The organism is Amycolatopsis sp. cmx-4-83, assembly GCF_046548815.1.
Classification (GTDB): Bacteria; Actinomycetota; Actinomycetes; order Mycobacteriales; family Pseudonocardiaceae; genus Amycolatopsis; species Amycolatopsis pretoriensis_A.
This window is the reverse complement of the sequence record NZ_JAEBEF010000025.1, coordinates 1-56,714: the sequence shown is the minus strand read 5'-3', so window position 1 is coordinate 56,714 and position 56,714 is coordinate 1. Positions and strand designations below refer to the sequence as shown.

50 protein-coding genes and 1 rRNA gene (1 of these 51 running past the window's edge) are annotated in these 56,714 nt (G+C 71.7%); 18 read left to right on the top strand and 33 right to left on the bottom strand.

The features are described 5' to 3' along the window. On the bottom strand, positions 1-198 hold the 5' end (the start) of the coding sequence (locus tag ACLJQM_RS47690; RefSeq protein ID WP_410636609.1) for a TetR/AcrR family transcriptional regulator. 420 nt of this gene lie to the left of the window's left edge; 198 of the gene's 618 nt are visible here — the first part of the coding sequence; its start codon is at positions 196-198; its stop codon lies off the left edge, out of view. 67 nt (positions 199-265) lie between these two features. Between ACLJQM_RS47690 and ACLJQM_RS47685 the strand changes: the two genes are divergently transcribed. The 6 genes from ACLJQM_RS47685 (at position 266) to ACLJQM_RS47660 (ending at position 7,288) form a co-directional block, all read left to right on the top strand. Continuing rightward, a complete protein-coding gene (locus ACLJQM_RS47685; protein WP_410636608.1) occupies positions 266-886 on the top strand; it encodes an MSMEG_1061 family FMN-dependent PPOX-type flavoprotein in 621 nt (206 codons plus the stop codon). A 2-nt stretch (positions 887-888) separates the two neighbouring features. Then, a complete protein-coding gene (locus ACLJQM_RS47680) occupies positions 889-1,770 on the top strand; it encodes a PDR/VanB family oxidoreductase (RefSeq protein WP_410636607.1) in 882 nt (293 codons plus the stop codon). Continuing rightward, positions 1,770-2,567: a siderophore-interacting protein gene (locus ACLJQM_RS47675; protein ID WP_410636606.1), complete on the top strand. Its 798-nt coding sequence runs from the start codon at positions 1,770-1,772 to the stop codon at positions 2,565-2,567. The genes ACLJQM_RS47680 and ACLJQM_RS47675 overlap by 1 nt, the downstream gene beginning before the upstream one ends. Positions 2,568-3,080: 513 nt before the next feature. Next, a complete protein-coding gene (locus ACLJQM_RS47670) occupies positions 3,081-3,722 on the top strand; it encodes a helix-turn-helix domain-containing protein (RefSeq protein WP_410636605.1) in 642 nt (213 codons plus the stop codon). A 75-nt stretch (positions 3,723-3,797) separates the two neighbouring features. Then, positions 3,798-5,549, top strand: a complete 1,752-nt coding sequence (locus ACLJQM_RS47665) for a maleylacetate reductase and hydroxyquinol 1,2-dioxygenase domain-containing protein (protein ID WP_410636604.1) — start codon at positions 3,798-3,800, stop codon at positions 5,547-5,549. Next, positions 5,546-7,288 (top strand): FAD-dependent monooxygenase, encoded by a 1,743-nt coding sequence (locus ACLJQM_RS47660; protein WP_410636603.1) that lies wholly within the window; start codon positions 5,546-5,548, stop codon positions 7,286-7,288. The genes ACLJQM_RS47665 and ACLJQM_RS47660 overlap by 4 nt, the downstream gene beginning before the upstream one ends. Here the strand turns inward: ACLJQM_RS47660 and ACLJQM_RS47655 are convergent, their stop codons facing one another. The 3 genes from ACLJQM_RS47655 to ACLJQM_RS47645 all read right to left on the bottom strand — a co-directional run bounded on the left by ACLJQM_RS47655 (position 7,289) and on the right by ACLJQM_RS47645 (position 12,846). Further along, complete coding sequence (locus ACLJQM_RS47655) at positions 7,289-8,188, bottom strand: peptidylprolyl isomerase (RefSeq protein ID WP_360771929.1); 900 nt, start codon at positions 8,186-8,188, stop codon at positions 7,289-7,291. A gap of 66 nt (positions 8,189-8,254) precedes the next feature. Beyond that, positions 8,255-10,528, bottom strand: a complete 2,274-nt coding sequence (locus tag ACLJQM_RS47650; RefSeq protein ID WP_410636602.1) for a glycosyl hydrolase family 95 catalytic domain-containing protein — start codon at positions 10,526-10,528, stop codon at positions 8,255-8,257. A gap of 26 nt (positions 10,529-10,554) precedes the next feature. Then, positions 10,555-12,846, bottom strand: coding sequence for a glycosyl hydrolase family 95 catalytic domain-containing protein (locus ACLJQM_RS47645; protein ID WP_410636601.1), 2,292 nt, complete (start codon positions 12,844-12,846; stop codon positions 10,555-10,557). 170 nt (positions 12,847-13,016) lie between these two features. Between ACLJQM_RS47645 and ACLJQM_RS47640 the strand changes: the two genes are divergently transcribed. Beyond that, positions 13,017-13,895, top strand: coding sequence for a hypothetical protein (locus tag ACLJQM_RS47640; protein WP_410636600.1), 879 nt, complete (start codon positions 13,017-13,019; stop codon positions 13,893-13,895). Here ACLJQM_RS47640 and ACLJQM_RS47635 read toward each other — a convergent pair. From ACLJQM_RS47635 to ACLJQM_RS47610, 6 genes are all read right to left on the bottom strand, one after another. Continuing rightward, complete coding sequence (locus ACLJQM_RS47635) at positions 13,892-15,304, bottom strand: M1 family metallopeptidase (RefSeq protein WP_410636599.1); 1,413 nt, start codon at positions 15,302-15,304, stop codon at positions 13,892-13,894. The two genes, ACLJQM_RS47640 and ACLJQM_RS47635, sit on opposite strands and share 4 nt — an antisense overlap. Positions 15,305-15,395: 91 nt before the next feature. Next, positions 15,396-19,292 (bottom strand): Pls/PosA family non-ribosomal peptide synthetase, encoded by a 3,897-nt coding sequence (locus ACLJQM_RS47630; RefSeq protein WP_410636598.1) that lies wholly within the window; start codon positions 19,290-19,292, stop codon positions 15,396-15,398. Between the two features lie 208 nt (positions 19,293-19,500). Continuing rightward, complete coding sequence (gene der, locus ACLJQM_RS47625) at positions 19,501-20,961, bottom strand: ribosome biogenesis GTPase Der (protein ID WP_410636597.1); 1,461 nt, start codon at positions 20,959-20,961, stop codon at positions 19,501-19,503. A gap of 17 nt (positions 20,962-20,978) precedes the next feature. Beyond that, on the bottom strand, positions 20,979-21,638 hold the full coding sequence (locus ACLJQM_RS47620; RefSeq protein WP_247021596.1) for a lysophospholipid acyltransferase family protein: 660 nt from the start codon (positions 21,636-21,638) through the stop codon (positions 20,979-20,981). Then, positions 21,635-22,339: a (d)CMP kinase gene (cmk, locus tag ACLJQM_RS47615; protein WP_247025068.1), complete on the bottom strand. Its 705-nt coding sequence runs from the start codon at positions 22,337-22,339 to the stop codon at positions 21,635-21,637. The genes ACLJQM_RS47620 and cmk overlap by 4 nt, the downstream gene beginning before the upstream one ends. Positions 22,340-22,430: 91 nt before the next feature. Then, positions 22,431-22,997, bottom strand: coding sequence for a TetR/AcrR family transcriptional regulator (locus tag ACLJQM_RS47610; RefSeq protein ID WP_247021594.1), 567 nt, complete (start codon positions 22,995-22,997; stop codon positions 22,431-22,433). 91 nt (positions 22,998-23,088) lie between these two features. On the opposite strand from ACLJQM_RS47610, the gene ACLJQM_RS47605 reads away from it, so the two are divergent. The 3 genes from ACLJQM_RS47605 to ACLJQM_RS47595 are packed head-to-tail and all read left to right on the top strand — an operon-like array spanning position 23,089 to position 25,177. Next, entirely contained in the window at positions 23,089-23,457 is a 369-nt protein-coding gene (locus ACLJQM_RS47605; protein ID WP_247021592.1) for a DUF4267 domain-containing protein, read from the top strand. 36 nt (positions 23,458-23,493) lie between these two features. Next, positions 23,494-23,976: a cation:proton antiporter regulatory subunit gene (locus ACLJQM_RS47600; RefSeq protein WP_247021590.1), complete on the top strand. Its 483-nt coding sequence runs from the start codon at positions 23,494-23,496 to the stop codon at positions 23,974-23,976. Positions 23,977-23,983: 7 nt separating this feature from the next. Then, entirely contained in the window at positions 23,984-25,177 is a 1,194-nt protein-coding gene (locus ACLJQM_RS47595) for a cation:proton antiporter (RefSeq protein ID WP_360771953.1), read from the top strand. A gap of 36 nt (positions 25,178-25,213) precedes the next feature. Here ACLJQM_RS47595 and ACLJQM_RS47590 read toward each other — a convergent pair whose 3' ends face one another. Both ACLJQM_RS47590 and ACLJQM_RS47585 read right to left on the bottom strand, forming a co-directional pair. Further along, a complete protein-coding gene (locus ACLJQM_RS47590; protein WP_410636596.1) occupies positions 25,214-26,164 on the bottom strand; it encodes a GNAT family N-acetyltransferase in 951 nt (316 codons plus the stop codon). Positions 26,165-26,213: 49 nt separating this feature from the next. After that, complete coding sequence (locus ACLJQM_RS47585) at positions 26,214-28,055, bottom strand: Xaa-Pro dipeptidyl-peptidase (protein WP_410636595.1); 1,842 nt, start codon at positions 28,053-28,055, stop codon at positions 26,214-26,216. A gap of 67 nt (positions 28,056-28,122) precedes the next feature. Between ACLJQM_RS47585 and ACLJQM_RS47580 the strand changes: the two genes are divergently transcribed. Next, positions 28,123-28,962: an SAM-dependent methyltransferase gene (locus ACLJQM_RS47580; RefSeq protein WP_410636594.1), complete on the top strand. Its 840-nt coding sequence runs from the start codon at positions 28,123-28,125 to the stop codon at positions 28,960-28,962. Here ACLJQM_RS47580 and ACLJQM_RS47575 read toward each other — a convergent pair. The 6 genes from ACLJQM_RS47575 to xerD form a co-directional block, all read right to left on the bottom strand. Continuing rightward, positions 28,941-29,693 carry a pseudouridine synthase gene (locus ACLJQM_RS47575; RefSeq protein ID WP_247021580.1) on the bottom strand — a complete coding sequence of 251 codons (753 nt, stop codon included), beginning with the start codon at positions 29,691-29,693 and terminating at the stop codon, positions 28,941-28,943. The two genes, ACLJQM_RS47580 and ACLJQM_RS47575, sit on opposite strands and share 22 nt — an antisense overlap. Next, on the bottom strand, positions 29,680-30,522 hold the full coding sequence (gene scpB / locus ACLJQM_RS47570; RefSeq protein ID WP_410636593.1) for an SMC-Scp complex subunit ScpB: 843 nt from the start codon (positions 30,520-30,522) through the stop codon (positions 29,680-29,682). The genes ACLJQM_RS47575 and scpB overlap by 14 nt, the downstream gene beginning before the upstream one ends. Further along, positions 30,519-31,421, bottom strand: coding sequence for a segregation and condensation protein A (locus tag ACLJQM_RS47565; protein WP_410636592.1), 903 nt, complete (start codon positions 31,419-31,421; stop codon positions 30,519-30,521). The genes scpB and ACLJQM_RS47565 overlap by 4 nt, the downstream gene beginning before the upstream one ends. Beyond that, the gene (locus ACLJQM_RS47560) at positions 31,421-31,834 is read right to left on the bottom strand and encodes a cobyrinic acid a,c-diamide synthase (protein ID WP_247021574.1); all 414 of its coding nucleotides are present in this window, start codon (positions 31,832-31,834) and stop codon (positions 31,421-31,423) included. Before ACLJQM_RS47560 ends, ACLJQM_RS47565 begins: the two co-directional genes overlap by 1 nt. After that, entirely contained in the window at positions 31,831-32,808 is a 978-nt protein-coding gene (locus ACLJQM_RS47555) for a ParA family protein (protein WP_247021572.1), read from the bottom strand. Before ACLJQM_RS47555 ends, ACLJQM_RS47560 begins: the two co-directional genes overlap by 4 nt. Positions 32,809-32,955: 147 nt before the next feature. Continuing rightward, the gene (gene xerD, locus ACLJQM_RS47550) at positions 32,956-33,858 is read right to left on the bottom strand and encodes a site-specific tyrosine recombinase XerD (RefSeq protein WP_410636621.1); all 903 of its coding nucleotides are present in this window, start codon (positions 33,856-33,858) and stop codon (positions 32,956-32,958) included. 92 nt (positions 33,859-33,950) lie between these two features. Here xerD and ACLJQM_RS47545 point away from each other — a divergent pair, with 92 nt between their 5' ends. Next, positions 33,951-34,445, top strand: coding sequence for a DUF1707 domain-containing protein (locus ACLJQM_RS47545; protein WP_410636591.1), 495 nt, complete (start codon positions 33,951-33,953; stop codon positions 34,443-34,445). A 21-nt stretch (positions 34,446-34,466) separates the two neighbouring features. On the opposite strand, the gene ACLJQM_RS47540 is transcribed toward ACLJQM_RS47545, so the two are convergent. The 4 genes from ACLJQM_RS47540 to ACLJQM_RS47525 all read right to left on the bottom strand — a co-directional run bounded on the left by ACLJQM_RS47540 (position 34,467) and on the right by ACLJQM_RS47525 (position 38,902). Further along, positions 34,467-35,096 carry an NUDIX domain-containing protein gene (locus ACLJQM_RS47540; protein WP_410636590.1) on the bottom strand — a complete coding sequence of 210 codons (630 nt, stop codon included), beginning with the start codon at positions 35,094-35,096 and terminating at the stop codon, positions 34,467-34,469. Further along, on the bottom strand, positions 35,093-36,793 hold the full coding sequence (locus ACLJQM_RS47535) for a CTP synthase (protein WP_360771978.1): 1,701 nt from the start codon (positions 36,791-36,793) through the stop codon (positions 35,093-35,095). The genes ACLJQM_RS47540 and ACLJQM_RS47535 overlap by 4 nt, the downstream gene beginning before the upstream one ends. Positions 36,794-36,882: 89 nt before the next feature. Continuing rightward, positions 36,883-38,034 carry an acyltransferase gene (locus tag ACLJQM_RS47530; protein WP_410636589.1) on the bottom strand — a complete coding sequence of 384 codons (1,152 nt, stop codon included), beginning with the start codon at positions 38,032-38,034 and terminating at the stop codon, positions 36,883-36,885. Between the two features lie 205 nt (positions 38,035-38,239). After that, the gene (locus ACLJQM_RS47525; protein WP_247021564.1) at positions 38,240-38,902 is read right to left on the bottom strand and encodes a GntR family transcriptional regulator; all 663 of its coding nucleotides are present in this window, start codon (positions 38,900-38,902) and stop codon (positions 38,240-38,242) included. Positions 38,903-39,040: 138 nt separating this feature from the next. On the opposite strand from ACLJQM_RS47525, the gene ACLJQM_RS47520 reads away from it, so the two are divergent. From ACLJQM_RS47520 to ACLJQM_RS47505, 4 genes are all read left to right on the top strand, one after another. Further along, positions 39,041-40,462, top strand: coding sequence for an NCS1 family nucleobase:cation symporter-1 (locus tag ACLJQM_RS47520; protein WP_410636588.1), 1,422 nt, complete (start codon positions 39,041-39,043; stop codon positions 40,460-40,462). Further along, positions 40,459-41,166, top strand: coding sequence for an aspartate/glutamate racemase family protein (locus ACLJQM_RS47515; RefSeq protein WP_329045286.1), 708 nt, complete (start codon positions 40,459-40,461; stop codon positions 41,164-41,166). Before ACLJQM_RS47520 ends, ACLJQM_RS47515 begins: the two co-directional genes overlap by 4 nt. A gap of 92 nt (positions 41,167-41,258) precedes the next feature. Then, the gene (locus tag ACLJQM_RS47510) at positions 41,259-42,524 is read left to right on the top strand and encodes an alginate lyase family protein (RefSeq protein WP_410636587.1); all 1,266 of its coding nucleotides are present in this window, start codon (positions 41,259-41,261) and stop codon (positions 42,522-42,524) included. Positions 42,525-42,646: 122 nt separating this feature from the next. Further along, positions 42,647-44,398, top strand: a complete 1,752-nt coding sequence (locus ACLJQM_RS47505; RefSeq protein WP_410636586.1) for a glycosyl hydrolase family 18 protein — start codon at positions 42,647-42,649, stop codon at positions 44,396-44,398. Positions 44,399-44,424: 26 nt separating this feature from the next. On the opposite strand, the gene ACLJQM_RS47500 is transcribed toward ACLJQM_RS47505, so the two are convergent. The 4 genes from ACLJQM_RS47500 to ACLJQM_RS47485 all read right to left on the bottom strand — a co-directional run bounded on the left by ACLJQM_RS47500 (position 44,425) and on the right by ACLJQM_RS47485 (position 48,813). Further along, on the bottom strand, positions 44,425-45,375 hold the full coding sequence (locus ACLJQM_RS47500; RefSeq protein WP_360771996.1) for a copper transporter: 951 nt from the start codon (positions 45,373-45,375) through the stop codon (positions 44,425-44,427). Further along, entirely contained in the window at positions 45,372-46,556 is a 1,185-nt protein-coding gene (gene steA / locus ACLJQM_RS47495; protein ID WP_360771998.1) for a putative cytokinetic ring protein SteA, read from the bottom strand. The genes ACLJQM_RS47500 and steA overlap by 4 nt, the downstream gene beginning before the upstream one ends. Before the next feature lie 98 nt (positions 46,557-46,654). Next, complete coding sequence (locus tag ACLJQM_RS47490) at positions 46,655-47,830, bottom strand: DUF1266 domain-containing protein (RefSeq protein WP_410636585.1); 1,176 nt, start codon at positions 47,828-47,830, stop codon at positions 46,655-46,657. Continuing rightward, positions 47,827-48,813, bottom strand: a complete 987-nt coding sequence (locus ACLJQM_RS47485) for a zinc-binding alcohol dehydrogenase family protein (RefSeq protein WP_247021550.1) — start codon at positions 48,811-48,813, stop codon at positions 47,827-47,829. The genes ACLJQM_RS47490 and ACLJQM_RS47485 overlap by 4 nt, the downstream gene beginning before the upstream one ends. Before the next feature lie 66 nt (positions 48,814-48,879). Here ACLJQM_RS47485 and ACLJQM_RS47480 point away from each other — a divergent pair, with 66 nt between their 5' ends. Beyond that, positions 48,880-49,320, top strand: coding sequence for a MarR family winged helix-turn-helix transcriptional regulator (locus ACLJQM_RS47480; RefSeq protein WP_410636584.1), 441 nt, complete (start codon positions 48,880-48,882; stop codon positions 49,318-49,320). Between the two features lie 6 nt (positions 49,321-49,326). Here the strand turns inward: ACLJQM_RS47480 and recN are convergent, their stop codons facing one another. The 6 genes from recN to ACLJQM_RS47450 all read right to left on the bottom strand — a co-directional run bounded on the left by recN (position 49,327) and on the right by ACLJQM_RS47450 (position 54,782). Beyond that, complete coding sequence (recN, locus tag ACLJQM_RS47475; RefSeq protein ID WP_247025065.1) at positions 49,327-51,108, bottom strand: DNA repair protein RecN; 1,782 nt, start codon at positions 51,106-51,108, stop codon at positions 49,327-49,329. 89 nt (positions 51,109-51,197) lie between these two features. Beyond that, positions 51,198-52,124: an NAD kinase gene (locus ACLJQM_RS47470; protein WP_247021546.1), complete on the bottom strand. Its 927-nt coding sequence runs from the start codon at positions 52,122-52,124 to the stop codon at positions 51,198-51,200. Next, positions 52,121-52,948, bottom strand: a complete 828-nt coding sequence (locus ACLJQM_RS47465; RefSeq protein WP_410636583.1) for a TlyA family RNA methyltransferase — start codon at positions 52,946-52,948, stop codon at positions 52,121-52,123. The genes ACLJQM_RS47470 and ACLJQM_RS47465 overlap by 4 nt, the downstream gene beginning before the upstream one ends. A 4-nt stretch (positions 52,949-52,952) precedes the next feature. Beyond that, positions 52,953-53,150, bottom strand: a complete 198-nt coding sequence (locus tag ACLJQM_RS47460) for a hypothetical protein (RefSeq protein WP_247021542.1) — start codon at positions 53,148-53,150, stop codon at positions 52,953-52,955. Positions 53,151-53,167: 17 nt separating this feature from the next. Continuing rightward, positions 53,168-54,133 (bottom strand): HAD-IIA family hydrolase, encoded by a 966-nt coding sequence (locus ACLJQM_RS47455; protein WP_410636582.1) that lies wholly within the window; start codon positions 54,131-54,133, stop codon positions 53,168-53,170. Beyond that, positions 54,126-54,782 carry a hypothetical protein gene (locus ACLJQM_RS47450; protein WP_410636581.1) on the bottom strand — a complete coding sequence of 219 codons (657 nt, stop codon included), beginning with the start codon at positions 54,780-54,782 and terminating at the stop codon, positions 54,126-54,128. Before ACLJQM_RS47450 ends, ACLJQM_RS47455 begins: the two co-directional genes overlap by 8 nt. Here ACLJQM_RS47450 and ACLJQM_RS47445 point away from each other — a divergent pair. Then, on the top strand, positions 54,747-56,471 hold the full coding sequence (locus ACLJQM_RS47445; protein ID WP_410636580.1) for a hypothetical protein: 1,725 nt from the start codon (positions 54,747-54,749) through the stop codon (positions 56,469-56,471). The genes ACLJQM_RS47450 and ACLJQM_RS47445 overlap by 36 nt on opposite strands. Positions 56,472-56,591: 120 nt before the next feature. Here the strand turns inward: ACLJQM_RS47445 and rrf are convergent. Further along, positions 56,592-56,708, bottom strand: a 5S ribosomal RNA gene (gene rrf, locus ACLJQM_RS47440). Positions 56,709-56,714: the final 6 nt, after the last annotated feature.

The following is a 56,714-nucleotide window of genomic DNA, read 5'->3' as shown; positions in this document are numbered from 1 at the left end:
GTCCTTGTTCGGGAAGTACTGGTACAGCGAGCCGATGGAGATCCCGGCCCGCTCGGCGATGCGGTTGGTGGTGCCCGCGGCGTAGCCGTGCTCGGCGAAAACGCGAGCAGCCGCGGTGAGGATCCGCTCCCTGGTCAGCTCGGCACGCACCTGGCGGGGCTGTTTACGTGGCTGGATGCGGCGCTCGCCCGGGCTCACGGCTCCTCCTTCCGCGCGGCTCGAAAGCGAGTAGCGCGAGATCTGAGTATTTGCTCATAATTGTGTCATGACCAGCACAAATACGCTGAGCCACGTCTCGATGGCCGAGGTGCGGTCCCGGCTGGGCGAGCCCGACGCGATGATCGAAGCCAAGATCGCCGACCGCGTCGACCGGCACGCCCGCCGCTTCATCGCCCACTCGCCGTTCCTGACGCTGGCCACCGCCGACGCCGCCGGCCGAGCCGACTGCTCGCCCCGCGGCGACTACCCCGGGTTCGTCAAGGTCCTCGACGAACGCACCCTCGCGCTGCCCGACCGCACCGGCAACAAAATCGCCGACTCCTTCCGCAACATCGCCGAGAACGACGGCGTCGGCCTGCTGTTCTTCGTCCCCGGCATGCGGGAAACGTTGCGCGTCAACGGAAGCGCGTACGTCACCGACGACCCCGACGTCCTCGCCCGGATGCGCACCGAGGCGAAGGAACCGATGCTGGCCATCGTCGTCCGGGTCGAGCAGGTGTACTTCCACTGCGGCCGCGCGCTGATCCGGTCCCGGCTCTGGGACCCGGCCAGCCAGGCGCTCGCCGCGGAACTGCCGTCGGTGGGCGAGATCGCCGCCGAGCAGATGAACGCCGACCCCGAACTCTTCGAGCAGATGCTCGAAGAGGGCTACCGGAAGCTGTACTGACGATGCAGAAGACGATCCTCGACCGCGTCGAGCACGTCGCCGACGACGTCGTTTCCCTGGTCCTGCGGGGCGATGAGGGGCCGCTGGCGCCGTGGGAGCCGGGTGCGCACATCGACCTCGCGCTGCCCAACTGGCTGACCCGGCAGTACTCGCTGTGCGGCGACCCGGGTGATCTTTCCGCCTACCGGATCGCGGTGCGGCACGATCCGCTCAGCCGGGGCGGGTCCGAATACGTGCACCTCTACCTGCGCCCGGGCCGGACGCTCGAAGTTTCCCTGCCTCGCAATCACTTCCCGCTCGCGCCCGCGTCCGATTACCTGTTCCTGGCGGGCGGGATCGGGATCACGCCGATCGCACCGATGGTGCGGGCGGCCGGTGCCTGCGCGACGCTCGTGTACGTCGGTCGTTCCGCTTCGACCATGCCGTTCGCGGCGGAACTCCGTGCCGAGTTCGGCGATCGCGTGCGGTTGTTCTCCCACGGCCGACCGGACCTCGCGGCGCTGGCGGCGGAATTCTCTTCTGCCGAGGTCTACTGCTGCGGGCCGGCGTCCATGGTGGACGCGGCCGAAGCGCTGTTCCCTCGCGTGCACACCGAACGCTTTCAGCCGACTCGGCGGGTGTTCGGGCCGGACACGCCGTTCGACGTCGTGTGCGCTCGCTCCGGTGACACCATTCGGGTTCCGGCCGATGAATCCCTGCTCGACGCGTTGAGCTACGCCGGGCGGGCGGTGCCTTCGGGGTGTCGCGAAGGCGTTTGCGGTAGTTGTGAGCTTTCGGTGCTGGAGGGCGAACCGGAGCATCGGGACGACATCGGGGCGCCCGCCGGCCGGATGTACGCCTGCGTGTCGCGTTCGCTGTCCCCTCGGCTCGTGCTGGACGTCTGATGATTCCCAAGGTGCGTCGCCCGAAGGTGCGGCGGCTGCTCTCACTCGAAGTCTTGGCGAACACCGCGCCGAGTCCGTCGTTCCGGACCATCACCCTCGGTGGGGCGGACCTCGCGGACCTCGAGCCGGCGGGTGATGATCAGGCTGTGCGGCTGTTCTTCCCCCGCGCCGGCCAGGAGCGGCTGCGGATGCCGACGCTGGACAACGAGGGCTGGATGGCTGAGGTGCTGCTCATGCCGAAGAGCCGCCGGCCGTGGGTGCGCAACTACACGATCCGGCGATCGCGGGCCGGTGAGATCGACATCGAGTTCACTCTGCACGATGGTGACGCTCCGGCGGCTTCTTGGGCTCGGCGGGCGCGGGCGGGGGATCGGGCCGGGGTGTTCGACCTCGGGGTCGGTTATCTGCCGCCGATGGGGGTGGCTTGGCAGTTGCTGGTCGGGGACGAGAGCGCGTTGCCTGCGGTTCTGGCGATCCTCGAGAACGCTCCTTCCGATCTGGCGGCGGAGGTGTTCTTGGAGGTGCCTTCGGCGGGCGATGTCCGGGTCGTTGAGGCTCCGGCGGGGGTGCGGGTGCACTGGCTGCCTCGTGCTCGGGCGGATGCGCGGCCGGGTGAGCTGGCTTTGGCTTCGCTCGTTGCGGCGAATCTGCCGGATGGCCCGGCTTACGCGTGGGTTGCCGGGGAGGCGGCGCTGGCTACCGGGGCGCGGCGGCACCTGGTGCGGGATCGTGGGTGGGGGAAGGCGGATATCGCGTTCTTGGGGTACTGGCGTTATGGGCGGGCGGCTCCGGGATGAGTTCCTGGGGTTGAAAGATCGTCCTCGCCGGACGGGCAGGCTCTGGAATGACCTTCGGGTCGCTGGGTGGTCATCCCGTCGCCTGATTGAGGCCTATCACTTTGAGCCAGGCCCGCAAGGTTGCGTTGTTTTCTTTCTTTGGTTTTCGGGTTGCGGGCCTGGCTCAAAGTGATTTTTGCGGCCTCAGGCGACGGGATGACCACCCAGCTCAGGTTTCGCGGGGGTCGGGCCAGGGGTTTTGGCGGGTAGCATCGCTGGGGGCCTCGATGGTGAGGAGATGGCGTGGGTGAACTCGGGCTGGGTGACACCAATGGCATCCTCGCGCTGCCCTGGGTTCGGCCCGATCGGACCAGTGCGGGGCTCGGGTGGGATCGCGTCTACGTCTCCCGGCAGCGCGAGCGCCCCTATCGGGCCGAGTTCGGGGCTGCGCGCAGTCATCAGCTGATCTTGCACCTCGACGGGCCGGTGACCGTTCGCCGTGGGGTCGGCACGCCGCGTGAGCAGAGTCGGCGGATGCCCGTCGGTGGGCTCTTCCTGCAGCCGTCGCACGCGGAACTGTCCGTCGAACTGGGCGGTGAGCTCGACACCGTGCACGTCTACCTGGCCGATGACGCCGTTCAGGAAGCTGCCGGGGGTTCCGCTCCGGTCCGGCTCGCCGAGGAGCTCGGGAGCACCGATCCCCTGCTCGAACAGCTGGTGCTGAGCCTCGATGGCGTCGTCCGGGACTGGGAGCCGTCCGCTCGGACGTACGCCGACCAGCTGGGTGCGCTCGTCGCGGCGCAGCTGGTTCGCCGGCACGGTGCCGGGCGCGCGCCCGAGCCGGTCGGTACCGGTCTCTCGGACCGCCAGTTCGCCACGGTTCGCGACTTCATGGCGGACCGGCTGGCTTCGCCGGTCCCGTTGAGCGAGCTGGCGGCGCTCGCGGGGCTGAGCGTCAGCCAGTTCTCGCGGCGCTTCAAGGCTCGCACGGGCCTGCCCCCGCACCGCTTCCTGCTGCGGCTGCGGGTGGAGCAGGCGGGGTTGCTGCTGCGCACGGGCGACGCGCCGATCGCGGAGATCGCCGTCCGCTGCGGGTTCTCGCACCAGGAGCACCTGACCCGGGTGCTGCGTGCCCAGCTGGGCACGACGCCGGCGGCCCTGCGCCGGGCGGGCTGACACACGCGCGTTTCGTGCCGGACGGCAGCATGAACGTGCAGGACCGCCGCCCTCCGGACGCCGGATACTCGCCGCATGACCTCGTTCAGCTACGCCGCGAACCCCGTTCGGGTGGTCTTCGGCTCGCTCGACAGCCTCGGTGCCGAAGCCGACCGGCTCGGGCTCACCCGCGTCCTGCTGATCGGCCGGCCCCGGCACGGGGACCGGGCCGCCGAGGCGCTCGGCTCCCGGCTGGCCGCGCGGTTCGGAGAGCCCGCCATGCACACCCCGGTCGACGTCACCGAACGGGCGCTCGAGGTCGTCGCCGAGCACGACGTCGACGGCGTCGTCGCGATCGGGGGAGGCTCGGCCACCGGGCTGGCCAAGGCCATCGCCCTCCACACCGATCTGCCGCAGCTCATCGTGCCCACGACCTACGCCGGCTCCGAACTCACCTCCGTGCTCGGGCAGACCGCCGACGGGCGCAAGACCACGCAAAAGACCCCCGCGGTCCGGCCCGAGGCCGTCCTCTACGACGTGCGGCTCACCCTCGGACTCCCGGTGAGCGTCTCCGCGGCCAGTGGTCTCAACGCGCTCGCCCACGCCGTCGAGGCCCGCTACGCCCCCGACGCCAACCCCATGACCGACCTGCTCGCCGCGGAGGCCGTCAGGCTGCTCACCAGCGCCTTGCCGCGGATCGCCGAAGATCCGTCCGATGTGGACGCCCGTGCCGACGCCCTCCGCGGTGCCTGGCTCGCCGGTACCTGCCTCGACTCGGTGAAAATGGGACTGCACCACCGGCTCTGCCACCACCTCGGGGGCAAGTTCGGCCTGCCGCACGCCGAGACCCACGCCGTCCTGCTCCCCCACGTCATGGCACACCTGGGGCTCGAGGACGCGGACGACGTCTTCGAACTCGCCGCGAGCCTCCCCGTCCCGCACTCCCTGGCCGAACTGGGGCTCACCGAAGCCGACATCGAGGACGAGCCCGAAGCGGACCTCCTCCGCCAGGCCGTGCACGGCACCCGCCCGGCCGCGCGCCCGAGTCTCAAGGCGCTCACCAAGCAGGTCGTCGACAGCTTCGCCGGCGCCCCGGACCGCGTGCGCGTCCTCCTCACCGACCTCGTCGAAACCCTGCACGGCTACGCCATCCGCACCGATCTCACGCAGGACGAGTGGGAGTACGCGATCGGCTTCCTGACCCGCGCCGGGCACATCACCACCGACACGCGGCAGGAGTTCATCCTGCTGTCGGACACCCTCGGCGTCTCCAGCGTCGTCGACGTCCTGACCAACTCGCGCACGCCGGACACGACGCCGTCCGCCGTGCTCGGGCCGTTCTACGTCGAAGGGCCGCCCGAAACCCCGCAGGGTGCCGACATCGCGGCCGGGTTGCCGGGGACTCCCCTGTGGACCGACGTCCGGGTCACCGACACCGAAGACGATCCGGTGGCGGACGCGGTCGTGGACGTCTGGCAGTCCAATGAGGACGGTTTCTACGACGTCCAGCTGCCCGATGTGGACGGTCCGGTGCTGCGGGCCCGCTTCCGCACCGACTCCGGCGGGCGGCTGCGCTTCCGGACCATCGTGCCCAGTGCGTACCCGATTCCCGCCGACGGCCCGGTCGGCGAGATGCTCGACGCCGTCGGGCGGCACCCCTACCGTGCGCCGCACGTGCACTTCATGATCGCCAAGCCGGGGTACCGGACGCTGATCACCCAGCTGTTCGTCGCCGGCGGCGAATACCTCGACTCCGACACCGTGTTCGGCGTCAAGGAGGGCCTGATCGTCGACTTCGCCGACCAGCGGCTCGAATTCACCTTCCGGATCTCGGGGAGCACCGAATGAGCTACGACACCGACGTCATCGTGGTCGGCAGCGGCCCGGCCGGCGGCTCCGCGGCCCTGCTGCTCGCCACCTACGGCGTGCCCACCGTGCTCGCCACCAAGTACGGCTGGACGGCGAACACGCCCCGCGCGCACATCACCAACCAGCGCACCATGGAGGTGCTGCGCGACCTCGGGGTCGAGGACAAGGCCCTCGCCGTCGGCACGCCGCCGGAGCTGATGGGCGACACCGTGCTCTGCACGTCGCTGACCGGGCCGGAGATCGGCCGGATCGCCAGCTGGGGCACCGGCGACCGGTCGGCGGCCGAGTACACCGCGGCCAGCCCGTGCCACATGATCGACCTGCCGCAGACCTACCTCGAGCCGATCCTGGCGAGCGAAGCCGCCGCGCGCGGCGCGAAACTGCGGCTGGACACCGAATTCCTCGACTTCACGCAGGACGACGACGGCGTCACGGCCCGGTTCCACGACCGCGTGCGCGGCGACGATTTCACCTTGCGCGCCAAGTACCTCATCGGCGCGGACGGCGCCCGCAGCCGCGTCGCCGAGCAGGCCGGCCTGCCGATCGCCGGCCAGACCGGCAAAGCGGGCAGCATGAACATCACGTTCACCGCCGACCTCGCGCCGTACGTGGCCCACCGCCCCAGCGTCCTGTACTGGGTGATGCGGCCGGGTGCGCACCTCGGCGGGATCGGGATGGGCCTGGTCCGGATGGTCCGGCCCTGGAACGAGTGGCTGCTCACGTGGGGCTACGACATCGAGCAGGCCCCGCCGGAGGTCGACGTCGAAGAGGCGACGCGGCTGGTGCGCGACCTGGTCGGCGACCCCGGACTGGCCGTCGGGATCACCTCGACGTCACTGTGGACGGTCAACCACAACTACGCGACCGAGTACCGCAACGGCCGGGTGTTCTGCGCCGGGGACGCCGTGCACCGGCACCCGCCGTCCAACGGGCTGGGCTCCAACACCTCCGTTCAGGACTCCTACAACCTGGCCTGGAAGCTCGCGATGGTCCTGCGCGGCGAGGCGGGCGAAGGACTGCTCGACAGCTACAGCGCCGAACGCGCGCCGGTGGGCAAGCAGATCGTCGACCGGGCGAACCTCAGCCGCGACCAGTTCGGGCCGATCTTCGCCGCGCTCGGCATCGACGGCGACACCGACGCCGACGGCATCACCGCCGGGCTCGAGACCTGCCTCGCGCCGACCGCCGACGGCGCGCGCAAACGTCGTGAGCTGGAGCGGGCCATCGAGCTGAAGCACTACGAGTTCAACGCCCACGGCGTCGAGCTGGACCAGCGGTACCGCTCCGGTGCGGTGCTGCCCGACGGCACCACCGCCGAGCCGGACCGCGATCCCGAGCTGTTCCACCGGCCGAGCACCGAGCCCGGCGCGAAGCTCCCGCACGCGTGGCTGGTCGGGCCGCACGGCCGCCGCGTGTCCACTTTGGACCTCGTGGCCGGCGGCCGGTGGACGGTCCTGACCGGGCTGACCGGCACGCCGTGGCGCGACGCGGCCGCCAAGGTGGGTGCCGAGCTGGGCCTCGACCTGCGCGCCGTCCGGATCGGCGACCCCGGGGCCCGCGACGCCTACGGCGACTGGTCCCGGCTGAGCGGCATCGACGAGGACGGCTGCCTGCTGGTCCGCCCGGACGGCTACGTCGCCTGGCGCCACGCCACCGCGGCCCCCGAAGCCGCGAAGGCCCTGCTCAGCGCGGTGCGGACGGTCCTCGACCGGCCGTGATCACGGTGTGGTGGTGACCCCGGTGAACGTCACCGGGGTCTTCGGGGGCCCGCTGCCGTCGCCGATGCCCGGCTTCGACGCGTCGATGCCGCCGCGGGCGACCTGGTCCAGGACGGCGAGGCCAGCGTCGTCGATGCTGCCGAACACCGTGTACTCCGGCGGGATCTGCGTCTCGCCGAAGACCAGGAAGAACTGCGAACCGCCGGTGTCGGGCTGGCTCGTCTTCGCCATGGCCAGGATCCCGCGGCCGTAGGTCAGCTCGGGGAACACCTCGTCGCGGATCGTGTAGCCCGGGCCGCCGGTCCCGTCCCCGACCGGGTCGCCGCACTGCAGCATCTGCAGCCCGTCCGTCACCGAGAGCCGGTGGCACGACGTGCCGTCGTAGAAGCCCTGCTTGGCCAGGCTCAGGAAGTTGACCACGGTGCACGGCGCCAGCGCGCGGTCCAGCGTCAGCCCGATGGTCCCCGCGCTCGTCGCGAGCCGCACCCCGGCCGTCCCGGACGACGGCGCCGGGCCGTCCGGCGGCAGCGCGACCTTCTTCGGTGCCGGCGCGCCGGGGTCCGGGGTGAACGCGCAGGTCACCGGGTCGGCCAGCGGTTTCGTCCGCTTCGGCAGCGCGGCCCGGCCGCCCGGGATCGAGACCGGCGAGCTGACCGCGGCCGGCGGCGCGGAAGACGACGATGACGTCGACGCCGCCGCGGTGAAGAAGCCGCCGTCGGCCTGACCGTCCGGTTTGCGCAGGAAGCCCGGATAGCCCCAGGCCAGGAAGGCCAGCACCATCACGACGACGACCACGGCCGACCCGGTGACCAGCGCGATCGCCGTCGTCGAAGTCCGCTTCGGCGGCACTGGCGGCTGCCACTGCCCGTACGGCTGGGGCCGCTCCCCCGGCTCGCTCATGAAGGCTCCCCTCGTCGAGAGCCCCATTCTGCCGCTACCGCCCGCTCCCCGGGTGAGAACGCGGGATCACGGCAGGCCCCACGGCGAACTCGGGCCGCTCGGCGTGACCGGCCGGACACCGAAGTCCGGCTGGTCACCCTTCCGGTGCACGAAGGCGTCCTCGCCGCGCCCGAGTTCGACTTGGACGTCCCCGGTGGCCAGCCGCCGCCACCGGCGGGCCCGGCCACGCGCGTCCGTGACCGCGAGTTCGCCCTCGATGCCCGGCCGCAGCACGCACGGCGCCCCGGCCTCGCTGTGCACCTTCAGCCAGCGCGTCTTGCCGCCCGCCCGGGACGCGCTGAGCAGGAACGCGCCCTCGGTGCGGAAGTCCCGCAGCGCGATGTCGCCCCACGCCGACGGGACCGCGGGGAACAACCGGAGCACGCCGCCCCAGCTCTGCACCAGCATGTCCTGGAGGGACTTCGCCGCCGAGAGCGGCGTCTCGATGACCGGCCCGGACTCCTTGTACATCGTGTTCGGCTGGATGTAGCGCCGCTGCAGCTCGCCGAGGTAGAACGCGGCCTGGTCGCCGCGCAGCATCTGCGCCGAGATCGACGCGGCCCCGGTGAACGTGTAGCCCTGCAGCGCGCCTTCGAAGCCGACCCAGTGGTTCAGCGACGTCTCGATGATCTGCCGGTGCTCCGGCTGCTCCCAGGTGACGTCGTGGAGCGGGTAGATCTGCAGCAGGTGCGAGTAGTGGCGGTGCGACTTCGCGAACGGCACCCCGGCGCCGATCATGTAGCCGTTCGCGTCGGCCGGGTAGCCGACGAGGTTCGCGAGGACGTCCCGCCACTTCGGCGCGAGCGGATCGCCGGGTGCGACCTGCAGGAGCGTCTTGCAGCCCCAGCGGATGAGCGAGAGGTCGTAGGTGCAGTCCGGCGCGTTGACCCCGTACTCGGGCGAGAACGTCGGCGGCAGGTGCAGCTTCCCGTCCGGCCCCGGGGCGAGGAAGTGCAGGTAGTAGCCGATCGCCCTGCGCAGCAACGGGATCAGCGTGCCGGTCAGCAGCTTCCGGTCCATCGTGTGCCGGTAGGACAGCCAGACGTTGTGCAGGGCCCAGGTCAGGTTGCCGACCTCGGGCGTCGGCGTGTCCTGCCCCGGGACGCCGACCGGGAACCCGCTGGTGGCATTGGAAACGCCGTTGAGCAGGGTCATGTCGGTCGTCCGCGGGATGCCGGCGGAGTCGGCCTGGTACGGCGACGCGACCTGGCTGGTGAGGTTCGCGCGGTACTTGTCGAGCGCGTAGCTGACGGCGTCGAGTTCCAGGTGGTTGGAACCGTGGATCAGCCAGTATTCGAGCTGGACGTTGAGGTTCCACCAGGTCGCCGGCCACGGCGTGTTCTCCAGCCACGGCCCGGACGTCGCCATCACCGGCGCCTCCCGCCGGGCCGCCGAAGCGATCTTGTACAGCTGGATCCAGTAGAAGCTCTGCAGCCGGGTGTCCGGAACGGACACGAAACTGCCGCGGTAGTAGTCGTGCCACCAGCGCCGGTGGTCCCGGGTCAGCTCGGGGAACGCGGGCGCGCGGCGGACCGTGCCGAGCGCTCGCGCCACCGACGTCTTTTCCGGGTGCGACCACGCGACCGACGTGTACAGCGTGCGCGTGCCGCCGCGCGGCACCTCCCGCCAGGCCGTCACGTGCTCGCCGCCGGCCAGCAGCGGCTGGACGGCCAGCCGGGCGTCGCCGCTGGCCGTCAGGTTCACCGGCGGGTTCGCGGTGTAGCCGTCCGGCGGCGGCTTGTTCCACACCGGATCGGCGCGCGGGCTGACCGCCACCGCCGGGTGGAACACCCACTCGAAGCCGCGTTCGCCTTCGCTGGGCCGGACTTCGATCGCGAGCAGTGACCGTCCGGTGTGGACGATCGCGCGCAGGCTGAGGCTCCCGGCCGACGTCGTGATCGTGCCGGTCAGTTCGGCGTTCCACAGGTCCAGCCGCCAGTCGAGCGCGGTGATCGCGCCGACCGGCTCCAGGGTGAAGTACCCGACCGGCAGCCGGGCCAGGCCGAACAGCGAGCCGAACTCCGGCCGGTGGTCCTGCACCTGGCTGTGCTGGACGGTGAACCGGAGCGCGTTCTGCCCCGGCTCGGCGTAGACACCCGAGCCGAGGAACCCGTTGCCCAGGAACGGGCCCTCGTACCAGGTCTTCGGCAGGCGCCGCCAGCGCAGGTCCGCGGTGGCCAGGAACTCCGCCCAGCCGAAGTCGTCGCTGCCCGGTGCCGTCGCCGCGGCCGCGGGCGTCAAGCCGGCGGCGGCCAGCCCGGCGAGCGCGCCGCCGAGCACGGTTCTGCGGGTGATGTCCATTCCGGCCTCCTCGTCGAAGCGGGGTGTCAGTCCGGCAGGCCCCACGCGGGTGCCGCACCGAGCGCGGGAACGTCTCGCGGCGCGAAGTCCGGCCGCGTGCCCCGGGGTGCGACGACGGCGGTGCCGCCGCGCCGCAGCCCGATCGAGATCCGGCCCGGGCCGGTGGCGCGCCACGGCAGGTGCCGGCCGTGCTCGTCGCGGACGTCGACGTCCCCGGCGATGCCGTGCTGGAGGACCAGGGGTTCCCCGGCTTCGCTGCGCACGCGGACGAACTCCGTGGTGCCCGCGCGGCGGGAGGCGTCCACGAGGAACGCGCCTTCCGCGCGCAGCCCCGAAATCGAGGCGTCCCGCCAGGTCGCCGACACCGACGGGAAGACCTTGAGCACGCCACCGGATCCCTGCAGCACCATGTCCACCAGGGACTGCGCGGCCGTGATCGGGCTTTCGACGGCGAAGTTCGAACCTTCGCGGTACATCGTGTTCGCGGTCAGCTCGGTGTCCGCGACGATGTTCCGGTCGAGGAAGAACTTCAAGTACCGCAACGCTTCTTCGGGTGCGTCCATCACGGATTTCATCGAAGACGCGGACGCGTAGCTGTAGCCGTGCCAGGCGGACTGGTCGGCGACCCAGTGGTCGAAGGTGCGGGTCATGAGGTCGCGGTCGGCGGGGTTGTCCCAGACCCTCTCCCGCAACGGGTACAGCCACAGCAGGTGCGAGAAGTGCCGGTGCGACGCGGCCAGCGGGACGCCGTCGCCGATCAGCACGCCGTTCGCGGGGTCTTCGTGGTACGGCACGAGCTTCGCGCCGATCTCCTGCCAGGCCGGCACGCGCGGCTCGTTCAGGCGCAGGATCCGGGCCGTGTCGACGAGGGTGCGGGCGGCCCACCGGATCAGCGACAGGTCGTAGGTGCAGTCGGGGGCGTCGGCGTACTCCGGCGACCGGGTCAGCGGCAGGTGCAGGAAGCCGTCCGGGCCGGTGACCAGGAAGTGGCGGTAGAAGTTCAGCGCCTTCGCCAGCGTCGGGTACAGGACGTCGCGCAGCACGCTCCGGTCCATGTGGTGGCGGTAGGCCAGCCAGACGTTGTGCAGGCCCCACAACAGGTTCCCGGTCTGGTCGGTCTTGGACGTCGTCCCGGGGACGCCGACCGAGCGCGTGCCGCCGGGGCGCAGCCGCCAGTCCCCCGGGTGCGAAAGCGCGTAGGTGTCGCCGTCGCGGTACGCGGGGGGCACGGACGCCTCGAGGTTGGCGTGGTCACGCCGGAAGGTTTCGGTGACGGCGTCGAGTTCGGGGTGGTTGCTGCTGTTGACGATCGGGTACGTGACCTGGACGTTGAGGTTCCACCAGACCGCGGTCCAGCTGTTGCCGACCTCGGGGAACCACGGGCCCCACTCCGAGACGACGGGGCCGTCCGCGCGGGTGGCGGCCGCGATCTTGTACAGCTGGATCCAGTAGAACCGCTGCACCTGCTTGTCCGGCACCGAAACGAAGCTGCGCCGGTGGTAGTCGTTCCACCAGCGGCGGTGGCGCGCGAGCAGGAAGTCCGGGTTCAGGGCAAGCGCTTTCCGGACGCTGTCGAGCGCGGTCGCGGTGTGGTCGGTGCCGGGGAAGCTGTAGGCGACGGTCGCGGCGAGGAGCCGGCGGGCCCCGATCGCGCGTTCCCGCCACGCCGTCGTGTACCCGCCCCCGGCGAGCATCGGCTGCGCGCAGTACCCGTTCGCGACCTCGGGCGCGGGGTTCGCGACGTACTCGGGCGGCTTGCGGACGGTTCGCGTCGTCGCGGACTCCAGCGGCTGGAACGCCCACGCCGCACCGGCTTCGCCCGCGCTCGGTGTCATCGAGACGAGCAGCACGCCGAGGTCGTTGTGCACGACGGCGGAGAAGGCGATCGAGCCCTGCGTCGTGGTGATGGTGCCGCCCAGCTCGGCGTTGTAGAGGTCGAGCGTCCAGTCGACGGCGGTGATCGCGCCGGCGAAGGTGAGCGTGAGGTAGCCGATCGGCAGCCGGGACAGGCCGATGCCTGCCTCCCACTGGATGCGCTGGTCCTGCACCTGGGTGTGGCTCAGCATCACCTTGAGCACCTGCGGTGCCTGGCCGGCGTAGACCTGCGCGCCGAGGTAGCCGTTGGCCAGGAACGGGCCTTCCTGCCAGTTCTTCGGCAGCCGCTTCCAGACCATGCGCGCATCGGCGGCGACCTCGCGGTGCGGGTTCGCGGCGGCCACCGCGGGCGGCGCGGCCCGGGCCCACAGACCACCGAAGGCCGCGGCGCCGGCCGCGACCGAGGCAGCACGGAGCACCGTCCGCCGGGACACTGAGTCCATGAAGCATCCTCCGAATTCATACTACGTTTCGGCGAGTTCAAGCGGCGGCGTCCGGTCATACTTGCAGAGGGACACCCAAAACGCCAGAGGAGTTCACTCGGAAAGCGGCAAAGACATCCGATGAATTATCGCGCCGGGAACTCTGGCCCCAGCTCGGACGTCTGGCCGGTATGGCCTTCCTCCAGTGGCCCGGGCCGGTGCCGCCGGCGGGAACGTTCGACCGGCTGGGCGTCGTGGCGGACTCGATCGCCGAGCTCTACGCGAAGCTGTCCGGGCCGGCGGTCAAGGCGTTCGGCACGCTGCCGCCCCTGCCCGCGGAACGCGACCCGCTCACCGGCGCCCAGCGGCTCGCGGCGGCGATGGCCCGCCACCTCGGCATCGGCGACGCCCGGGTGATCGTGGGCTTCAGCGCGCTCGGCGGGCACGTCGGCGAGGTCGAACTGGGGCCGGGCCCGGAGTACTTCGTGACCCTCAGCGCGCGCTACCAGGACGACCCGCGCGACATCCCGGCGGTGCTGGCGCACGAGGTGACGCACGTCTTCCTGCACCGCCACGGGCTCCGCCACGCCGACCTCGCCCGCCACGAAATCCTGACCGACACGGCAACGCTCTACCTGGGCCTCGGCCGGCCGATGCTGGCGGCGTACCGCGTCGACGTCACGCAGGGCCGCTACACCCGCCGCCGGACGACGTCCCGGGTCGGGTACCTGTCGCCGCCGGAAATGGGGTACGTGCTGGCGAAGCGGGCGCTGGCGTTCGGCGAGGAGGTCCGGCCGTTCCCGGGCCCCGCGGCGGAGGCGTACCGGCTGGGCCGCAGCCGGGCGCTGGCGGACTACGCGCGTCCCCCGCTGTCCGGCGCGAGCCGCGCGGCCCGGGCGCGCTACCGGCAGGACCGCGACCACCACCGGCCGGCCGCGGACTACCGCTTCGACGGCGCCAAGGTCGCGTTCGCCTGCCCCGCCTGCGGCCACGGCACCCGGCTGCCGGTCGGCCGCTCGGTGCGGGCCCGCTGCCCGGTCTGCCGGTCGGTCTTCGGCTGCGAGACCTAAAGCGGCGGCAGCGCCGTCGATTCCAGCCAGCGGGTGAAGAACGCCGTCAACGGGCGGCCCGCGTACGCCTCCGCCGTAGTCACGAACTGGCCCGTCGTCACCAATCCGTGCCGGTGCTCGACCGCCCACGCCTTCAGCATCGCGAAGAACGCCGGGTCGCCGATCTCCGCTCGCAGGGCGTGCAGGGTCAGGGCGCCGCGCTTGTAGACGCGCTCGTCGAACATGCGCGACACGCCCGGGTCGGCGATGCGGACGTCGGCCGGCTTGAGCTTCACGCGTGCGTGCCAGTCGCGGGCCAGTGCCTGCGCGGACGGGCCGCCGGACTCCTCCGACCACAGCCACTCGGCGTAGGTCGCGAAACCCTCGTTCAGCCAGATGTGCCGCCAGTCGGCCACGGTCAGGCTGTTGCCGAACCACTGGTGCGACAGCTCGTGCAGCACGAGCCGCTCGAAGGTGCGGCGGCCGTCGACGTGGTTGGCGCCGAAGATCGCCATGCCCTGCGCCTCGATCGGGTCGTCGAGGTCGTCGTCGGTGACGACGATGACGTACTCGTGGAAGGGGTACGGCCCGAACAGCCGCTGCAGGAACTCCATCATCCGGCCCTGCCGCCCGAAGTCGCGGTCGAACGCCCGGCGCAGCCGCGGTGGCACGGCGGCCCGCTGCGGCACGGTCTCGAAGACCGTCTCGACCTGCCCGCTCGCGCGCCCGAAGCCGAGGCTCAGCCGGCGCAGGCCCACGCCCGTGTGCGGGAACCAGCCGCGGCCGGTCAGCTCGAGGTCGTCGTAGCGGCCGATCTGCACGCTCATCAGGTACGTCGCCGTCGGCTCCGGCCGGTCGAACACCCACCTCGTCGTGCTGGCCGACGTGGTCCGCTCGACGAGGGTGCCGGTGACCGCGACCAGGTACGGCGACGCCGTCGTCACGCTCACCCGGTACGACGCCTTGTCCGACGGGTGGTCGTTGCACGGGAACCACGACGGCGCGCCGACCGGCTGGCTCGCCACCAGCGCGCCGTCGGTCAGCTCGTCCCAGCCGACGTCACCCCAGCGGCTGCCCACCGGACGCGGGTTGCCGACGTAGTGGACCTCCACGGTGAACGCGGCACCCACCGCGATCGGCTTCGCCGGCTTGACGTGCAGCTTCACCCCGCGCTTCACGTACTTCGCGGGCCGCCCGTCGACCAGCACCCGGTTGATCCGGAACTCGCCGAAGTCGAAGCTGGCGCGGGAAAGCGCCTGCGTCGCCTCGGCGGTGATCACGGCCGAAGCCGACAGCCGGTTCGGCGCGACCTTGTAGTCGAGCGTGAGGTCGTAGTGCCGGACCCGGTATCCACCGTTGCCGTGGGCGGGGAGGTAGGGGTCCCCCGAGGTGTCCGCCCCGGGTGCGGGAGCCGGAGCCTTCGAAATCACCCGTGCCGAACCTTTCCTCGTACCGACGTACCAAACCAGGCTCGCACGCCACGGGTGAGTCCGGCGAGCCAGGTGGGTACTTCGTGACCTTCTACTTACCCGTCCACGCGGAGATCGGGTTGCCCAGCCAGCGCGTGTCGGCGGGCACCTCGTCGCCGCGGGTCACCAGCGAGCCCGGGCCGACCGTGGTGCGCGCGCCGATGCCGGCGCCCGGCAGCACGATGCCGTGCGGGCCGAGCGTCGCGCCCTCGCCGAGCGCCACGCGCGACATGCTCATGATCCGGTCGTGGAACAGGTGCGTCTGCACGACGCAGCCGCGGTTGATCGTCGCGCCGTCACCCAGCGCCACGAGGTCGGCCTCGGGCAGCCAGTACGTCTCGAGCCAGACGCCGCGGCCGATCTTGACGCCCATCGTGCGCAGCCACGCCGACAGCAGCGGGGTGCCGCCGATCGAGCCGATCAGCCACGGCACCGCGAGGGCCTCGACGAAGGTGTCGGCGAGCTCGTTGCGCCAGACGAAGGAGCTCCACAGCGGGTGGTCGATCTCGCGGAACTTGCCGACCAGCAGCCACTTCATCGCCGTCGCGGTCAGCGCCGCGACGACGCCGGCGGCCAGCAGGGCGGGCCCGGCCAGCAGCAGCGCGACGCCGAAGCCGAACGCCGTTGCCGCCCACAGCAGCCCGAAGGCGACCGAGACGGTCAGCGCGACCCCGCACATGACCGGGATGATCCGGCACAGCTCGACCAGCGCCCGCGCCGCCTTCAGGTGCAGCGCCGGGGTGTAGGTGCGGCTCGTGTCGGCGGCACCGATCGCGCGGCGCACCGGCAGCGGCGGCATCCCGAGGTACGACGAGCCCTTCTTCGCCTTCAGCGGCGTCGAGGACAGCACACCCACGAGTCCGCGCTTCGGCACCGAACGGCCGGGCGCGGTCATCCCCGAGTTGCCGAGGAACGCCTGCTTGCCGATCCGCGCCGGGGCGACGTGCAGCCAGCCGTGGCCGAGCTCGTAGGTGGCGACCATGGTGTCGTCGGCCAGGAACGCGCCGCTGTCGACCTGGGTCATCTTCGGCAGCGCCAGGACGGTCGACGCCTCGACGTTGCGGCCCACCTTCGCGCCCAGCAGCCGCAGCCAGACCGGCGTGAACAGGCTGGCGTACAGCGGGAACAGGCCTTCGCGGGCCATGCTCATCAGGCGTTCGGTGGCCCAGACCTGCCACGCGACGCGGCCGTGCACCGGGTGGTAGCCCTCGACCATGCCGATGCTCAGCGACCGGACACCGACGAGCACCAGCAGCATGTACGCGCCGAAGTACGCCAGCGTCGCGACCGGCACGAAGACCAGCGCGCGGGTGAACGCGTCCAGCAGCGTCGGGGCACCGGCGATCGCGGAGCCGAGCACGGCGACCCCGGCCAGCGCGGCGATGCCGGGCAGGAACCCGAGCAGCAACGAAGTCGCGCCGTAGACGGTGGCCCAGAAGTGCGACCGCGGGGGACGGCTCGACGGCCACTTCAGCGCGTCGCGCTCGTCCTTGGCCACGCGCGCGGCGGGCGAGCCGGCCCAGCGCTGCCCGGCCGGGACGGCGCCGCGGACGGTCGAGCCGGCCGCGATCTCCGCGCCCTTGCCGATGCGGACGCCCGGGAACAGCGTGCTGCGCGCGCCGATGCGGGCTTCCGCGCCGACGCGGACCTTGCCGATGTGCACGCGGTCGCCGTCGACCCAGTGGCCGGTCAGGTCGACCTCGGGTTCGATCGCCGCGCCGCGGCCCAGCTTGAGGAAGCCGGTGACGGGCGGCGGCGAGTGCAGGTCGACGTCCTTGCCGATCCGCGCGCCGAGCGCCTTCGCGTACGTCGTCATCCACGACGCGCCCGCGACGCTGTCCGCGCCGGAGAACTCGGCGAGCTTCTCGGCCGTCCACAGTCGCAAGTGGACACTGCCACCGCGCGGGTACGTCCCGGGGCGCACGCCCGACAGGAGGACACGCGCACCGCCGGCGGCGATCGCGATCCGGCCGGCCGGGCTGAACAGCACCACCCAGGCCAGGCCGAGCCACGCCCAGTTCAGCGTCGGCGCCCAGGCGAACCCGAGCAGCGCGAGGACGTTCGACAGCGCGGCCGCGAGCGTCGCCCAGCGCAGCCCGACGAGACCCATCAGCGGGACCGTCAGCAGCGTCTGGATCACCCCGGCGCGACGCGGGGTCGGCGCGATGTCCCGGCGTTCGGTGGCCTGGCCGCTCAGCGCGTCCAGCATCGCGGCCAGCGCGCCCAGCTTGGGGTGGGCGTAGACGTCGGCGACCGACACCTGCGGGTGCCGGGTGCGGATGCGCGCGACCACCTGCGCGGCGGTCAGGCTGCCGCCGCCGTGGGTGAAGAAGTCGGCCTTCGGGTCGTCGACGGACACGCCGAGGATCTCGGCCCAGCCTTCGGCGAGCCAGGTCTCGGTCGGCGACAGCCCGGTCGCGTCCACAGTGGACAACGGCCACGGGAGCGCGGCGCGGTCGACCTTGCCGGAGGTGCGGGTCGGCAGGTCGTCGACGACGGCGAGCAGCGGCACCAGCGCGGCTGGCAGGTGCTCGCGCAGCCGGGTCGCGGACACGTCCAGGTCGAACGGGACCCCCGCCGCGGGCACGACGTACCCGACGAGGACCTGGTTGCCGGCCTTGGTGCGGCGGATCGCGGCGGCCGCGCCCTGCACGCCCGGCAGGGCCTGCAGCGCGGCGTCGACCTCGCCCAGCTCGATGCGGCGGCCGCCGAGCTTGACCTGCTCGTCGAGCCGGCCGAGGAACAGCAGGCCTTCTTCTTCCGCGCGGACCATGTCGCCGGAGCGGTAGGCGCGCTGCCAGCCCAGCGACGGCAGCGGCGCGAACTTCTCCGCGTCCTTCTCGGCGTCGAGGTAGCGGGCCAGGCCGACCCCGCCGATGACCAGCTCACCGGTCTCGCCCATGGCGACCGGCTGCCCCTCGTCGTTGACGACGGCGAGCTGCCAGCCCGAGAGCGGCAGGCCGATCCGGACCGGGCCCTCGCCGGTCAGCTGCGCGGCGCAGGCGACGACGGTGGCCTCGGTCGGACCGTAGGTGTTCCAGACTTCGCGGCCTTCGACGGCGACGCGCTCGGCCAGCTCCGGCGGGCAGGCTTCGCCGCCGAAGATGAGCAGGCGGACGTCTTCGAGCGCGTCGGCGGGCCACAGCGCGGCCAGCGTCGGCACGGTCGAGACGACGGTGATCCGCTGCGCGACCAGCCACGGGCCGAGGTCGACGCCGGTACGGACCAGCGCGCGCGGCGCCGGGACCAGGCAGGCGCCGTGGCGCCAGGCCAGCCACATCTCTTCGCAGGAGGCGTCGAAGGCGACGCTCAGCCCGGCGAGGACGCGGTCGCCGGGGCCGACCGGCTCGTCGGTGAGGAACAGCTCGGCCTCGGCGTCGACGAACGCGGCCGCGGCGGCGTGCGTGACCGCGACGCCCTTGGGCTTGCCGGTGGAACCGGAGGTGAAGATGATCCAGGCGTCGTCGGCCGGGCCGGGGACGCCGTCGCGGCCGCCCGGCGTGGAGTGGACGGTGATCTTCCCGTCGGTCGCGACCGCGGCCACCTGGGCCTCTTCGAAGACCAGCTCGGCGCGCTCGTCCGGGTCGTCCGCGTCGACCGGCACGTAGGCGGCGCCGACGGACAGGGTGGCGAGGATCGCGACGTACAGCTCGGCGGTGCCGGAGGAGATGCGGATGCCGACGCGGTCGCCGAGGCCGACGCCGTAGCCGCGCAGCCGGCGGCCGTAGGCGTCGATCTCCTCGAGCAGGCGCCGGTAGGTCAGGGTGGTGCGGCCGTCGTCGATCGCGGCGGCGTTGGGGTGCCGCTCGGCGGTCTCGGCGACGATGTCGAGCAGGGTGCGCTCACTGGCGCCGAGGCCGGACCAGAACAGCGCCCGCCCGGCGACGGAGGCCGGAGACGGCGCGGTGATTTCGGCGGCGGATTCGGCGGGCTCGATCGTGACGGTCATCGACCGTTCACCCCGGCCGTGAAGAAGACGTGCAGGGACAAACCATGGGCGCGCAAGCCCACCACTCACCTTTCGGGAGCCTCAACCGGGCTCGCTCTCCGGTTGAGGCGCCCGCAACGACCTTTCACCATACCCGCGGATTGCGAAAAGGTGTCCGCAGGGTCACGAGGGAGTGTCGGACCTCACGCGGGCCCGACACGGGGAGAAATCACCGCGTCCGGGCGGCCTTCCCACCGATTTTCGCCTTCGCCTTCTTCTCCCGGACCCGCACGTTCACCCGAACGGGACTGCCGGTGAACCCGAACTGCTCGCGGAACCGGCGCTCGATGAACCGGCGGTAGCCCGCCTCGAGGAAGCCGGTGGTGAACAGCACCAGCGTCGGCGGCCGGATGCCGGCCTGGGTCGCGAACAGCACCTTCGGCTGCTTGCCCGAGCGGACCGGCGGCGGGGTGGCCGCGACCAGGTCGGACAGCCACGCGTTGAGCTGGCCGGTCGGCACCCGCTGGTCCCACGACTTCAGCGCGGTCCGCAGCGCCGGCGCCAGCTTGCGCACCGAACGGCCGGTCAGCGCGGAGATGTTGACCTTCTCCGCCCACGGCACGCGGACCAGGCCGCGGTCCAGCTCGCGGACCATCGCGTGCCGGCGGTCCTCGTCGACCAGGTCCCACTTGTTGAACGCGAGCACGCAGGCGCGCCCGGCCTCGACGACCATGGTCAGCACCCGCAGGTCCTGCTCCGACAGCGGCTCGGCCGCGTCCAGCAGCACGATCGCGACCTCGGCCGCGTCGATCGCGGTCTTGGTGCGCAGCGAGGCGTAGTACTCGGCGCCGGCGGCGAAGTTGACGCGCTTGCGCAGGCCCGCCGTGTCGACGAACCGCCAGGTCTCGCCGTCCAGCTCGACCAGCGAGTCGACCGGGTCGACGGTGGTGCCGGCGACCGAGTCGACGACCGAGCGCTCCTCGCCGGAGAGCTTGTTGAGCAGGCTCGACTTGCCGACGTTCGGCTTGCCGACCAGCGCGACGCGCCGCGGGCCCGCCGTCGCGGCGCCGCCTTCGCGCGGCGACTCGGGCAGGGCCTTGAGGATGGCGTCGAGCAGGTCGCCTGAGCTGCGGCCGTGCAGCGCGCTGACCGGGTGCGGCTCGCCGAGGCCGAGCGACCACAGCGACGCGGTGTCCGCGAGCAGGCGGTCGTCGTCGACCTTGTTCGCGGCCAGCAGCACCGGCTTCTTCGAGCGGCGCAGCACCCTGGAGACGGCTTCGTCGGTGGCGGTGGCGCCGACCGTGGCGTCGATCACCAGCAGCACGGCGTCCGCGGTCTGCATGGCCAGCTCGGCCTGGGCGGCGACGGAGGCCTGCAGGCCGGTCGCGTCCGGTTCCCAGCCGCCGGTGTCGACCAGGGTGAACCGGCGGCCGCCCCAGAAGGCGTCGTAGGCGACGCGGTCGCGGGTCACGCCCGGCACGTCCTGCACGACGGCTTCGCGGCGGCCGAGGATCCGGTTGACCAGCGTCGACTTGCCCACGTTCGGGCGGCCGACGACGGCGAGCACCGGCTGCGCGAGCGCGGCCTCCTCGGCCAGCTCGGCCGCCTCGATCTGCGCGTCGAGCGCGGCGAACTCGGTCTCGTCCGACCAGGTGCCGTCGATCTCGCCGACGCTGTCCAACTCTTCCATCACTGACCCAATTTCCCTTATGGCGAGCCGAATCCGTTTTCGGAACGCCAATCGTCCAAAGTCTTCACGAGCGCCGCGAGCTCGCCGCGGAGCTCTTCGGTGCCCTGGTCGAGCCCGGTCTTCCCGGGTCCGACCTTCGGCGTGAACGGCTCCCCCACGAGGATGTCCACGCGTGGGCGCCAGCGCCGCTTGCCGTCCGCCGGCTTGCGCGTGCCCCGCGTCGCGACCGGGAGCACGGTCGCGCCGGAGGCCCGGACCAGCCAGGCCGCGCCGCGTTCGGCCGCGCCGACGTCGCCCGCGCCGCGGGTGCCTTCGGGGAAGATCCCGACGACACCGCCGCCCTTGAGCACGCCGACCGCCGTCATCAGCGGCCTGCGGTCGATCTCGCCGCGCTTGAGCGGGATCTGCCCGATGGCCACCAGGAACTTCCCGGCGAGCCCCTTGAACAGCTCGGCCTTGACCAGGAACGCCGAACGCCGCGGCAGCATTCCGAAGATCAGCTGCGGCTCGATCATCGAACTGTGGTTGGCGATCACCACCACCGGCCCGGTGGCGGGCATCCGCTCGCGGCCGTGCACGCGGATGCGGAAGGCCGAGCGCAAATGGTACCGGGCGAAAATCCGCCCGGCGTCGTGGAGTGCGCCGACGGATCCCTCGGGGAGTCCGTCAGCTCTCATCGAGCTACCTCGGCGTTGCACCCCGCCAGCAGCCCGCGGTGGCTGGCGAGCTCGCTGAGGGCGACGATCACCTGGTCGATCGACAGTTCCGAGGTGTCGACGTGCACGGCGTCGTCGGCCGCGCGCAGGGGCGAAGCGGCGCGCGTGGAGTCGAGGTGGTCGCGGCGCTCGACGCTCGCCAGCGCGTCGGCGACCGACGACGACCGCCCGGCGGCGGTGTCCTGGGTGCTCCGGCGGGAGGCGCGGACGTCGGCCGACGCGGTCAGGAAGACCTTGAGCGGCGAGTCCGGCACGACGACGGTGCCGATGTCGCGGCCCTCGACGACGATCCCGCCGCGGTGCCCGACGACGTCGTCGATGATCTGCCGCTGCCTGCCGACCAGCAGCTCGCGCACGTGCGGCACGGCGGAGACGGGCGAGACGGCCTTGGTGACCTCGGGGCCCCGGATGTCGGCGGCGACGTCTTCGCCGCCGAGCCGGATCTCGGGGCGTTCGGGGCTGGTCCCGATGCTGAAGTCCGCCTGGTCGGCGACGGCGGCGACGGCGGCCGGGTCGGCGGGGTCGACGCCGGCGCGCAGCACGGCGAGGGTGACCATCCGGTACATGGCGCCGGTGTCGAGGTAGCCCGCCCCGAGCCGGTCGGCGAGCTTGCGGGCGACGGTCGTCTTTCCGGTCCCCGAAGGGCCGTCCAAAGCGACCACACCTCGTAGGGCTCCCGTCACCGGCACTCTCCTCGCGTCCTCGTCCTCGTTCGGGCCGCCCCCCATTCTGCCGGTCGGGGTGCGGAGGAGATCAGTCGGCCCGCGCGCCGAAGCGGGCGACCACCAGCGCGAGCCGCTCCTCCCGGTGCCGCGGCGACAACCGGCGCCCGCGGTCGAGGGTGACCAACCCGTGCAGCGCGCTCCAGAAGACCTCGGTCAGCACGCCCGCGTCCTGGGTGCCCGCCACCGGCTCGATCACCGCGACCAGCCCGCCGTAGGCCTCCTGCATCACCTCCGGGGTGTCCTCCTGGGCGAACGGGAGCTCGGAGGCCAGCGTGAACATCGCGTCGTACAGGGCGGGCTTCTCGCCGGCGAACCGCACGTACGCGCCCGCGACCCCCGCGACCCCGCCTTCCCGGGCCGCCGCGAGCGCCGTGGCCAGCTCGGCGAAGCCCTCCAGGGCGGCCGCCGCCATGATCGCGTCCTTGCCGCCGGGGAAGTGGCTGTAGAGCACCGGCTGGCTGTACTCGATCAGGGCCGCGAGCCGCCGCGTGGTGACCGCGTCCCAGCCCTCGGCCTCGGCCAGCTCCCTGGCCGCGGTGACGATCCGCCGCCCGCGCTCGGTCCGGTCGCGCACACGCCGTTGTCGCTGGGTCATGGCGCTGATGCTAGCACCGCTAGACAAACTAGCGCCGCTAAGTTAGCGTTGCTAGCAATCCTAGCGATGCTAGAAAACTGGAGGGAACACCATGATCGTCACCGGCTACGTCCTCGTCGCACTCGTTTCGCTCGGCATCATCTACGTCGGGCTCAACTACCTCTTCGCGCCGGCCAAGATCGCCGCGGGCTTCGGTTTCACCGAGGTCCCCGAAAACGCCGAGAGCTTCCTCAACGTCAAGGGCGGCCGCGACGTCGGGGCCGGGCTGGTCCCGCTGGCCCTGGTGATCTACGGCGACCCGCACGCACTGGGCTGGGTCATCCTCACCGCGGCCCTCTGGCCCGTCTTCGACATGCTGATCGTCCTGCGCCACCGCGGGAAGAAGGCGGTGGCGTTCGCCGTCCACGGCCTGACCGCCGTCGTGATGGTCGTCGCGGCCGCGTTGCTCCTGCTCGGCTGAACGTCGCGAATCGGACAGGTGGGTTACGGTGGTTGGGTGAACGTCGAAGTAACCCCTCTTCCCGGCATCGGGGTCCGCAAGGACTTCAGCACCCGTACCGGCCGCCGCATCGGCGTCGTGTCGCAGCGGGACGGCCACACCGAGCTCATCGTGTCGAAGGCGGACGACGCCGACGCGTGCGCCGCCTCGATCCCGCTGACCGCGGACGAGGCGGGCACGCTCGCCAACCTGCTCGGGGCGCCGCAGCTGGTCGCGCAGCTCACCGAGGAGCACCAGGACCTGCCGGGGATCAGCACGAAGCAGCTGCCGATCAAGCCGTCCGGCCCGTTCGACGGCCGCACGCTCGGCGACACGGCGATGCGCACCCGCACCGGCGTTTCGGTGGTCGCGGTGGCGCGGGCGGGCCAGGTCCACCCGTCACCCACGCCGGACTTCGCCCTCACCGGGGGTGACCTGCTGGTCGCGGTCGGCACGAGCGAGGGCCTCGAAGCCGCCGCCAAGATCCTCAAGTACGGCTGAGCGGCCGATGGACCACACCGCGCTGTCCCTGATCGAACTGGGGGCGGTCTTCTTCGTGCTGGGCGCGCTCGGGCGCCTGGCCGGGAAGATCGGCCTCTCCCCCATCCCGCTCTACCTGCTCGGCGGCCTCTGCTTCGGCTCCGGCGGGCTGATCCCGCTGACCGACATCGGCGGCTTCACCCACCTGGCCAGCGAAATCGGCGTCGTGCTGCTGCTGTTGCTGCTCGGCCTGGAGTATTCCGCGGCCGAGCTGTTCACCGGCCTGCGCCGCTCGTGGACCGCGGGCCTGCTCGACATCGTCCTCAACGCCGCGCCCGGTGCGGCGGTCGCACTGCTGCTGGGCTGGGGCCCGGTCGGCGCGATGGTGATGGCGGGCGTCACGTACATCTCGTCGTCCGGCATCGTCGCCAAGGTGCTCGGCGACCTCGGCCGCCTCGGCAACCGCGAAACGCCGGTGGTGCTGTCGATCCTCGTGTTCGAGGACCTGGTGATGGCGCTCTACCTGCCGATCCTCACGGCGGTGCTGGGCGGCGTCAGCTTCCTCGGCGGCATGGAGGCCGTCGGGATCTCGCTCATGGTGATCACGGTGGTGCTGGTGATCGCGCTGAAGTTCGGCCGGTACGTCTCGGCCGCCGTCGACAGCCCCGACCGTGAGGTGTTCCTCCTCAAGGTCCTCGGCGCGGCTCTGCTGGTGGCGGGCATCGCGTCGGCGATGCAGGTGTCGGCCGCGGTCGGCGCGTTCCTGCTCGGCATCGCGATCTCGGGTTCGACGGCGGAGAACGCGACGCACCTGCTGGAGCCGCTGCGGGACCTGTTCGCGGCGGTGTTCTTCGTGGTGTTCGGCCTCAACACGAACCCGGCGTCGATCCCGCCGGTCCTCGGCTGGGCCGTGGTGCTGGCGGTGGTGACGACCCTGACGAAGGTCGGCACCGGCTGGTGGGCGGCGCGAAGGCAGGGCATCGGGAAGATGGGCCGCGCTCGCGCGGGAGCCGCGCTGGTGGCCCGCGGCGAGTTCTCGATCGTGATCGCGGGCTTGGCGGTGACGGCGGGCGCGGTCGAGGGCGAACTGGCGGCGCTGGCCACGGCGTACGTCCTGCTGATGGCGATCCTCGGCCCGACGGCCGCCCGGGTGGTGGAGCCGATCGCCCGCGCACTGCAACGCAAGTCGGCCGCGAAGACGGCCCCGGTCGAGGCGAACTGAAGCCGGTCCGCCCGGCCGGTTCGGCGGCCGGGCGGGTCAGACCTCGAGCGCCCAGCGCACGTACCGCTGCTTCGCCGTAAAACCCGCCTTCACGAAAACCCCGGACACCCCGGCCGGATCCGCCGAGTCGACGTTCAAGCTCGCCCGGTCGTACCCCGACCACGCAGCGGCCCGCAGCGCGTGGGCCAGCAACGCGCCCGCCACACCTCGCCGCCGGAACTCCCGCAGCGTCCCCACGACCATGAAGTGCGCGTCGCGAACGCCGGTCGCCGCCGTGTCGGCCTTCCACGACATCGTCACCAGTACGCCCACCGCGACGCCGGCGTGCCGCGCCAGGAAACTGATCTCCGGCCGGAACGTCTGGTTGACGATCTTGTTCCGCCACTGGTCCACCGGCATCGGCGCGGCACCCCAGAAGTCCCGGTAGGCCTCGTTCCGCACCGAGCGGAAGTCCTCGTCGGCCGACGGCGACCACGCCTCGATCCGCAGCCCCGGCACGACGACGCCGGTCACGCCCGAAAGCGCGTGCTCCATCCGCTGGAAGTACCGGGCAGGCGCAAAACCCCGGGACCGCACGAGTTCCGGGACTCCGGCGATGTGCTCGGCCTTGTGCACGTCGACCACCAGCCGCAGCCCCGGGTGGTGCCGGGCGTGCACCACCTTCGCCGCCGCCACGCCCGCTTCGAGCAACGCCGTCCCGATGCCGCGGCGGCGGTACGCGGGGTGCACGCCGCCGTCCAGGAAGACCCGGTGGACCTCCGTCGCGGACGCCTTGTGGCGGACCTTCATGTAGCCCACCAGCGTCTCGCCGTCGAACGCGGCGAGGCTCGCCCGCTCGAGGTCCGCGTACGGGTCGATCAGCTCCTGGCGCGTGTCCTCCGCGGTGTAGTTCTCCCCGATCCGGTCCACGGCCTCGATGGCGTTGAGCAGGTCGGCCGACGCCTGGGCGTCCGCGGGCACGAGCGGCCGCCACGTGAGTTCGCGCATCCGCCGACCGTAGCCACGGCGGAACCGCGCTGTCGCGCGGGTTTCCCGGCTACCGCAGGTCCGCCCGGGCCGCCGACGGCACGTGCTCGCCGCCGGCCGGGGCCGGGTGCGTGGTCGCCGCCGGGACGACGCCGGCCAGCGGGACCGACGCCGACGTCCGGGCCAGGTCCAGGGTCACCCGGCCCGGCTGGGCGGGGCCGCGGACGAAGCTGCCGTCCGTGCCGCCGATGATCAGCGCCAGCGCGTGCCCGCGCGGCACGACGTGGTCGGTCGAGGCCAGCCGGAACGTCATCGCGTACGCCGTGCCCGGGGTCAGCACCCGTTCCTGGGAAAGGGAAGCGTAGTTCGCGAGGTCCGCCCAGCCCCGGCTCAGGATCGTGTAGTCGACCTTCTTCACGTCCGCCGACGCGATCCGGTAGCAGGCGTCGTCCCCGGTCGCCGACGAGCCCCAGCAGTTCTCCGCCGTCCCCGTCTTGATCCCCTCGCCGCTGCCGGCGAAGTTGCGGATCGTCGCCGGGCCGAGGTCGACGAGCAGCGCCGACAGCCGCGCCGACGACGTGCTCGGCGTCGCCGTCACGGTCAGCGTCGTGGTCCCGGACACCTGGACGTCCGACGGCAGCGCCCCGGTCGAGTAGGTCAGCGCGGCGCTGCCCGGGTTCGTCACCCAGGTGTCCTCGCCCAGGTTCGGGTTGTCGGTGAAGGACGCCGTCCCGGACGCCGCCGAAGTGCCGAGCGTGCCGCCGGTGTGCGGCCGCAACGTCGTGGCCACCGCGTTCGCCGCCGGGTACGCGCTCTGGTCCACCCACTGGTCCGGCTGCCGCTCGACGCTCGCCTGCGGCCCGTTCTGGACGCCGTTGTCGATGCCGAGCAGGTAGTGGTCGAACCACCGGTGCAGCAGGTCGACCCAGTCCGCGCGCCGGTAGTCGAACGGGTCGACGTGCCCGGTCTGCGACAGCCAGATCTTCTTCTCGACGTTCAGCCCGGCCCACCACTGTCCGAAGTGGATAGTCTTGACGTTGAGGTCGTTGACGCCGTGGGAAAGCAGCACGCTGGCACGCACGTTGCCCGCGGTCCGGACGTAGTCGCGGTCCGCCCACAGCGGCCCGTAGTCGCCGTTGGCCGTGGCGCCCTGCCGGAGCACCTGGTTCTGCGCCGCGCAGTTCTGCCCGCTGTTGCGCGCTTCGACCGTCTGGGCCAGCCCGTCCGGGTTGAACCCGAACGTCGCGCCGTCGGAGCGGTAGTAGTCGTACCAGGAGCTGATCGCCGAGATCGGCACGATGGTCTTCAGCCCGGCCACGCCGGTCGCCGCGACGCCGTTGGCGATCGTGCCGTCGTAGGACTTCCCGATCATCCCGACGTTCCCGGTGCTCCAGCCCGCGGTCACGGCGCTGCCGCCGGTCTTCGCGCTGTAGCCGGTCGCGCGGCCGTTGAGCCAGTCGACGACCTTGCGCGCCGAGCCGACGTCCGAAGCGCCGCCGACGTCCGCGCAGCCCGCCGAGCGGTTGGTCCCGGCCAGGTCGACGAGCACCACCGCGTAGCCGCGGGGCACGAAGTAGTTGTCGTAGAACAGCGGGAACTTCACCGGCTTGCCGGCGCTGTCGTAGGACTTGAGCTCGCTCTCGTTGCCGCGCCCGCAGCACGAGTAGTACGGGCTGGCGTCCATGATCACCGGCACCCGCGAGGTCGCGCCGTTCGGGCGCACGATGTCCGCGGCGACGCGGTCGGACCGGCCGTCACCGTCGCCGTCGTGGCCGATGTCGACCCAGACGGTCTCCCGGATCGCCGACGCGTAGTCGTAGACCGGCTCGCTCCCCGCGGGAGCCGCGGCCGCCGGGGCCACCGCGCCGGACAGGAGCACCGCGAGGATTCCGCACACCACTCCGAGTCGCATGCCCGTCACGCTAGCGAGCCGGGGAACGCGCGCACCACGGCGGAAAGTCGGGGGTACGTTGGCGGTCGTGACGGAGTCCCTGCCCGCCGTGAGCCGCACCGCGGTCGGCGTCGCCGCGTTGCGCGCCGCCGAGAGCCGCCGCCCGGACCGCCTGTTCGACGACCCGTACGCGGCCGCGTTCTTCGAAGCGGGCCGCTCCGCGCTGCCGGACGCGTCGCCCGGCGGACCGCAGGCCGGCCTCGGCGCGCTGTTCTACCCGCAGGTCGTGATCCGCACCCGCTTCTACGACGACCACCTGCTCGGCAGCGACTGCACGCAGGTCGTGCTGCTCGCGGCCGGGCTGGACACGCGGGCGTTCCGGCTGACCTGGCCGGCCGGCACCCGGCTGTTCGAGCTGGACCTGCCGGAAGTGCTGGCCTTCAAGGACGACGTGCTCGACGAGCAGGACGCCGAGCCTTCGTGCGAACGCGTCGTCGTGCCCGCGGACCTGCGGGAAGACTGGGCGGCCCGGCTGCGCGGCGCCGGGTTCGACCCGGCCGCGCCGACCGCGTGGCTCGCCGAAGGCCTGCTGATGTACCTGACGCCCGAGGAGGCCGAGCGGCTGCTGACCACCGTCGGTGAGCTGTCCGCGCCGGGCAGCCGGATCGCGTTCGAGCACCGGCCGGGCACGCCGCCGGACAGCCTGATCGCCCGCGCGAAGGCCGCCGCGGGCGGCGAGCACGTCACCTCGCTGTGGCGGGGCGGGCTCGGCGGCCGGGCACCGGAGTGGCTGGCCGCCCACGGCTGGGCGCCGTCGACGGTCACCCGCGCCGAGCTGGCCGCCGCCTACGGCCGGCCGTCGGACGACGACGCGACCGCCGGCGGCTTCGTCACCGCCGTACGAGGTCAGAGCTCGACGTTGCGGTAGAGCGCCCCGACCTCGCCCTTCGTCAGCCGCCGGATCGAGCCGACGCGCTGGTTGCCGAGCTGGACGTCGCCGACCGCCGTGCGGACCAGCTTGAGCACCGGGTGGCCGGTGTCCTTGAGCAGGCGGCGCACGATGTGCTTCTTGCCCTCGTGGATGACCAGCTCGACCAGCGACTTGCCGGAGTGCATGTCCTTCACCCGGAACTGGTCGACCTTGATGATGCCGTCGGGCAGCTCCCAGCCGTTGCGCAGCTCCTTGCCGAGCCCGCGCGGCACGAGGCCGTCGACCTCGGCGAGGTAGGTCTTGAGCACCCGGTAGGACGGGTGCATCAGCCGGTGGCCGAGGTCACCGTCGTTGGTCAGCAGCAGCAGGCCCTCGGTGTTCTCGTCGAGCCGGCCGACGTGCACGACGCCGGGGGTCTCCTCGTACCGGCCGGCGAGGTAGTCGCCGACGCACGGGCGGCCGCGGTCGTCCGACATCGTCGAGTGGACGCCCTTGGGCTTGTTCAGCGCGAGGTAGATCAGGTCGTCGCGCAGGTTCACGCGGGTGCCGTCGACGTGGATGACCGCCTCGTCCGGGTGCACCCGGCGGCCCAGCTCGGTGACGACCTCGCCGTCCACCTCGACCCGCCCGGCCGCGATCAGGTCTTCCGCCGCGCGCCGGGAGGCGACCCCGGCCTGCGACAGCACCTTCTGCAGGCGGATGCCGTCGGGGTGTTCACTGGATGTCATCGATGGTGTCCACTTCGGGTAGCAACGGAGCGATGGCGGGCAGGTCGTTCAGTGACGACAGCCCCAGTCGCTCCAGGAACAGCTCGGTCGTCACGTACAGCGTGCCGGTCGTGTCGGGGTCGGTCCCCATCTCTTCGATGAGGCCGCGCGCGAGCAGCGTCCGGATCACGCCGTCCACGTTCACGCCGCGCACCGCGGCGACCCTGGCCCGGGTCACCGGCTGCCGGTACGCGATCACGGCGAGGCTCTCCAGCGCGGCCCGGGTCAGCTTCGACCGCTGGCCGTCCAGCAGGAGCTTCTCCACGAACGGGGCGTAGACGTCCCTAGTGTAGAACCGCCACCCTTCGCCGACGCGCCGCAGGTCGATCCCGGACGTCCGGTCGGTGAACTTCTGCGCCATGGTGCGCAGCGCGACGACGATCCGCGCCTTCGGCTGCTCGAGCGTTTCGGCGAGCAGTTCCTCACTGGCCGGCGAGTCGACGACGAGCAGCAGCGACTCGAGCGCGGCTTCCAGGGCCTCGTCGGAGTCGACGTCCGGCAGCAGGCTGATGTCCCCGCTGGCGACCAGGTCGGACTCGGGATCATCGGGCCCCGGCTCCCCCTCGGCCGCATCGCTTTCCCGTGAAAGCTCCCCCTCGGGATCCGCACTTTCACGTGAAAGTGCGGGCTCGGGGGTGGTCACCTCGGCGACGGGTTCCAGCGGCGACCCGTCCTCGTCCACCGGCTCGCCGGACAGGGCCTCGTCCAGTGCCAGCTCCGCCGCGGCCTCGTCCACCACCGGCTCGTCCGGCGCCGGTGCTTCGGCCACTTCGTCGTTCTCGGGGTTCACCCGTACTCCTCTTCGTCTCCGGCGGCGCGGTCCAGCTCGGCCGCCGCGGAGGCTTCTTCCCTGGAACCGCCCGTCCAGCGGACGTGCAGTTCGGCCAGTGCCTCGCTCTGCTCGAACTGGACCGTCGCCTCGCGGTAGAGCTCCAGCAGCGCCAGGAAGCGCGCGACGACCTCCACCGTGTGGTCGCAGTCGTCGACCAGTTCGCCGAACGTCGCCTGGCCGCGCTCGGCCAGCATCACCCGCAGGATCGCCGCGTGCTCGCGCATCGAGATGCGGCCCATGTGGATGTGGGCGATCGACACCGTCGGCGGCGGCTTCGGCTTGAACACCGCGACCGCGATCTCGGCGAACTTGTCCGGCGTCACCCCCAGCATCACCTCGGGCAGCAGCCCGACGAACCGGTCCTCCAGCGCCACCGACCGCGGGTAGCGCCGCAGCGCGCCCTGTTCCAGCTCGCCGAACAGCGCCGCCACCTGCTTGTACGCGCGGTACTGCAGGATCCGCGCGAAGAGCAGGTCACGCGCTTCCAGCAGCGCCAGGTCGTCTTCGCTCTCGACCTCGGCCGAGGGCAGCAGCCGCGCCGCCTTGAGGTCGAGCAGGGTGGCCGCGATGACCAGGAACTCCGTCGTCTCGTCGAGGTTCCAGTCGGCGCCCAGCGCGCGCGTGTAGGCGATGAAGTCGTCGGTGACCCGGTGCAGCGCCACCTCGGTGACGTCGAGCTGGTGCTGCGAGATGAGCTGCAGCAGCAGGTCGAACGGCCCTTCGAAGTTGGCCAGCCGCACCTTGAACTTCGACGTGCTCAGTTCTTCGGTGTTGACGCCTTCGGGGATCATCCCGCCGTGCACCGTCTGGTGCTCTTCGGGGACCTGTTCCTCCGGAGCCGGTGCCGGCTCGTCCATCAGCCCTCGGTTTCGCCGCCGTCTGAGCCGACCACCCGCAGCCGTTGCACCAGCACCGACTCTTCGCCGTTGGCGTCGAAGTCGGCCAGCAGCACCGCCACCGCCTCGCGGACCAGCCGGCCGCGGTCGACGACCAGCTCGTGCTTGGCGCGCAGCGTCAACCGGGCCTGCTCCATGGCCACGAGCTCGTCGCCGGAGACGTACACCGTGATCTTCGCGTCGTGCTTCGTCCGTCCCGACCCGTGCGGGGCCGCGCTGCGGGCCAGCTGTTCGGTCCGGCCGTTGCCCGCGGGCTTGGCCTTCTCGGCGGGCTCGGCGGGCGCGGGCGGCGCCTGGGGCGGGAGATCGAGGGCGGGACTGGAGGTGATCCTGAAGAGTTCCGACGCTCCGGGCAGGGAAGCGCGCCTGCTCACCGAGCGATCACCTCGCGGGCCAGCTGGCGGTACGCCGCCGCGCCGGCCGACTTGGGCGCCCAGGTCGTGATCGGCTCACCCGCGACCGTCGTCTCGGGGAACCGCACCGTGCGGTTGATGACCGTGTCGAACACGGTCTCGCCGAATGCCTCCACCACGCGAGCCATGACCTCCTTCGAATGCAGGGTTCTCGGGTCGTACATGGTGGCGAGAATCCCGACTATGTCCAGTTTGGGGTTGAGGCGTTCCTGGACCTTCTCGATGGTGTCGATCAGGAGGGCGACGCCTCGCAGACTGAAGAACTCGCACTCCAGCGGGATGATCACGCCGTCCGCGGCGGTCAGCGCGTTCACCGTGAGCAGGCCGAGCGAGGGCTGGCAGTCCACAAGAACATAGTCGTAGTCGTTCATGACCGGACGCAGGACCCGTAACAACGTGTGCTCGCGCCCTACCTCAGCGACGAGCTGGACCTCCGCCGCGGACAGGTCGATGTTGCTCGGCAGCAGGTCAACGCCGTCCACGCGGGTTTTCATGAGCACGTCGGTGGCACTGACCGACCGCTCCATGATGGCGTTGTAGACCGTGTGGTCCAGTTCGTGCGGCTGGATGCCGAGGCCGACGGCGAGCGCGCCCTGCGGGTCGAAGTCGACGAGGAGCACCTTGCGGCCGTACTCGGCGAGGGCGGCACCCAGGTTGATGGTCGACGTCGTCTTGCCGACGCCGCCCTTCTGGTTGCACATCGCCATGATCTTGGCCGGGCCGTGCCGGTCCAGCGGCGCCGGATCGGGGTGCTCGCGGATCGGGCGGCCGGTCGGCCCGATACCCTCGAGCTTGACCTTCTTGCCGTTGCGTTCCGGCTGCTGCGGTTCGTCGCCTTCGTGGATCGCGGGCGTGGCGATGGTGACCTGGCTGAGGTTCGCCGCCGCCGACCCGGCGGACTCGGCCGTTGCGGCCGGCTGGTTCGGTGTCGACATGGCGCGAAAGCTCCTTGTTCGTCAGCGTCCGCCGCAGCCTATGCGCGGAGTCGGAGCCCCGGCAAAGCAACGCGCCGGACTCGACGGGGCAATGTCACTCGACCGTCGGTCCAGCGTATGAAGGCTGTTCGCGCTCTATAGGGCCGTCTAGCCCAACGCCCGCGGGTGCGCTGTGGCGTACACCTCGCGCAGGGTGTTGACCGTGACCAGCGTGTACACCTGCGTCGTCGTCACCGAGGCGTGGCCGAGCAGTTCCTGGACGACGCGGACGTCGGCGCCGCCCTCGAGCAGATGCGTGGCGAAGGAGTGGCGGAGCGTGTGCGGCGAGACGACGGCCGCGATCCCGGCGCGGCCGGCGGTGTCCTTGAGGACCTGCCACGCGCTCTGCCGCGAAAGCCGGCTGCCGCGGGCGTTGAGGAACAGCGCCGCGGTGCCCCGGCCGCGCGCGGCGAGCGCCGGCCGCGCGCGCACGGTGTAGGCGTGCACCGCGGCGAGCGCGGGCCGCCCGATCGGGACCAGCCGCTGCTTGCCGCCCTTGCCGTCGAGCAGCACCGTGCGCTCGGCGTCGTCGACGTCGTCGAGGTCGAGGCCGACCGCTTCGGAGATCCGGGCCCCGGTCGAGTAGAGCAGCTCCAGCAGCGCCCGGTCGCGCAGCGGGCGTTCGCCGTCCGGCGGCGGGGTCTCCAGCAGCCGGAGGACGTCGTCGACGGGCAGGGCCTTGGGCAGCCGCTTCGCCGGCGTCGGCGGGCGGACCTCGCGGGCCGGGTTGTGCTCGGTGAGGCCCTCGGCGTGGGCGAACTTGTGCAGGCCCCGCACGGCGACCAGGGCCCGCGCGGCCGACGACGCGGCCAGCGGCTTGTGGTCCTCGTCGCCTTCGCGCAGTGCGGCGCCGAAGGACGTCACGTGCGCCGGGGTGACGTCGGCGATCTTCCCGATGCCCGCGCCGTCGAGGTGCGCGGCGTACCGGCGCAGGTCGCGGGCGTAGCTGTCCAGGGTGTTGCGCGCGGTCCCGCGTTCGACGACCAGGTGGTCGAGGTACGCGGCGATCACGCCGTCCGTGCTGCCCGGGGCTGCCACGCCGTCACCTTAGGCCGCGCGGCGCTCGTGACCCGGCAGAAACCCCGTTCGGTTACCTTGGAGCCATGGGGTCCGACGAACTCCGCATCGGCACCGCCGAGCGTGAGGAGGCGGCGAGGTTGCTCGCCGATCACTTCGGCATGGGCCGCATCACGCCGGTCGAGTACGAGACGCGGGTGACGGACGCCTACGCGGCGACGACGCTGGGCGAGCTGCGGCCGCTGTTCCGCGACCTGCCGCATCCGCACCCGGGCTTCTTCGGGCCGCCACCGGGACCGATGCCGGTGCCGGTGTACGCGCCGCCCTCGATGCCCGTGGCGATGCCGTACGGGCCGCCGCCCGCGGTGTACTCGCACCGGTCGAAGACGGTGGCCGGGGTGCTGCAGATCGTGCTGCCCTTCGGCGTCGGCCGGTTCTACACCGGCCAGACCGGCCTGGGCATCGCCCAGCTCTTCGCCACCTTCTGCACCGGGGTCGGCATCCTGTGGCCGATCATCGACGGCATCGTGCTGCTGGTCAACGGCGGCACGGACGCCGAAGGCCGCCGGCTGCGCCCCTGAACCGGGGCGCAGCCGGGCAGCTCAGGCTTCCTTGCGCTTGGCGAACGCCGTCGGGCGGTCTTCCCACGGGGCGTCCGCCGGCCGGGCCGCGCCCGCGCCGGTGAGCACCGCGTGCGCGGCCAGCACCCCGGACACCGTGGCGCCGTTGACCAGCTCGCCCGCCAGGGCCATCCGCACGGCCTCGGCGAGGGGGAACTTGCGGATCACCAGGTCCGCCTCCTCCTCGCCGAGCACGTCACGCTCCACATCGGACAGTCCGCGGGCCAGGAACACCCGCACGACCTCGTCGGTGAAGCCGGGCGACGCCGCGACGTCGACCAGGGTCACCCAGTCCGAAGCCGCCAGCCCGACCTCCTCGACGAGCTCGCGCTTCGCCGTGCCGACCGGGTCCTCGCCGAGGTGGTCGATCAGGCCGGCGGGCAGCTCCCAGAGCCGGTGCCCGACCGGGTGCCGGTACTGGTGGATGAGCGTGACCTGCTGCTCGTCGTCCAGCGCGACGATCGCCACCGCGCCGAGGTGCTCGATCACCTCGCGGGTCGCGGTGTCGCCGCCGGGCATGACGACCTCGTCGATCCGGAGGCCGACGACCCGGCCGATGTGGACGTCGCGGCTGGCCGCGACGCTGAACTCGTGCTCGCCGGGCGCGGTCACCGGGCCGCCACCGGGGCCTCGGGCAGCTCGACCGGGAGCCGCTCGGCGACCTTGCGGTCCACCACGGCCTTGACGAACGCGCTGAACAACGGGTGCGGCCGGGTCGGGCGGCTCTTGAGCTCGGGGTGCGCCTGCGTGCCGACGAAGAACGGGTGCACCTCGGCGGGCAGCTCGACGAACTCGACGAGGTGGTCGTCCGGGGAAGTGCCGGAGAAGACCAGGCCCGCGTCCGAGAGCTGCTTGCGGTAGGCGTTGTTCACCTCGTAGCGGTGCCGGTGCCGCTCGGACACCTCGGTGCTGCCGTAGGCCTTCGCGGCCTGCGAACCCGGCTTGAGCTTCGCCGGGTAGGCGCCCAGGCGCATGGTGCCGCCCATGTCCCGCTCCCCCGCGACGACGTCGCGCTGGTCGGCCATGGTCGAGATCACCGGGTGCTCGGTGTTCTCGTCGAACTCCGACGAGCCCGCGTCCTCGATGCCGGCCAGGTTCCGCGCGGCCTCGATGACCATGCACTGCAGGCCAAGGCACAGGCCGAGCAGCGGCACGCCGCGGGTGCGGGCGTACTCGATCGCGCCGACCTTGCCCTCGATGCCGCGGATGCCGAACCCGCCCGGGATCAGCACACCGTCCACATCGGACAGCACCGACGCCGCGCCGGACGCGGTCTGCGCGTCGTCGGAGGCAACCCAGACGATCTCGACCTTGGCGCGGTGGGCGAACCCGCCCGCGCGCAGGGCCTCGGTGACCGACAGGTAGGCGTCCGGCAGGTCGATGTACTTGCCGACGACCGCGACCCGCACGACCTCGTTCGGGTTGTGCACCCGGTCGAGCAGGTCGCCCCACACCGTCCAGTCGACGTCGCGGAACGGCAGCCCGAGGCGGCGGACGACGTAGGCGTCGAGCGCCTCGCCGTGCAGCACCTTCGGGATGTCGTAGATCGACCGCGCGTCGGGGCAGGCGATGACGGCCTCGGTGTCGACGTCGCACATCAGGCCGATCTTGCGCTTGAGGTCCTCGGGGATCTCCCGGTCGGCCCGGCAGACCAGCGCGTCGGGCTGGATGCCGATGTTGCGCAGCGCGGCGACCGAGTGCTGGGTCGGCTTCGTCTTCAGCTCGCCCGAGGGCGCCAGGTACGGCACCAGCGAGACGTGCAGGAAGAAGCAGTGGTCGCGGCCGACGTCGTGGCGGACCTGGCGGCACGCCTCCAGGAACGGCAGCGACTCGATGTCGCCGACCGTGCCGCCCACCTCGGTGATGACGACGTCGGGAGCCTGGCCGGACTCGTCCGGCTCGGCGGCCGCGGTGATCCGGGCCTTGATCTCGTCGGTGATGTGCGGGATGACCTGCACCGTGTCGCCGAGGTATTCGCCGCGGCGCTCCTTGGCGATCACCTCGGAGTAGACCTGACCGGTCGTGACGTTGGCCTTGCCGTCGAGGTCGCGGTCGAGGAAGCGCTCGTAGTGCCCGATGTCGAGGTCGGTCTCCGCACCGTCGTCGGTGACGAAGACCTCACCGTGCTGGAACGGGTTCATCGTCCCGGGGTCGACGTTGAGGTACGGATCGAGCTTCTGCATCGTGACGCGAAGCCCGCGCGCGGTAAGGAGTTGTCCCAGGCTCGAAGCCGTGAGTCCCTTACCCAGAGAGGAGGCGACGCCTCCGGTGACAAAAACGTACTTGGTAGCCCGTGACTGAAGTCCCACGGGCCGCCAGCATATCCCAAGCCTGCGGATCCGCTCGTTGTGACATGCCCGAACTGTCTTTTGTGCTCCTGACCACCCTGTCGGGCTACTCAGGCGGCGACCTTCAGCCGGGGACGGCCGGTGAGCGCGCGGCTACCGGGCAGCCGCCGGAGCACCTCCACCATGGCGATCGTCAGCGCGATCGTCGCGAGGTAGATGACCGCGCTCAGCCACGGCGCGCCGAAGCGCTCGGCCACGTGCGGGATCACCGGCCCGAGCAGGGCCAGCGCGAGCGGGTGGACGAGGAAGATGCCGAACGACCGGTTCGCCGCCCACGACACCACCCGGGCGCCCCGGCTGCCTTCACGGCGGCGCGCGGCCCACCACGTGGTGAACGCGTAGATCGCCGCGATCACCGTGAGGAACCACGGGATCAGGTACGGCTGGAACGGGTCGCTGGCCACCTGCGGGAACGTTCCACTGTGGACGGTGCGGAGGTAGTACCACTCGGTGCCGGCGAGCACGGCGAGGAGCGCGCCGCCGAGCAGCAGCCGGTGCCGGCCGACCCAGGCGTGCACGGTCTCGAAGTGGAAGGCCACCACGGCCCCGAACAGCGTGTAGAACTGGTACGGCAGGATCGTGGCGTACAGGTGCGTGATCGTCTCGTAGCTCACGCCGAACGGCTGGTACGTCATGAACAGCGTGACGCCGACCTGCACGGCCCCGCTGCCGAGCAGCAGCCACTTGTGCTTGCCCGCGGTCGCCCGCAGCAGCTTGATCAGCACCGGGAACAGCAGGTACACCTGCATCGTCACGAGCAGGAAGTACAGGTGGTACCAGGCACCGCCGGTGACGAGGTCCTTGAGCAGCAAGCGCATCGACGCCTCGAGCGAGTCCGGCTGCTGCGTCCCGGTGACCAGCGAGAAGGCCCAGAAGAACATCGTCCACGCCAGGTAGGGCGTCGCGACCAGCGGCAGGCGCTTGCGCCAGAAGTCGCCGGGGGTGATCTCGCGGCCGCGGTTCTGGAACACCAGCACGAAGCCGGTCAGCGCGAAGAACGCCTCACGGGTGAAGTGCAGCGGCGTCTCGACGGCGTTGGCGCCGACGTCCTGCGCGAAGTTCGTGGCGCCGACCACGTGGATGAGGATCACGCACGCGAACGTGATCAACCGGAAGAGGTCGATCTGGTGCAGGTACGGCGCTTTCCCTCGCTGTCTCGCGAGGCGGGCGGGGGCTTCGAGAGTGGCCTGGGCAGTCGTCATCGTGCCGCCGTTCCGGCACCGTCGTCGGCGTGGTTCACGTTGTCAGACTTGCCACCCATTCTGTGAATTTCCCATGAAGCCACTGGGAAGCGCCTGTTGAGCGGGCTCCTGGGGCGTGTCGGATATGCCACTTCCACTCAGGGAGCGATCTCCCGGCGATCATGTTAACGCGTGAGTTCTCCGGTACGCAGCGTGACCTTCGTCATCAAGCTGTGACCTGCGGAAAGAGCGAGCGCAGCGTGACGTCCCGGTTGACGCGCACGTGCTCGACCGCGGACGCCTTCGCCCGCTCGGCGTCGCCCGACGCGATCGCCTCGTACAGCCGCCGGTGCTCGTCGAGCAGGTCGGCCCAGTGCTCGTTCTGGCTCGTGAGCCAGCGGAGCCTGCCCTCCAGCGGCTGGAGCATCGTGGTGAGCAGTGCGTTGCCCGCGATGGCGACGATCTCGTCGTGGAAGCGCGAGTTGAGCACGGTGATCCGGGCGGCGTCCCCGCGAGCCGTCGCGCGGGCCGCGTCGGCGAGGACGCGGCCGAGGCGCTTCAGCTCCGCCGCACCCGCGCGCGACGCCGCCAGCCCGGCCGCCAGCCCTTCGAGCGCCTCCCGGACGTCGAACAGCTCCTCGACGTCGACGCGCGCCAGCTGCCGGACGACGATCCGGCGCGCCGACTGCTCGACGAGGAACCCCTCGGCCTCGAGCGCGCGGATGGCCTCGCGGACCGGCACACGGGAGACGCCGAGGTCCTCGGCCAGCTCGCGCTCGACCAGCCGGTCACCCGGGCGGAGCCGGCCGGTCAGGATCCGTTCGCGCAGCTCGTCGCGCACCCGCTGGCGGGTGGCCGCCAGGGGCTGCCGCTCGCTCGCCGTCGTCACCGGTCCCCTCTCTTCAACAAGCTCGTAACACGAGTTTACGGACCGGAGGGTTGACGGCGGCGGACCCGAGGGTGATATTTGGGATGCCAAATTTTGGTATCCCAAATCGCCGTCGCTGCACGTCGATCGGAGGCAAGCATGACCGCCGCCCCGCTCACCGAATCCCAGCAAGAGACGAGCCCACCCCCAGACCCCCGGCTCTGGAACGAAGACCTCGCCCCCGCGAAGGAACGCCGCTGGAAGGTCTACGACATCTTCGCGCTGTGGATGTCCGACGTGCACAACCTCGGCAACTACACCTTCGCCGCCGGCCTGTTCGTGCTCGGCCTTTCGGCCTGGCAGGTGTTCACCGCCCTCCTGTTCGGCTTCGTGATCATCTACGCCGGCATGAACCTGATGGGCCGGATCGGCCAGCGCACCGGCGTGCCGTTCCCGGTCGTCGCGCGGATCAGCTTCGGCACGTTCGGCGCCAACCTGCCCGCCCTGATCCGCGCGATCATCGCGATCTTCTGGTACGGCATCCAGACCTACCTCGCCAGCGTCGCCATCACGCTGCTCGTGCTCGCCATCGACCCGGGCCTGAAACCGCTGACCGAGCACGGTTTCCTCGGCCTGCACGCGCTCGGCTGGATCTGCTTCGTCGCGCTGTGGGCGGTCCAGGCGCTGATCCTCACCCGCGGCATGGAGTCGGTGCGCAAGTTCCAGGACTGGTGCGGTCCGGCGATCTGGGTCGTGATGATCGCGCTCGCCGTCTGGATCCTCGCTGCGGGCAACTGGCACATTTCCCTGACCAGCAGCCCGAAGCAGCTCTCGACCGGCGAGCAGATCCGGCAGTGGTTCGGCGCCGCCGGCCTGATCCTGGCCACCTACGGCACGCTGATGCTGAACTTCTGCGACTTCTCCCGCAACGCCCCGGACCAGAAGACGGTGAAGCGCGGCAACTTCTGGGGACTGCCGATCAACTCGACGGCGTTCGCGCTGCTGTCGGTGATCGTCACCGCGGGCAGCATGCAGGTGTTCGGCGAGGCCATCACCGACCCGGCCGAGCTGCTCTCGAAGGTGCACAACACGCCGGTGCTGATCGTCGGCGCGCTGACCTTCGCCATCGCCACGATGGGCGTCAACATCGTCGCCAACTTCGTCTCCCCCGCCTACGACCTGGCCAACATCTGGCCGAAGCGGATCTCGTTCACCGTCGGCGGGCTGATCAGCGCGGTGGCCGCGTTGTGCGTGCTGCCGTGGAAGCTGTACTCCTCGCCGACGGTGGTCAACTACTTCCTCGGCGGCCTCGGCGCGTTCCTCGGCCCGCTGTTCGGGATCATGATCGTCGACTACTACCTGATCCGGCGCGGCAAGGTCGACGTCGCCCAGCTCTTCGTCGCCGACGGGATCTACCCGCGGGTGAACCCGCGTGCGCTGGTGACGTTCTTCCCGACCGCCGCGCTGGCGGCGGTGATCGCGCTGGTGCCGTTCTTCGCCCCGGCCGCGCCGTACTCGTGGTTCATCGGCACGGCGTCGTCGGCGCTGCTGTACTTCGCGGTCTCGAGGAAGCACCGATGAGGATCGTCGTCACCAACTGCAACACCACCGAAGCGATGACGAAGGAGATCGAAGCCGGGGCCCGCGCCGCCGCGAGTCCCGGCACCGAGATCCTCGCCAGGACGCCGCGCTGGGGCCCGGAGTCGGCCGAGGGCTGGCTGGACAGCTTCCTGTCCGCCGCGGCCGTGCTGGACCTGTTGCGGGGCCTGGACGAGCCGTTCGACGCCGTCGTGCTCGCCGGGTTCGGCGAGCACGGCCGCGAGGGCGCCCGCGAGCTGCTGGACGTCCCGGTCGTCGACATCACCGAAGCCGCCGCGCACCTGGCCTGCCTGCTCGGCCGGCGCTACGGCGTGGTGACCACTTTGGACCGGACGTGCGGGCTGATCGAGGACAGCCTGCACGCCGCCGGCGTCGCGCAGAACTGCGTCACGGTCACCGGCGCCGGGCTCGGTGTGCTGGAGCTGACGGACGAACGCCGCACGGAATCGGCGTTGCTCACCGCCGGCCGCCGCGCGCGGGACGCCGGCGCGGAGGTGCTCGTGCTGGGCTGCGCCGGGATGACCGGGCTGGACCGGAAGATCGCGACGATGCTGGACATCCCGGTCATCGACGGCGTCGCGGCCGCGGTCCGGCTCGCGGAATCCCTGGTGGCGCTGGGGTTGAAGACGAGCCGCGCGGGTTCGTACGCGCGCCCGCTGGACAAGCGCCGCACCTGGCCCGATTGACACCCGCCGCACGGGGACGTCAGAATCCTCCCCAGCCGTACCGCCGCCCGGTGACGACATGGGGATTCCGACGTCCCCGGAAGGCGGTCGACGTGCGAAAAGCCCTAGGCGCGCTGGCGGTTTCCGCGAGCCTGCTCCTGGTCCCGGTCAGCGGGACGGCGGCCGCCGCGGCGCCACCCCACACGATCGTCACCGACGGCGTCAAGCTCGCCGGGATCAAGCAGGCGATCCGCACCGGCCACGCGTCCCAAGCCCAGCGGGACGCGCTGAAAGCCGTGCTGGACAAAGCGAACACGGCTCTGACCGCCGGGCCGTGGTCGGTCATGGACAAGCCGTCCGCGCCGCCGAGCGGGAACAAGCACGATTACACGAGCCAGGCGCCCTACTGGTGGGCGAGCCGGCCGAAGACGCCGGAAAACCCGCAGGGCTGCCCGTACGTCAGCAAGGACGGCCAGCGCAACCCGGAGGCCGACGCGATCACCGACCACACGTACCGGATGTGGGCGTGGGACGCGATGTACCACCTCTCGCTCGCCTGGTACTACACCGGCGACGCGAAGTACGCGAACCGGGCAGCGCTGGACATCCGGACGTGGTTCCTCGACCCGGCGACGCGGATGAACCCGAACATGACGTACTCCCAGATCATCCCGTGCAAGGACACGGTCAGCGGCACCGGGATCATCGACTCGACGCAGTCGTTCAGCCAGCTGATGGACGCGTTCGCGCTGCTCGACGGCGGCGCGCCGGGCTGGACCGGCCAGGACCGCGCGGGGATCGAGGCGTGGCTGGGCCAGTACCTGACGTGGATGCAGACCAGCCCGCAGGCGAAGCTGGAACTGGCCGCCACCAACAACCACGGCACGTTCCTCGACATGCAGAACGCGGCGATCTCGGCGTACCTGGGCCAGAAGGACGCAGCTCGGAAGATCGTTCTGGACGCCGAGAAGAAGCGGTTCCCGGTGCAGTTCGCCGCCGACGGCAGCCAGCCGCTCGAGCTCTCGCGCACGATGTCGTGGCATTACGTCAACTTCAACCTCACGGCGTGGGGACGGATGGCCGAGGTGGGCAAGAACCTCGGCGTCGACGTCTGGAAGTACCGGGCCTCGAACGGCGTCACGCTGCGGAAGGTCGTCGACCAGCTGATCCCGGGCGCCCTGCACGGCGCGCAAGCCTGGCCGCACCAGCAGATCGGCGTGTTCGACCAGTCGATCGCGGCGGACATCTTCCACGCGGCGGCCGAGGAAGCGCACGACACCGACGCGGCCGCGGCGGTGAAGCAGATGCCGCTGCCCGCGGGCGGGGACACGTGGCCGGCGCGCGTTTCCTGCTTCCCGCTGGACCCGCCGCTGAAGTAAATCCGGACACGACACCGCATAGCGCACCGTTTCCCTGATTGGTCTAGTCCAAAGCATTGACACTCGGTGCCCGCGCGCGCACATTCATGACCGGGGCCGGACCCGCTCGTGAAGGAACCGTCGTGGACGCCCTCTCCCGCGCCGTCGCGGCCCGGGAGAGGGCCGTCCGCCTGCGCGAGGAGACACCCATGCAGCGAAGATCCGCCGTGTTCGCCGCCGCCGCGGCCGCGCTCGTCGTCGGCGCGTTCACCGCCGCCGGCCCCGCCGCACCCCCGGCGGCCGCCGCCGGCTCCGGCGGGGTCCGGATCGCCTACTACGACCAGTGGTCCATCTACCAGAACGCCTACTACCTGAAGAACGTCGACGCGATCGCCGGCAACCTCGACTACCTGCTCTACGACTTCGAGACCATCGACCCCGCCAACCTCACCTGCTTCGAAACCACGAAGGCGACGACGCCGGACCCGGGCGGCGAGAACGACCCGAACGCCGGCGACGGCGCCGAGGACCAGTTCGCCGACTACCAGAAGACGTTCGGCTCCGACATCAGCGTCGACGGCACCGCCGACACCTGGAACCAGCCGATCGCCGGCAACTTCCACCAGCTGCAGGAGCTCAAGGCCAAGCACCCGAACCTGAAGGTGCTGCTGTCGATCGGCGGCTGGACTTACTCGAAGTACTTCTCCGACGCCGCCGCGACCGACGCGTCGCGCAAGAAGTTCGTCGGCTCGTGCCTGGACATGTTCATCAAGGGCAACCTCCCGGCGTCCGGCGGCTACGGCGGCCCGGGCACCGCGGCGGGCATCTTCGACGGCGTCGACATCGACTGGGAGTACCCGGGTTCGCCGACCGGGCACCTCGGCAACCACTACAGCGCAGCCGACACGGCGAACTACACCGCGCTGATGGCGGAGTTCCACCGCGAGCTGGACGCCTTGGGCGGCAAGCACTACGCGCTCTCGGCCGCCCTGCCCGGCGGCCAGGACAAGATCGCGAAGATCCAGACCGACCGGATCGGCCAGTACCTGGACTTCGGCAACGCGATGACCTACGACATGCACGGCGCGTGGGACGCGACCGGCCCGACGAACTTCCAGGACCCGCTGTACTCGTCGCCGAACGACCCGTCCGGCACGATCCCGCCGGGCACCGAGAAGTACACGATCGACTCGGTGGTCAAGGACTACCTGAACGGCAACGGCGCGTACGGCATCCCGGGCGGCTTCCCGGCGGCCAAGCTGACACTCGGCATCCCGTTCTACTACCGCGGCTGGACGGACGTGCCTGCCGGCTCGAACCACGGCCTCTACCAGCCGGCTTCGGGCCCGTCGCCCGGCCACCCGTCGAGCGGCAACGTCCCCGGCGTCGCGATGTACAAGGAGCTCTCCGGCGTCGTCGACAACCCGGCGGACACGTACTGGGACCCGGTCACGCAGTCGGCCTGGTTCTACGACGGCGTCAGCTTCTACGGCGGCTCGTCGGCGCAGTCGGTCAAGGCCCGCACGGACTACATCCACTGCACCGGCCTGGGCGGCGCGATGATGTTCTCGCTCTACGACCTGGACCCGGGCTCGACGCTGTTCCACGCGGTGGTCAACGGCCTCGCAGCATCGACGCCGAACTGCTCGACGCCCCCGCCGACCACCACCCCCACCACTCCGACCACCGCCCCCACGACCTCGACCACGCCCACCACACCGACGACGACCACGCCCACCACACCGCCGTCGATCCCCGCCTGGGCCCCGAACACGGCGTACGCCACGGGCGCGAAGGTGACTTACAACGGCATCACGTACACGTGCCGCCAGGGCCACACCTCACTGGTGGGCTGGGAACCGCCCAACGTCCCCGCCCTCTGGCTGGCCGGCTGAGGGATCTGCCGCGGCTGGTCGTGCGGTCAGTTGCCGGCGGGGTTGGTGACCCCCGGCGCCGGGGCCTGGGCGTTGCCGGCGATGCCGTACCGGCCGGCCCCGCCGTCGAGTTGTTCCTTCAGGGCCAGGATCGTGCTGACCCGGCCGGCCGAGGAATCGACGTTGTCCACAGTGGACAAGATGGACGTCGACGCCGTGTCCGCGCGGACGACGCCGAGCGCGCCGGTACCTTCGGCCGAACCGGCGTCGCCCGCGAGCACCGTGCCGGCGCCGGAGCGGTCGAGCTGGGTGGCGAAGCGGCCGATCGTGGCCGCGCGGTCGCCCGCGCCGTCGCCGGTCGACTGGGCGCCGGTCAGCACGATCGCCAGCTGGGCCGGCTTGACGTCGCCGCCCGCCTTGACGAACCCGCCGTCGGTGAGCCCGCCGACCGCGGCCGCGAGCTCCTCGCCCGAGGACTGCGGCTTCGCGGTGGTCTTGTCCAGCAGCAGCACCGAACCGAGCAGCGCGCCGGCGAGGGTGCCGGAGTCGCCCGCGGTCGGGAACTTCGAGCCGGCCGGCTGCAGCCGCGTGACGACGTCGCGGAGCTGGTCGGCCTTGTCGGGGTCGGCGAACGCCGGCGTCAGCTGGACCTCGCCGGTCACCGTAGCGCCGGCCTGGCCGATCAGCTGCTTGAGCGCGTCCCGGTCGGCCGGGCGCGCGTCGTCGGTGGTCACCAGCACCACGGTCCGCTTGTCCAGCGCGCCGGCGACGACCTTCGGGCCCATCGAGCCGGCGAACGCGTCGGCGTCGGCGAGCCGGGCGTTGAGCGCGTTGCGCTGCGCCTCGAGGTCGGAAACCTGGCTGCCGAGGTCCTTCTTCTCCCCCGCCAGCCCGGACAGCAGCGTGCCGTTCAGCGCGGTCGAGCCGAGCACGACGCCGACGGCCAGCGCGAGGAAGCAGGCGGCGATGGAAACGACGTGGTAGCGCAGCGAAATCACGTGAACAATCCCTTGACCCAGGCAGCGAGCGAATTCCAGGTGTGCCGGAGCCAGTCCAGGTAGACCGAGCCGACGTCGGACACCAGCAGGGCCGCGGCGACCACCACGACCGCGGCGAGCACGAGCAGCACCACCGCGCCGATCGACACCCGGCTGCGGTGCAGCGTCGCCACCGCCTTCCCGTCCACGAGCTTCGTGCCGAGCTTCAGCCGGGTCAGGAACGTCGACGGGTTCGAGCCGGACCGGCCGTGGTCGAGGAATTCGCGCAGGGTCGCCTGGAACCCGACGGTGACGACCAGGCTCGCGCCGTGCGCGTCGGCCAGCAGCAGCGCGAGGTCTTCGGCGTTGCCGGACGCGGGGAACGTCACCGCGCCGATGCCGAGGTCCTGGATCCGCTCGACACCGGGGGCGTGCCCGTCCGGCGCGGCGGGCACCACGACCTCGCCGCCGCCGCGCAGCGTGGCGGTGCCGATGCCGGTGGGGTCGCCGACCATGACGTCGGGCTTGTAGCCCTGCACGCGCAGGGTGTCCGCGCCGGCGTCGACGCCGACCAGCACCGGGCGGTGCTCGGCGATGTACTTCTTGAGCTTCTTGAGGTCTTCGGCGTGCCCGTTGCCGCCCGCCACGACGAGGACGTGCCGGTCGCGGATCGACACCTTCAGCTCCGGCACGCCGACGCCGTCGAGGATCAGCGTGCGCTCGCGGCGCAGGAACTCGATGGTGTTGGCCGAGAACGCCTCGAGCTGCGTCGACATCCCGGCCTTGGCCTCGATCATCTGGTCGGCGACGCTGTCGGCGCTCTGCTCGATGCCCGACGCGACCTGCCGCTCGCCGACGAACACGACGCCGTCGTGCAACCGCAGCTTCGTGCCGTCCTTGATCGTGCGCAGCAGCTCGCCGCCGACCGAGTCGACGAGCGGGATGCCGGCCGCGACGAGGATTTCCGGGCCCATGTTCGGGAACCGGCCGGAGATCGACGGCGACGCGTTGACCACGCCGGCGACCTCCGCCTCGACCAGCGCGTCGGCCGTCGCGCGGTCGAGGTCCAGCTGGTCGAGCACGACGATGTCGCCCGGACTGAGCCGGCGCAGGAGCTCCCGCGTGCGGCGGTCGACCCGCGCGACCCCGGTGATCCCCGGGAGGGGTTCTTGGTTCCGCGTGAGCAGGCCGGTGAGCTTCATGTGGCCGATGGTGACAAATTTGCTCGTGGGACGAGGTACGCCACGCCGTAGCCGCTGTGACCCGTTGTGGTGACCCCCGTCGCCCTCCCCCGCGCGGGTCAGGCCTCGGACTCCTCCGACAGCGAACCGAAGCCGAGGTTCAGCCAGGGGCTCGCCGGGTCCTGAAGGAGCTGGTGGTGGACCCGCACGGTCGCCGGGTACCAGTCGCCGAAGTCGTCGCCGTCGGCGTGCAGCACCCGGCCCATGACGTACCCGGCCGACAGGTCGGCCCATGACTGGTGGTAGCGGCGAGCCAGCGAACCGGCTTCGAGCACCATCAGCTCGGCGGTGAGCGCGTCGCAGTAGCCGGCCGCCAGCCCGGCGCGGGCGATGGCGATCGCCCGGCCGACGTCCCAGGACAACGCCGTCGTGACGAAGCCGTCCGCGTCGATCAGCCCGTCGGCGCGGAACCGCTGCTCGTAGCGGGACACGCGCCGGACGGTGTGGCGCAGCTCGTCGGCCTGGTCGGCGGCGTCGTTCTCCGCGCACCACCGGTCCACCAGCCCGGCCCAGGTCAGCGGGTCGAACTCGCCGCCCGGCAGCCCGTATTCGGCGGCGAACCGCAGCCGCAGCATGAGCACGAGGTTGCCGGGCGTCAGCGCGTAGCCGTCTCCGATCAGCCGGGTCATCTCCGCGCGCCAGCCGGGCGGGTCGGCCACGCCCCACCAGTCCCGCAGGCTCCGGACCTCGGCGACGTAGTCGTGGAAGCGCGCGTCGAGGACGTTCCACGGCGTCGCTTCGAGCACCGCCAGGTGGGCGCCGCAGGCGAGCGCGTGCGCGATCGGCCCCTCCAGGTGCCCGTACGGCGCCGTGATCAGCCGTTCGACCTGCTCCTCCAGCGGCGTGACGTCGTCGAGGTGCGCGTCGAGCCACGGCTGCAGCGTCGCTCCGGGCAGCCGCCACTCGCCGCGGGTGCCGCGGTTGAACACGACCCGCTCGTGCCGCCCGACGCCGTCGACCGCCCAGTCCAGCGCGCCGCTCATGGCCACGACGTCCGGGCCGAAGTCGGGCAGCGCGCCGCGCGTGAAGACCTGCAGGAACTCGTCTCCGCCGGTCTCGAAGTAGACGTTCGGGAACGTCTCCGCCCGCTCGTCGAGGATGCTGCGCGCGTCCACCCGCCGGATCGGCACGAACAGCTCCTCGCCGGCGAGGAGCCCCAGGTAGCGGTCGAGGTCGCCGTCCCGCCGTGCGGCGGCGAGCTGGGCTTCGACATCGGCGGGCGGCGGCAGGATCACGGGGCGGCTCCCTCCGATCGGCCGGTCAGCACGACGAGCTTGCCCGCCGTCCGGTTGTGCTCCAGGTCGTCGTGCGCCTGCCGGATCTCGTCCATGGCGTACACCTTGGCCGGGCCGAGGCTGGTTTCGCCGTCGGCGATCCGGTCGAGGTGGCGCTGGAGGACGGGGGCGGGCAGGTCGTCCGCCTCACCACCATAAGCGGTCAACCGCACCCCGGCGGGAAGGTAACCGATCGGATAGAAATCTTTGATCGTCCACTGGTTCGACAGCATGCCGGTGAAGCAGACGGTCCCGTGCACGCGGGTGGCGTTCAGGGTGTCCGGCAGGGTCGGCGTCCCGACGAGTTCGAGGGCCGCGTCGACGCCGCCGGGGACGATCTCGCGGACCTGCCGCGCGATGTCGCCGTCGTCGAGGAGCGGGTGGGCGACGCCGTGTTCGCGCAGCGTTTCGAGGCGGTCCCGCTGCCTCGTGGTGGCGAAGACGGTGGCGCCTAGGTCCTTCGCCAGTGCGGCGGTGGCGAACCCGAGGGCCGAGGTGCCGCCGCGGATCAGCAGCGTCTGCCCGGCCCGGAGGTCGAGTCCGGTGGTGAGGGAGCCGTACGCGGTCTGGAGCGTTTCGGGGACCTGGCCGAGGACTTCCCACGGCAGGTCCGAGCGGAACGGGATGACCTGCCCGCGCGGGACGAGGGTGTATTCGGCGTAGCCGCCGTCGAAGGTGCGGCCCATCCCGCCCATCATCGTGGCGACCTGTTGCCCCGGTTCGAACCCGTCCCCGGCGTCGACGACGCCGACGGCTTCGATCCCGGGCACGCGCGGGAACGTGACGCCGTCGGCCAGCCCGAGCCGGGTGTGCAGCTCGGAGCGGTTGAGCCCGAACGCCTTCACCGCGATCCGGACCCAGCCGGGTTTCACCTCGGGCAGCGGGAGGTCCTCGAGCTCGAGGTTCTCGACCGGGCCGGGTTCTCGGAGTACCACCGCGCGCATCCTGGGTCCTTTCTTCGCAAGCGAACAGTCCGCACAACAACTGTCCGTGCGAGTAGTATTCCCGGGGTGAGCCTGTCCCGAGACCACGACGCGGCCTGGCGCGGCTTCCTGCGTTCGTCGGCGCTGCTGCTTCGTGTGCTCGACGCCGAACTGCGGGCGGAGCACGGGATGTCGCACCGCACGTACGACGCACTGGTCCAGCTTTCGGAGGCCCCGGACCGGCGGCTGCGCATGAAGGACCTGGCCGGCGCGCTCGTGCACAGCGCGAGCGGCCTGACCCGGATCGTGGACGGCCTCGAGTCCTCGGGGTACGCGCGCCGCGAGCCGGACCCGGCGAACCGCCGGTCCACGCTGGTGGTGCTGACTCCGGCGGGCCTCGCGGCGTTGGAGGCGGCGTGGCCCACGCACGTGCGAGGGGTGCAGCGGCACTTCGCGGACCACGTCGACCGCGAGCAGGCACGCACGCTGGCGGAGGTGTTCCGCGGCATCACCGCGGACCTGGACTGACCGCCGCTACTTCTTCTTCGCCGCCCGCTTGCGCTTCGGCGCGAACTCGGTCTTGTCCTTCTCCGCGGTGGCCAGCAGCTCCTCCGCGTGCGCCCGCCCGGTCTCGTTGTCCATCCCGGCCAGCATCCGGGCCAGCTCGCTGACCCGCTCGGCCTGCTTCAGGTTCTTCACGCCGCTGCGCGTCACGCCGCCGCTGTGGCCCTTGTCCACCACCAGGTGCTGGTCGGCGAAGGCCGCTACCTGCGGCAGGTGCGTCACCACCAGGACCTGGTGGGTGCGCGCCAGCCGCGCCAGCCGCCGCCCGATTTCGACCGCCGCACGGCCGCCGACACCCGCGTCGACCTCGTCGAACACCAGCGTCTGCACCGTGTCCGCGTGCGCCAGGACCACCTCGATCGCCAGCATCACCCGCGACAGCTCGCCGCCCGACGCCGCCTTGTGCACCGGCAGCGGCGGGGCGCCGTCGTGCGCCCGCAGCAGCAGCTCGACGTCGTCGACGCCGTCCGCGCCCGCGTGCACCGCGCGGCCGTCGATGGTCAGCGCGTGCGTGTCACCGTGTTCGGCGGGGCGCTGCTCGACCGTCACCTCGATCGCCGCCTGCCCCATCGCGAGGCCGGACAGCTCCCGGGTGATCTCCGCGGCCAGCTCGGCCGCGGCCTTTTCGCGAGCCGCCGACACCTCGGCGGCGTGCGCGGCCAGCTGCACCCCGAGCTGGTCACGCCGCAGCGCCAGCCCCGACAGCGCCTCTTCCGAGGTGTCCATCGACTCCAGCCGGCGCCGGGCGTCGTCGGCCCAGGCGAGCACGCCGTCGACGTCCGCCGCGTACTTGCGGGTCAGCCGCTTGAGGTCGGCCTGGCGGGCCAGGACCTTTTCCAGCAGCGCCGGGTCGGCGTCCAGCGTCTCGACGTAGCTGCCCAGCTCGGCCCCGACGTCGGCGAGCAGCACCGACGCCTCCTCGAGCCGCGGCGCCAGGTCACGCAGCACGGCGTCTTCGGACGTCGAGAGCCGCCGCAGCGCTTCGGAGACCAGGCCGGCCGCGCCCGGAGCGTCCGGATCGCCGTCGGCGGAACCGGAAACCGCGCTGTGCGCTTCGGTCGCGGCCGCGCGCAGCTCGTCGACCGCCGCGAGCCGCTTGATCTGTTCGGTGAGCTCGACGTCCTCGCCCGGCTCGGGCGCGACGGCGTCGATCTCGGTGAGCCCGTGCTTGAGCAGGTCGGCCTGCTGGGCCATCTCCCGCGAGCGCGTCGACCGCTCGGTCAGCTCGGCGATCACCGCCAGCCACTCCGCCCGGACCTCCTGGTAGGCGGTCAGCGGCTTGGTCACGGCGTCCCCGGCGAACCGGTCGATCACCGCACGCTGTTCGGCCGGGCGCAGCAGCCGGAGCTGGTCGTTCTGCCCGTGCACCGCGATCAGCTGTTCGGACAGCTCCGCGAGCACGCCGACCGGCACGGACCGGCCGCCGAGGTGCGCGCGCGAACGCCCGTCGACAGCGACCGCCCGCAGCGCGATCACGCTGCCGTCCTCGTCCACGTCGGCACCCGAATCGGTGACGATCCGCTCGGCGCCTTCGACGCCGGCGTAGGTGAACCGCCCTTCCACGAACGCCTTGAGCATTCCCGTCCGGACCTTGGACACCTCGGCGCGGCCCCCGGACAGCAGGTGCAGCCCGGTGACGACCATGGTCTTCCCGGCACCCGTCTCACCGGTCACGACGGTGAAGCCCGCGTGCAGTTCCAGCAGGGCGTCCTCGATGACTCCGAGGCCCTGGATGCGCATCTCGGCCAGCACGCCGCCTACCGTAGCGGCCACCACCGACACTCTGCGCGCCCGGGACCCCGGCGAGTCGCCGATATGTTCGAATTAAGCGTCGAACGGTGTCATTCGCACGGACGGGCGTGGCGCTCTCGCCAGCTCTTCACCGGCAGGGAGAACTTCTGCACCAGCCGATCCGTGAACGGCCCGTCCCACAAGCGGACCAGCCGCACCGGGGTGGTGCCGCACGTGACCCGCACGCGAGCCCCCGGCGGCAGTTCGATCAGCCGGCCGCCGTCGCAGGTCAGGACGGCGGGCGAGCCGTCCGGGTCGATCCCGACCGTGATCACCGAGTTCCGCGAGACGACCAGCGGCCGCGCGAACATCGCGTGCGCGTTGCTCGGCACGACCAGCAGCGCCTGGACGTCCGGCCAGATGATCGGGCCGCCCGCCGAAAACGCGTACGCCGTCGAACCGGTCGGTGTGGCGCAGAGCACACCGTCGCAGCCGAAGGCCGACACCGGGCGGCCGTCGACCTCGATCAGCGCGTCGAGGACCCGCTCGCGGGTGCTCTTCTCGACGCTGGCTTCGTTGAGCGCCCAGGTGCGGGCGACCTCTTCGCCGGCGTGGGTGACCGTGACGTCGATGGTCATCCGCTCTTCGACCTGGTAATCGCCGTCGACGACGCGCTGCACGGTGTCGGCCAGCGCGTCGGAGTCCGCCTCGGCGAGGAAGCCGACGCGCCCGAGGTTCACGCCCAGCACCGGCACCCCGGCGGTGCGGGCCAGCTCGGCCGCGCGCAGCAGCGTGCCGTCGCCGCCGAGGACGAAGACGAGCTCGACGCCGGCGGCCGGGTTGTCGTCCGGGTCGACGACGGTGCAGGTCGCGCCGACGCCGTGCTCGTCCGGGTTGATCAGCGCGCAGACGTCGTGCTCGATCACCCGGATCCGGATGCCTGCCTTGGCGAAGCGCGCCGAAACCTCGCGCGCGGCCTCGCCCGTCGCCTCGCGATCGGGGTGCACCATGAGGAGCACTTCACGTTCCGTGGTCATGCGGGCCCTTCCTCGACGGCGGTTCGGACGAGCCGCTCGGCCTCAGACCTGTCTACCGCGTCCACAGTGGACTCGGCCACGTGATCTTTCTTCAGCCACACGAAGTACTCGACGTTCCCGGACGGCCCCGGCAGCGGGCTCGCGGTCACCCCGCGCAGCGTGAGCCCGAGCTTCGCGGCTTCGTCGATCACCGTCAGCACGGATTCGGCACGCAGCTCCGGGTCGCGGACCACCCCGCCGCTGCCGAGCCGGTCCTTGCCCACTTCGAACTGCGGCTTCACCATCGGCACCAGCTCGCCGCCTTCGCGCGCGCAGGCGGCGAGCGCGGGCAGCACGAGCTTGAGCGAGATGAACGAGAGGTCACCGACGACGACGTCGACCTGGCCGCCGAGGTCGTCGGGAGAGAGGTTGCGAACATTGGTGCGGTCCATGACCACTACACGTTCGTCGGTGCGGATCCGCCAGTCGAGCAGGCCGCGGCCCACGTCGGCGGCGATCACGGTCGCCGCGCCGTTGCGCAGCAGGACGTCGGTGAAGCCGCCGGTGGAAGCGCCGGCGTCGAGGCAGCGCTTGCCTTCGACGCTCAGCTCCGTGAAGGCTTCCAGCGCGCCGAGCAGCTTGTGCGCGCCGCGCGAGGCCCAGCCGGGGTCGTCCTCGTCCTTGACGACGATGGGCGCGTCGGTCTCGACGCCGGTGGCGGGCTTGCTCGCGACCATGCCGCGGACGGTGACCTTGCCGCCGGTGATCAGGGCCGACGCCTGTTCGCGCGACCGGGCGAGGCCGCGCCGAACCAGTTCCGCGTCGAGGCGGGCCCGCTTGGGCACGGGCTCAGACCTTGTCGATGCTGGACAGGGCGACGGTCAGCTCGGTGTGCACGGCGTCGAAACGCTCGACGTGCTCGGCGAGCGGCAACGCGTCCAGGTCGTCCAGCCCGGCGACGGCTTCGTCGATGCCGGCGCGCGGGTCGGTCTGCGGCGAGAACGAACCGGGCGGCGGGCCCGGGACGGGGTAGGGATGATCCTGCACGTTGCGAACGGTAGCAGTCAGCCGAGCCGGGCCTTCGTGTCCTCGCCGAGTTCGGTGACACCGGTCTCCCAGGCCGCGTGGCAGAGCGCGCGGAGCAGGTCGAGGTCGTCGCCGTCGCCGGTCGCGTGAAGGACACCGTTCTCCGTGGTGACCGACCAGCCCGGGCGCGGCCCGATCTTGAGGTCCTCGGGCGACTCGGTGAGCGCGGTGAGGTCCTTCGCCAGGTATGTCCCGCGCTCGGCGGGGACGGCCTCGATCAGCTGCCGCGGCGTCGCGACCCCGGAGAGCACGACGAGCGAGTCGATGCCCGCGGCGACCGCGCCGGCGATGTCGGTGTCGAGCCGGTCGCCGACGACCAGGGGCCGCTCCGCGCCCGCCGACCGCGCCGCGGTCTCGAACAGCAGCGGCTGCGGCTTCCCGGCGACCAGCGGCTCGACGTCGGTGGCGGTGCGCAGCGCGGCGACCATCGAGCCGTTGCCGGGCAGCAGGCCGCGTTCGCTGGGCAGGGTCGCGTCGACGTTGCAGGCGACCCACAGCGCACCCGCGCGGATGGCCAGGCAGGCCTCGGCGAGCGCGGCCCAGGTGTTGTCGGGCGAGTGTCCCTGGACGACCGCCTTGACGTCGTCCCCGTTCTCCCGCACCGGCTCGAGCCCCGCCCCGGCGACCTCGGCGGCCAGCGACCCGGTGCCGACGACCAGGACCTCGGCACCGGGCTCGAGCCGGTCCTTGAGCAGGACGACGCCGGCCTGGGCGCTGGTGTGCACCTCGTCGACGCCGGCGGGCATGCCGAGGCCGGTGAGGTGCGCGACGACCTCTTCGGGCGCCTTGGAGGCGTTGTTCGTGACGAACCGGACGGGTGTGCCGTGCTCGCGGGCCGCGCGGACCGTCTCCGGGGCGCCCGGGATCACCCGGGCGCCGTGGTAGACGGTGCCGTCGAGGTCGAACAGGACGGCGTCGTACGCCGCGAGCAAGGCGTCACTCATCGGTGTCTTCGGTGTCCTTTTCCTCGGTGACCTTTTCCGCCGCGGCCTTGTCCTTCGGCCCGTTCGCCAGGTCGGCGGCCCGCTCGGCGGCGTCGGTCTCGTCGTTCTCGTCGGCCTCGGCCGAGTTGAGGAACCACCGCACGGCTTCTTCCTCACGCCCGGCGGCCGCGAGGTTGTCGGCGTAGGCGTAGAAGAGGCGAGCGCTCCACGGCTCGCGCTTCTCGGCCTTGAGGTCGTCGCCCTGCAGCGAGACGACGGCAGCGTCGAGCTGCCCGAGATCCCGCCGTGCCCCGGCGGCGACGATCGCGAGCTCGACCTGAGTGGCCTTCGCCAGCTTCGCGGTGTCGACCTCCTTCGCCAGGTCCAGCGCACGCTCCGGCCGCCCAAGCGCCCGTTCGGCGTCGGCGATGATGGCGATGTGGTCGTCCGTCCGCGTCATCCGCCGGACGGCCCGCAGCTCGGAGAGGGCTTCGGACCAGTTGCCGATGTGGTAGGCGACCAGGCCGAGCGCCTCGCGCACGATCGGCACGCGCGAGGCCTTGGCCTTGGCGTACTTGGCGTGTTCGAGCGCGGCCTCGGGATCGCTGTCGAGCAGCCCACCGGCGGCGACGAGGTGCTTCCCGACGGTCTCGGCCAGCCCCTTCGGCAAGGTCCTCAGCTCGCGACGGGCGTCTTCGTCGAGGTCGGAGAACTCGATGTCTTCGGGAAGCTCGGGAGCCTCGAGCAGTTCCTTGGCGAGAGCCTCGTCATCGAGTGCGGCGCCGACCTTGGGCCGCGAGTCGAAGCGCTTGCCGGAGCCGCGCTCGTCGTCCCGACGCTTGAAGTCCCCACCGGACCGAGCCCCACGGTCTTCCCACCGCGGCTTGCGGTCACCGTAGGAAGCCTTGCCCTGCGGCCGCGCGGCGCGGTCGTCGGAGCCACGGTTGCCTTCGCTGCGGTTGCCTTCGCTGCGGTTGCCTTCGCTGCGGTTGCCTTCGCTGCGGTTGCCTTCGCTGCGGCTGTCGGCACCACGGTTCTCGTAGCGGTCACCGCTGCTGCGGCCGCTGAAGCCACCGCTACCGCCCGGCCGGTTGCCGGACCCACCGCGGCTACCCGAGTCACGGTCCCCATAGCTGCTGCCGCCACTCGGCCGACCGGAATCGCGGCTCCCGTACCCACCACCGCGACGATCATCGCGGCTCCCCGAGTCACGATTGCCGTAGCCACCGCTGCGCCGGTCGTCACGGTCACCGCCGCTGCGGCTGCTGTAGCCGCCGCTGCTGCTGCCCGGCCGGCTACCGGAGTCACGGTCCTTGAACCCACCACGACGGTCGTCACGGCCACCGGAGTCCCGGTTGCCGTACCCACCGCGGCTGACCGAGTCACGATCGCCATAGCTACCGCTGCGCCGGTCGTCACGGTCGCTGCTGCTGCGGCCGCTGTACCCGCCACCGCCGCTGCTCTGCCGGCTTCCGGAGTCGCGGTTGCCGTACCCGCCGCCGCTCGGCCGACCGGAATCCCGGCCGCCGTAGCCGCCACTGCTGCCCTGCCGGCTACCCGAGTCACGGTTGCCGTAGCCACCGCCGCCTTGCCGGCTGCCCGAGTCGCGGCCGCCGTAGCCACCGCCTTGCCGGCCACCGGAGTCACGATTGCCGTAGCCGCCGCTGCCGCCTTGCCGGCTACCGGAGTCGCGGCCGCCGTAGCCACCGCCGCTGCCCTGCCGGCTTCCGGAGTCGCGGCTCCCGTACCCACCACCGCGACGATCGTCGCGGCCACCGGAGTCACGGTTGCCGTAGCCACCACTGCGCCGGTCATCGCGGTCACCCGTGCTGCGGCCGCTGTACCCGCCACCGCCGCTGCCCTGCCGGCTTCCGGAGTCGCGGTTGCCGTACCCGCCGCCGCTCGGCCGACCGGAATCCCGGCCGCTACCGCCACGGCGGTCGTCACGGTCACCGGCGCCCCGGCCGCCGTAGCCGCCACCGCTCGGTCGGTTGCCGGAGCTGCCCCGACGGTCATCACGGTCACCGGCGCTGCGGCCGCCGTAGCCACCGCTGCTGCTCGGTCGGTTGCCGGAGCTGCTGCCGCGGCGGTCGTCGCGGTCGCTGAAGTTGCGGCCGCCCTCGCGGCTCTGACCTGCGCCGCTTCCGCGCTGGTCGCGGTCACGGGGACCGTCGCCGCCGCGGAAGGGCTTGCCGCCGCCGCGGACTCCGTGGTCGTCGCGGCGAGGCCGGCCCTGGTGTCCGCCGTCGCGGCCGCCGCGGTCCTGGCGCGCACCGCGCCGGTCTCCCCGGGGTGCGTCCGACCGGTCCCGGGAGCCTTCGTCCCGGCGTGCCGATCGGCCGGACCCATCATCGCTTGAGTCTCGTCGACCGAACTCGGACACCTGGCCTCCTGCCGTGGAAAAATCTTGTTCTGGACATACACGTACGGCCCGCTAGGGCAGCCAACTGGCTATCCTAACGGGCCGTACGGAAGGTAAGTTCGGCGGTGTCCTACTCTCCCACAACCCTTCGGTTGCAGTACCATCGGCGCTGTCAAGCTTAGCTTCCGGGTTCGGAATGGGACCGGGCGTTTCCCTGACGCTAAAACCACCGAAACACTC

Bases quoted from the DNA above. Each gene is read 5' to 3' on its own strand.
- ACLJQM_RS47565 (WP_410636592.1), bottom strand. From the start codon at position 31,421: ATGGACGAGCCGGCACCGGCTCCGGAGGAACAGGTCCCCGAAGAGCAC.
- ACLJQM_RS47650 (WP_410636602.1), bottom strand. From the start codon at position 10,528: ATGGACATCACCCGCAGAACCGTGCTCGGCGGCGCGCTCGCCGGGCTG.
- ACLJQM_RS47605 (WP_247021592.1), top strand. From the start codon at position 23,089: ATGATCGTCACCGGCTACGTCCTCGTCGCACTCGTTTCGCTCGGCATC.
- ACLJQM_RS47660 (WP_410636603.1), top strand. From the start codon at position 5,546: ATGAGCTACGACACCGACGTCATCGTGGTCGGCAGCGGCCCGGCCGGC.
- ACLJQM_RS47675 (WP_410636606.1), top strand. From the start codon at position 1,770: ATGATTCCCAAGGTGCGTCGCCCGAAGGTGCGGCGGCTGCTCTCACTC.
- ACLJQM_RS47645 (WP_410636601.1), bottom strand. From the start codon at position 12,846: ATGGACTCAGTGTCCCGGCGGACGGTGCTCCGTGCTGCCTCGGTCGCG.
- steA (WP_360771998.1), bottom strand. From the start codon at position 46,556: ATGAAGCTCACCGGCCTGCTCACGCGGAACCAAGAACCCCTCCCGGGG.
- ACLJQM_RS47530 (WP_410636589.1), bottom strand. From the start codon at position 38,034: ATGACGACTGCCCAGGCCACTCTCGAAGCCCCCGCCCGCCTCGCGAGA.
- ACLJQM_RS47555 (WP_247021572.1), bottom strand. From the start codon at position 32,808: ATGTCGACACCGAACCAGCCGGCCGCAACGGCCGAGTCCGCCGGGTCG.
- ACLJQM_RS47595 (WP_360771953.1), top strand. From the start codon at position 23,984: ATGGACCACACCGCGCTGTCCCTGATCGAACTGGGGGCGGTCTTCTTC.
- ACLJQM_RS47610 (WP_247021594.1), bottom strand. From the start codon at position 22,997: ATGACCCAGCGACAACGGCGTGTGCGCGACCGGACCGAGCGCGGGCGG.
- ACLJQM_RS47485 (WP_247021550.1), bottom strand. From the start codon at position 48,813: ATGCGCGCGGTGGTACTCCGAGAACCCGGCCCGGTCGAGAACCTCGAG.
- ACLJQM_RS47670 (WP_410636605.1), top strand. From the start codon at position 3,081: ATGCCCGTCGGTGGGCTCTTCCTGCAGCCGTCGCACGCGGAACTGTCC.
- ACLJQM_RS47515 (WP_329045286.1), top strand. From the start codon at position 40,459: ATGAGGATCGTCGTCACCAACTGCAACACCACCGAAGCGATGACGAAG.
- ACLJQM_RS47455 (WP_410636582.1), bottom strand. From the start codon at position 54,133: ATGAGTGACGCCTTGCTCGCGGCGTACGACGCCGTCCTGTTCGACCTC.
- ACLJQM_RS47680 (WP_410636607.1), top strand. From the start codon at position 889: ATGCAGAAGACGATCCTCGACCGCGTCGAGCACGTCGCCGACGACGTC.
- ACLJQM_RS47590 (WP_410636596.1), bottom strand. From the start codon at position 26,164: ATGCGCGAACTCACGTGGCGGCCGCTCGTGCCCGCGGACGCCCAGGCG.
- ACLJQM_RS47545 (WP_410636591.1), top strand. From the start codon at position 33,951: ATGGGGTCCGACGAACTCCGCATCGGCACCGCCGAGCGTGAGGAGGCG.
- ACLJQM_RS47685 (WP_410636608.1), top strand. From the start codon at position 266: ATGACCAGCACAAATACGCTGAGCCACGTCTCGATGGCCGAGGTGCGG.
- ACLJQM_RS47520 (WP_410636588.1), top strand. From the start codon at position 39,041: ATGACCGCCGCCCCGCTCACCGAATCCCAGCAAGAGACGAGCCCACCC.
- ACLJQM_RS47640 (WP_410636600.1), top strand. From the start codon at position 13,017: ATGGCCTTCCTCCAGTGGCCCGGGCCGGTGCCGCCGGCGGGAACGTTC.
- ACLJQM_RS47655 (WP_360771929.1), bottom strand. From the start codon at position 8,188: ATGAGCGAGCCGGGGGAGCGGCCCCAGCCGTACGGGCAGTGGCAGCCG.
- ACLJQM_RS47630 (WP_410636598.1), bottom strand. From the start codon at position 19,292: ATGACCGTCACGATCGAGCCCGCCGAATCCGCCGCCGAAATCACCGCG.
- der (WP_410636597.1), bottom strand. From the start codon at position 20,961: ATGGAAGAGTTGGACAGCGTCGGCGAGATCGACGGCACCTGGTCGGAC.
- ACLJQM_RS47575 (WP_247021580.1), bottom strand. From the start codon at position 29,693: ATGACATCCAGTGAACACCCCGACGGCATCCGCCTGCAGAAGGTGCTG.
- ACLJQM_RS47470 (WP_247021546.1), bottom strand. From the start codon at position 52,124: ATGACCACGGAACGTGAAGTGCTCCTCATGGTGCACCCCGATCGCGAG.
- ACLJQM_RS47585 (WP_410636595.1), bottom strand. From the start codon at position 28,055: ATGCGACTCGGAGTGGTGTGCGGAATCCTCGCGGTGCTCCTGTCCGGC.
- ACLJQM_RS47665 (WP_410636604.1), top strand. From the start codon at position 3,798: ATGACCTCGTTCAGCTACGCCGCGAACCCCGTTCGGGTGGTCTTCGGC.
- ACLJQM_RS47620 (WP_247021596.1), bottom strand. From the start codon at position 21,638: ATGAGAGCTGACGGACTCCCCGAGGGATCCGTCGGCGCACTCCACGAC.